The organism is Gordonia araii NBRC 100433, assembly GCF_000241265.1.
GTDB classification, from domain to species: Bacteria; Actinomycetota; Actinomycetes; order Mycobacteriales; family Mycobacteriaceae; genus Gordonia; species Gordonia araii.
The window spans coordinates 57,672-109,605 of sequence record NZ_BAEE01000013.1; the positions used below are offsets into that span (position 1 = coordinate 57,672).

Below are 51,934 nucleotides of genomic sequence, written 5' to 3' on the forward strand. Positions count from 1 at the left end.
ATCGCGTGCGCCGCGACACCGGCGAACAGTGCGCGCGTTCTCTCGTCGTGAAACGCGGCGGTGAAGCGGTCGATCGAGGTGAGCGCGCGCAGCCCGAAGCGGGCCATCAGAAGGGGGTGGTGCGGCAGGCGCAGCGGACGCAGTACCTCGTCGATCAGTGCCGGCAGCTCGTCACCGTCGACCTGGACGAGACGCTGCCACGCCGCGGCGTCGGCGCCGAGTTCGGCGGCGGTCCGCCCCGGGTCGAGCGGCACGCTGAGCGCGCGGTGCTCGTCGAAGACGTGGGTGAGGGAGATCTCGGGGGTGATCCAGCGCAGCCCGTGGTCGTCGAGGCCGAATTCCGCGAACGCCGGGGAGACACGACCGAGCGGATGAACCGCCGAGCAGCCGTCGTGCCGGACGCCGCTTTCGAAGAGTTCGGCGCTGCGCGTTCCGCCCCCGATCGTGTCCGCGGCCTCGACCACCACGACCTCCCGGCCCGCCCGCGCAAGCTTCACCGCCGCGGTCAGTCCGTTGGGTCCGGAACCCACGACCACGGCATCGACGCGGTTCGTGCCACGCGACCACTGCACCGCGCCACTATCCCACGCCCACGGACTATGTTTGAACCCATGCCACTCGCGCGCTTGATCCTTCGACAGCTCGCCGCAGCAATCGTCGTGTTCGCGTCGGCGCTACTCGGTGCGGCGGCGGCCGCACCGGCACAGGCCGAACCGCCGATGCGGCTGCCCGAGTTGATGCAGATCCACGACCCCGCCCGCGCCATCAGCGACGGCGATCGCGACAAACTGCAGGCGGCGATCGACAAGCTCTACAACGACCGCGGCCTGAGCCTGTGGGTCGTGTACGTGAAGACCTTCGACAACCACACGGCGGCGGATTGGGCCGCGCAGGTCATCACGGCCAGCGAGTTCACCGACCGCGACGTGCTGCTGGCGGTCGCCACCGACGCGCGCCGCTACTACCTCTCGGCCCCCGAGGGGCTCGGCCGCGACCAGGTGAACCAGGTGGCGGCGAAACACGTCGAGCCGCAACTGAAGAAGGGGCAGTGGGCCCAGGCCGGGATCGCCGCGGCCGAGGGCATCGACGACGCGCTCTCGCCGTCGAAGACGATCGCCTACGTGGCCGCCGGGGTCGGGGGCACCGCGGCCGTCGCCGGCGGAGGCGCCTACCTGTACTCGCGCCGCCGGCGGGAGAAGGATGCGCAGGCTCGCCTGGACGCGCTGCGCGGGGCGTCCGACGAACTCACGGTCGACCAGTTGGCAACGCAATCGATCGAGGTCCTCGACGATTGGTCGAGGGAGATCCTCACCGACACCGACAACGCCGTGCGCACCAGTGCCGAAGAGCTGCAGCTGGCCGTCGACGAGTTGGGCGAGCAGCAGACCGCCCCCTTCCGCAAGGCCGTCGAGGCCGCACAGCGGGGCGTCGCGCAGTCCTTCGCGCTGCGGCAGCGCCTCGACGACGGAATCGAGGAGACGGCCGACGAGCGCCGGTCGATGCTCGTGCAGATCATCACCACCTGTCACGACGTCGACGCCGCGCTCGACGAACAGGTGACCGCTTTCGACGAGACGCGCAACCTGCTGATCAACGCACCCGAACGGCTCGACAACCTGACCCGCGGCATCGTCGACCTCAAGACGCGCGCACAGACCGCGGAGGCGTCGCTGGCGCTGCTCGTCGCCAAGCACGGCGAGGATCGGGTGCGCGCCGTGTCGCACAATGTCGAGCTGGCCGAGAAGCAGATCGCCTTCGCCGAGGAGAACGTCGACGACGGTCGCGCCGTCATGGCCAAGCCGGCGGGACGCCAGGGCGCGGCGGTGGCCGCGATCCGGGCCGCGGAGGGAGCCGTCGACCAGGCGGCCAAACTGCTGGACGCGATCGCCAACGCCGACGCGTCGATCGCCGAAGCCGCCACGCGGTTGCCGGCGTTGATCGACGAGGTGACCGCGGAGATCGCGGAGGCAGCGGATCTGGAGTCGAGTCCGGCGCTCGACGCGGCGGTCGCCTCAGCGCAGGCGGCGCTGGACTACGCGGCGGCGAATGCCGAGAGCGATCCGCTCGGGTCGTTCACGACGCTGGTCGAGACCGATGCCGAGCTGGACCGCGCCTTGGAGGAGGGCCGCGCGAAAGACCGGGTCCGCCAACGCGACGCCGATCTGCTGACCCAGAGCACCGCCGCTGCCACCGCGAAGGTGTCGGCGGCGCGCGACTTCATCGCGACCCGCCGCGGGGCCGTGCAGTCTGAGGCGCGTACCCGGCTGGCCGAGGCGGAGCGGTTGCTGAAGTCGGCGCAGGGACGTCCGGCGGGCGAGGCGGGCGAAGCCATCGACGAGGCGCGCCGGGCCGGCGCGCTGGCCGACGAAGCGCTGATGAGCGCGCAGGGCGACGTCGTGTCGTGGCAGCAGGTCGAGCAGCCGGCGGCACAGGGCGGTGACGCGTCGGCGATCGGCGCGGTGCTCGGCGGCATCCTCGTCGACAGCTTCCTGCGCGGCGGGGGACGCATCGACACCGGCGGCTTCGGCAATCGCGGCGGATACACCTACGAGGGCAGGTCGCCCGGATCGTTCGGCGGATCGAGCAGTTCGGGCCGCATCGGCGTCGGCGGCCGCTTCTAGATTTCGCGGAGTTCACCGGGCGATTGTGAGCGCGGTGTGGCGCGCCAACGTTTCGAAGTCCTCGTCCGCGTGAAGAACGGGGATGCCCTCGCTGATGGCGTGCGCGGCGATCAAACAGTCGATGAGCTTGCGCACGGTCTCGCCATTGCGCCGGCAGCGCCGATACAGTGCGGCCGCGTCTTCGTAATGCGCCGGGGTCGTGGGAAGCAGGACGCCGCGCGCGAGTAGCCGTCGGAGAGACACCAGGTGGTTCTCGTCGCGGGCACCGGCCAGGACCTCCATGCGAATGGCATCGCAGACGGCGACCTCTGAGTCGAGTATCGCGGAGACACGTTCGCACGTCGGACTGCCGGTGTCGCGGAGAAACTCGATCCACGCCGACGAGTCGATGAGGATCACCAGTCCCGGCCGTCCCGCATCGTGTCGAGGTCGCCATCCCAGCCCGAGCCCCGGAGCTGACGCGCCTCGTCCACGCTGAGCGGCTCGTCGGCCATCGATCGCAAAGCGAAGTTCACAGCCTCACGCTTGGTGCTGAAGCGGTAGCGAACCATGACCGCCCGGCAGGCGTCTTCGTCGATGTCGATGTTGGTGCGGGACATACACCAACTATACACCTACTGGAACGGTGTGGGAGGGCCGCTGCAGGCTACGGCGCGGGCGATGACCGGCGGCCGACCCAGACGGCCACTGCGATCGCGGCGACCGCACCGAACACCGCGACCAGCGGCACTATCCGTCCGGCCAGCCAGGCCGGCCGCGCCTGTGTGCGTGCGGCCGCCGCCAGCGACTTGCGGGTCTTGGCGTCGTAGCGGAACACCGCGTCGAGCTCGGTGAGCCGACGCTCCCCGGCACGGTAGTCGCGCCGCACGGCGATCTCGGCGTCGACGATCAGGCCCGACTGCTCATCGACCCACAGCGTGTAGCTCCCGTGCTGGTGCGCGTCGGCGGTGATCTCGCCGCCCGGCCACCCGAACCAGACACCCGGCTTCGTGAGACGGTCGCGCGGGTCGGCGTCGGGGAGGGCGGCGAGGTTGGTGTCGGGGATGTCGGCGCGCAGCCGGATGACCGGCCGGCCGTTGACCGTGTCGCGGCCGATCGGTTTCAGCGGGACACTGCGGCGGGTGACCGGGTCAAAGAAGCGGTGCCCGCGTGACGCGGTCCCCGGCGCGAACAGGTAGGTGATGCCGTCGCGGCCGGTCAGCACGGCGGCGGGACGAGTGGAGTCGGTCTGCACGCCGGAGTCGCCGTGGGGAGCGCCGGTGACGCGGTCGACGGTCACCCGGTCGAGGCTGGCCACCAGCGTCGGGTCGGTGCAGCCGGTGCTCGACGGCTCGTCGCGGCGGATGATCGTGCCCGCCTGGAGGGTGGCGACCCGACGGTCGGCGGGCCGGACGGCGACGACGCGCTGACTGCGCACCAGCCGGCGAGGCGGCAGCATCGCCGCCGTCGGGCGGTCGAGGGAGCAGCGGTCGAAGGTCTCGACCGGTTGGGTGGACGCGCCCGTGGCGACGAGGTTGGTATCGAGGGAGATGCGACTGAGCTGGGGCGCGAGGATCATCGGTGACGCGAGCGCGACGGTCGCCAGCAAGGCGGCGAGGAAGACCAGCGTCGGGGGCAGCAGCTGGCGGGTGGACCAGCGGCTGGTCGAATCGTCGGACACGACCGAGACACTACCGCTCTGTCGGCGCGCGAATCGTCATCGGCGACTGCCGAGCTGGTGGTGGTACATATATGGGTGGTCGAGTGCCGCCGAGTTCGCGAGGCGGCGTATCGAGACCCGGGCGGTCGCCTGCGCACCCGGTAGATTGGCCCGGACATGACAGCACCGACCGAAGCCGGAGCCCGGCGCTACTACCCGCAGATGGAGGGGATGCGGGCGGTCGCCGCGCTCGGAGTGCTCACCACGCACGTCGCGTTCCAGACGGGAGCGGTGGCCTGGCCCGTCGTCGGACCGGTGCTCGGCCGTCTCGACCTGGCCGTCGCGCTGTTCTTCGCGCTGTCCGGCTTCCTGCTGTGGCAGCCGCACGCCGCCGCCGCGTGGGGGTTGCGCCCGGAGCCGAGCCTGAGCCGGTACCTGCGGCACCGCTTCTGGCGCATCTGGCCGGCCTACGCGGTCGTGGTCGTCGTCGTGCTGACGCTGTTGCCGGAAGCGCGGACCTCCGATCCGGTCGTGTGGCTGGCCAACCTCACGCTCACCCAAGTGTTCGTGCCCCTGTCGTTGACGGCCGGCCTCACCCAGATGTGGAGTCTGTCGGTGGAGGTCCTGTTCTACGCATTGCTGCCGGTGCTCGCGTGGTCGCTGGTCTCCCTGCGCGGCCTACGTGCGCGCTGGCGGCTGCCGGGTGTGCTCGGATTCGGCGTCGTCGGGATGCTGTGGGGTCCGATCGCCTCGCTGATCCCGGCCCCCGACGGGGTGGAGGCGCAGAACTGGCTGTTCGGGCACCTGCCGTGGTTCGTCGCCGGGCTGTTGCTCGCCGAGCTCGTGGCGTGGCGTTCATCGGGGGTATCGCTGCCGCCATCACCTGCCCGGTGGTGCGCGGTGAGTGCGAACCGCCCGCTGATGCTGGCCGTCTTCGTGGTGTCCTACGGGCTGGCGTGCACGCCGCTGGCCGGACCGGTGGGGATGGGCGAGCTCAGCGGGCTCGGATTCGCCACCAAGATCCTGCTCGGCGCCGTGGGCGCCTACGCGGTGCTGGCGCCGCTCGCGCTGACCGACGGTCCATTCCGGTTCCTCGCCTCACCGGTCATGACGACGCTCGGCCGCTGGTCGTACGGGATCTTCATCTGGCACGTCGCGGTGCTGGCAGTCGTGTTCGGGCTGTTCGGGATCATCCCGTTCAGCGGCTCTTTCCTGCTGGTCTGGGCGATCGCCGCGGCGTTGTCGATCGGCATCGCCGCCGCCAGCTACGCGTTCATCGAGGACCCGGTCCGGCGGTGGGCGGCGACCCGCGAATCCGCACACCGGCTCGACGCCGAGGGGGCGGCTCCCTCCGACCGCTGACCTGCCGCCGGTTCCAGAGGAGTCAGCGCAGCGTCTGGATGATCGCGCTGAAGTCGAGGTCGGGATGCTGCTGAGCGAAGGAGCGGTACAGCTGCGCGGCGTGTTCGCCGAGCGGCGCGCGTGCGCCGGTGCTGCTGATGGCGTTCATCGCCAGACCGAGGTCCTTGTTCATCAGGGCGACCGCGAAGCCGGGCTGGAAACCGTTGTTGGCCGGCGACGTCGGGACCGGGCCGGGCACCGGGCAGTTGGTCTGCACCGCCCAGCAGTTGCCGGTGGCGCCGGTGATGACGTCGTAGAGCGCTTGGTCGCTCAGGCCGAGTTTCTCGGCGAGTTTGAACGCCTCGCCGACGGCGATCTGCTGGACCGCCAGCACCATGTTGTTGCAGATCTTCGCGGCCTGCCCGGCACCGGAGTCGCCGCAGTGGATGATCTTGCCCGCCATCGGTTCCAGCGGCGAGCGCGCCGCGACGAAGGCCTCCTCGGATCCGCCGACCATGAAGGCCAGCGTCCCGGCGACGGCGCCCTTGACCCCGCCGGACACCGGTGCGTCGACCTGCGAGAGCCCGAGCCCGTCGGCTTGCGCGTGGATGGCCCGCGCGTCGTCGACCGAGATGGTGGAACTGTCGATGAGCAGCGCGCCGGTCCGCACGGCCGGCAGCATGTCGCGGTAGCAGGTCTTCACGATCTCGCCGTTCGGCAGCATCGTGATCACGACGTCGGCGCCGGACACCGTCTCGGTGATGCCGGGGAAGGTGCGCACGCCGCTGTCGGCCGCGCGGGCCAGCGCCTCGGCCGAGGTGTCGAAGCCGTGGACGGTATGCCCCGCGGCGACGAGGTTCGCGGCCATGGGGCCGCCCATGTTGCCCAGCCCGATGAATGCGATGGTCATCGTCGGTCCTCTCTCACTTCATCGTCGGGATGACGAATTCGGCGCCGGTGGAGCCCTGCACTCGTCCGGCGCGGACCGTCGACGACGGCCAGCGCGTGGTCACCGTCTTGGTGCGCGTATAGAAGGTGATGGCGGCCGGACCGTGCTGGTTGAGATCGCCGAAGCCGGACCGTTTCCAGCCGCCGAACGTGTGATACGCCACCGGTACCGGGATGGGCACGTTGACGCCCACCATCCCCACCTCGACGCGCGAGGTGAAGTCGCGGGCGGTATCGCCGTCGTTGGTGAAGATCGCGACGCCGTTGCCGTACTGGTGGTCGCTGGCCAGTGCCAGCGCCTCCTCGTAGTCGCCGGCGCGCACGATGGTCAGGACCGGCCCGAAGATCTCGTCGGTGTAGATCGACATGTCCCGGGTGGCGCGGTCGAAGAGCGACGGTCCGATGAAGAATCCGGTCAGGTCGTCTCCCTCGAACTCCGCGTCGTCGGCGGCACGGTCGCGGCCGTCGATGACCAGTTCTGCCCCCTCGGCGACCCCGGCGTCGAGATAGTGGCGGACCCGGTCGAGGGCCGACGGTGCGACGAGCGGCCCGTAGTCGGCCTTCGGGTCGAGACTGTGGCCGACGCGCAGCCCGTTGACCCTCTCGATCAGCTTGGCGCGCAAGGCTTCCGCGGTCGCCTCCCCGACGGGCACGGCGACGCTGATGGCCATGCACCGCTCGCCCGCGCTGCCGTACCCGGCGCCGAGCAGCGCGTCGGCGGCGATGTCGAGATCGGCGTCGGGCATGACGATCATGTGGTTCTTCGCGCCGCCGAAGCACTGCGAGCGCTTCCCGTTCGCGGCGGCGGTGGAGTAGATGTACTGCGCGATGTCGGAGCTGCCGACGAAGCCGAGCGCCTTCACGTCGGGATGGGCGAGCAGCGCGTCGACGGCCTCGACGTCACCGTGCACGACCTGGAAGACACCGTCGGGCAGGCCCGCCTCGGTGAACAGCCGCGCGAGGTGCACCGGGACCGACGGGTCGCGCTCACTGGGCTTGAGGATGAACGCGTTGCCGCACGCCAGGGCCGGCCCGGCCTGCCACAGCGGGATCATCGCCGGGAAGTTGAACGGCGTGATGCCGGCGACGACACCGAGGGGTTGCCGGATCGAGTGGACGTCGATGCCCGCCCCGGCTCCCTCGGTGAACTCGCCTTTGATCAGGTGGGGGATGCCGATGGAGAACTCGACGACCTCCAGTCCGCGCTGCACGTCGCCGCGCGCGTCGGCCAGCGTCTTGCCGTGCTCGATGGACAGTTCGCGCGCGAGGTCGTCCATGTCGCGGTGCACGAGGTCGACGAAGCGCATCAGCACCCGCGCCCGGCTCTGCGGGTTCTGCGCGGCCCATTCCTGATGTCCGGCCACCGCCCGTGCGACGGCGTCGGCGACCTCGGCGGCAGAGGCGAGCGGCACCTGCGCGGCGACCTGCCCGGTGTTCGGGTTGAAGACGTCGGCGAAGCGCCCCTTGTCGGGGGTGATCTCCTTGCCGTCGATGTAGTGGGGGATGACGGGCGGTGCAGACACGGCGAGCTCCTGGGAAGGGTGCGGTCACGACTCGGCCCGATCGCGTGCGCTCGGCGCCGATGTGACCCAAGTTACCCTCGTGCGGACGACGCGTCTGCCGCGTTGGGCAGCTGGTCGGCGTCGCGCGGCGAGCGGAACAAAATCGTCCGGTGTAGCGGTGGTCGTGGACGATATGTCCACGGTGGGCGCTAGGCCGGACGATTTTGGTCGAGGATCGACCGCCACATCGTCACGGCGACGGCGGCCAGGGCGAGAGCCTGGACCCACCACTCGAATCCGTTGTAGCCGGTCGGCGACTTCCACGGGCCGGACGCAAGCGCACACGTCGCGGCGAAGAACAGGGTGAACGCCGCGACGACGGGTGCCCCCGGCCATCGGTCGCGGTTCTGCGTCCACCACCACACCGCCGCGCCGACGCTCGTTGACAACGCGAGTCCCGGCCAGCCGGCGAGGAGCCAGGAGGCGACGAGCCAGGCGGCGGCGCCCGTCCACGGTGGTCTCGGTGACGACTGTCCTGTTGGCGACGTCCCCCACGGTGGTCGAGTGCCCGGCGAGCTTGCGAGTCGGGTGTATCGAGACCACGGCGACCGTGTCTCGCCGACCCGCCCACGGCCGCCCACGCGTACGAAGGCCAGCGCCAGTACCGCCGCCAGCAGCGCGAGACCCAGTCCCAGCGCCCAGCGGTACAGGCCGTCGAGGGGGAAAGCGAGTTCGACGGTGCCGCTCGCTCCCGCGGGGATCACCCATCCCTGCTGCCAGCCGTTGACGGTGAGCGCCGTGAGGTCGGTGCCGTTCAGCCGCGCGCGCCAGCCCGGGTTCATGCTCTCCGGGACGACGAGGACGCGGTCGGTCGTGCTGGGATCGACGCGAACCCGGCGGGTGGTCGCGTCCCAGCGTTCGGTTGCCGGATCTCGATACGATCGCTCCTTCGTCGCGATCACTCGATCACCGTCGGAGTACTCTTCCTTCTCGGTCGGGGGCGTTCGATCACCGTGGCCGTGTGCCGATCCCTCAAGGTGGTCGAGTGCCGGCGAGGCGCCAGCCGAGCCGGTGTATCGAGACCAAGGCCTCGAATGCGGGCTGTCGCCGGCTGCCCGCGTCCGCAGGTCGACCGTGTCGACGGTGAACCCGGCACCGGGGTTGACGCTCAGCTCCTGTTCGCCGCCGCCGAGGAGCACGGGTCCGCACGGGAGGGCGGTCACCGGAGCGCCGGATCGCAGCGCGCCGACGGTCGTGTCCACGCGAAGCGGCACGACCTGCCCGGACACGCTCATGCTCAGCCCGGCGTCGCAGCCGATGTGGATCGGCCGCCGGTCGTCGCGCATCGGCATGGGCGCGGCGGGGACGATCGCCACCTCGCTGATCCCCACCGGAGCCTGCCGTGCGAAGCCGAGCGTGTTGACGTTGATGAGGTCGCTGCCGCGCCGGACGGTCAGCACGATCCGATCGGTGACGGCCGGTTCGAGGGAGACGGTCCCATCGGCGGCGACGCGACGGACCTGCTCGCCGGTGCCGAGGTCGACGGCGACTTCGGTCGGTGCGGCCGGATAGCCGCGGGGCAGGCCCAGGACGAGCTTCTCGACGCGCTGAGGTGCGGGCAGACGCAGCGTCAGGCGGGCGTGCGAAGCGTCTTTCGATGGTTTGCGGCCCTTTCCGGATCTGGGCGGTGGCGCTGTCCTCTCGACACTGGATTCCGGTGCGATCCACGTCGTGCCCGGATCACCGTCGACGGCCGCCGCTGCCGATCCGCGCGGATCGACGACACCGGCCTCGCCGGCCGCGCTCACCCGACCGGGCTGGGCGAGGAGCCGGTTGATCTCGTCACCCGGCCGCGGGCGCAGCGTCACCGTCGTGTCGACCGGTCCCGGGACCGGCACCGACAACACGCGCGAGAACGCACCGGTCGTCTCCGGTCCCAGGCCGAGGCCGGGTGAGCAGCGCACCCGGCGACCGTCGTCGACGCATGCCGCGCGACCGGGTTGTTCCTGCCGCAGCGACCACCCGGCGACCGTCGTCCCGTGCGGCGCCGGCGGCACGACGACGCGGTGCCGGACCCGCAGGGGCTGCCCGGTGGCGAGGTCGACGAGAGCCACCTCGGCGAGAGCGAACTGGTTACCCGCAGACCCGTCCTTGGTCGAGATGGCGCGGATCTGCACGCGTTCGGTGGGACCGGGCGGCAGGGAAACCGTCACCGGTTCATCGGGTTTGACGCCCTGCGCGACGGAAGTGCCGTGGTCGGTGGTGACGAGGATGCCGGTCACGTCGGGGCCGAGGGCCTTGGCGGTCGTGACGGTGACGGCCAGGTTCGCGCGAGGCCGGGTGAACTCCAGGGCGAGCCATTGCCCGACGGCGCGGTCGAGGCCGGCGCTGAGCCAGGACGTCGAACCGTTCTCGTCGAAGGCCGCGGCGGCAGAGGCGGCGGGCACCGTCTGGCCGGGCTGGGTCGCGTCGGCGGCCGACGACGACGTGCGCACCCGGACCTCGTCCGGCGCGTTGTCGAGCAGCCACTGTCCGACGACGCGCGGCGTCTCGGTGCCGCGGGGTCCGGCCGGATAGTCGGCGACGGCGTTCTTCGTCCGCCGCGGGTCTTCCGGCGTGCGGATGGCGGATCGGTTGTCGTCGACGCGGCCGAAGTCGGTCTCCCGGTCGGTGGGCGAGTCGGTGACCCATACCGGTGCGGGGCGCAGTCCGGCCTCGCGGGCATCGGGGTCGAGGATCGACAGCACCCCCGGCGGGACGGCCTCGGGTCCGCCGAGTATCCGGGGCATGGCGTTCAGGTCGGCGAGGATCGGCCCGGTACCGGCGAAGAGCTGGTCGTCGACGGTGAAGACCTGGATGGCCGGCATGGGTGGCCGGAGTCCGTCGTCGACGACCACGCCGCGGACGACGGTCGGCGCGACGGGGGGTCCGAACTCCACCGACTTGGACAATCCGGGTGAACCCGCCAACGCCTGTTGTGCGAGAAGTGGTCGTGCGCTGCGGGATTCACGCGGATCCAGGTCGGCTCGCAGTACGACGTGGCGAATGCCGAGCTGGGCGAGCATCGGCGCGAGTCGCGGTGAGGCGCGCCCGGAGGCGATGTCGCGCTGTACCGCGTCGAGCGCCCGAATGGCGGTGGGCGGCACCAGCGGGATCGCGTCGCGGACCGCCCACGGCGACCGCGCCAGTGCCTGCATCGGCTCGTCGCGGGTCGTCCCCCAGAGTTGTTGGGCAAACGGCGATCCCGGCACGACGAGGCTGCGCGGCGGAGCGGCATCGCCGTCGCCCTGCTTATCCAGCCACGCGGCGGCGTCGCGCCAATGTTGCGGCAGCGAACGATAGGTCGCGTCGCCCGCCAAGCCACCGGTCCAGGCCAGCGTGCCGGCACCGAGCAGCGCAACGAGAAGGACGATCGTCGCCGCGACCGGCCGTGAGCGCTGCGGATGGGCGAAGCCGGCGAGAGCCTCGCGAACCCGCACCGTCGGGGGCAGTGGCACCCGCGCGATCAGATGAGCGATCCCGAGCACCAGCGGGATGCGCAGGAACGGGTCGAACTTGTGCAGATTGCGCAGCGGTGCGCCCGGGCCGTCGAGGAATGCGCGCACCGGATCGGCGATCGGCGACCCCCATTCGCCGGCGAAGCCCACGCACATCACCGTCACCCCGACGCCGAGGAGCGCCGCCAGCGCGCGCCGGTGCGGCAGCGCGGTCATCGTGAGGCCGGCGAGTCCGGCAGCGGCGAGGACCCCGGTCGCCAAGACGGCGGCCGGCTGCGTCACCAGGATCGCGCCGGCGACCCGCTCCGGCGAGACGAACGGTGTCCACGAACTTGTGCCGCGCAGCACCTCGGTCAGCGACGACCACTGCGTCGTCACCCGCGATGATTCGATGTAATCGAGGAACGGCGGGCTGACCCGAGACATCAGCGCCAGCGGGACGATCCACCACGCGCAGGCCAGAATGCTGCCCAGACCCCACCATGCACCGAAGCCGACCCATCGTCGGCGATCGGTGCCGCGGCAGGCCAGCGCCCACCACACCACGCCGACCGCCGTCGCGGCCACCGTCGCCACGGCGTTCACCGCGCCCATCAGCGCGATCGGGACCGCGGCGCGCAGTCCGAGCTGCCACAGCGGCCGACCCGTCGACGACAGGCCCGTGATGACGCCCAGCAGCACCCAGGGCGCGAGCATCATCGGCAGTGTTTCCGACGAGATCGAACCGATTGTCGTCAGGACCCGTGGACTCAACGCGAACACGGCGCCGGCCAGCAGGCGCGAGCCGGCAGAACCGATGCCCAGCGCCTCGGCCAGTTTCACGATCCCGACCACGCCGATCGCCAACAGCAGCGCCCACCACAGCCGCTGGGTGATCCACGGCGGGATGTGCAGGAGGTGGCCGAGCGCGAAGAACCCGCCGTGCGGGAAGAAGTACCCGTATGCCTGGTTCTGCACCTGGCCGAGTGGAGCCGTCGGGGTCCACAGATGCGCGGCGCGAGTGAGGAAACCCCACGGATTGGCCGTCAGATCGAGCTTGGTGTCGGCGGCGATCCGCCCGGGGGACTGGGTGAAGGCGAGGAGCAGCGCCGCGGCGAAGACGACCGCGATGCCGCGTTTGGTCAGGGGATGAGCAGCAGTGCTGATGGCGCGCTCCGCGGGATTGCGGCTGGTACGCCGCCTAGTTGGTCTCCCCGTCGTCGCCGCGCGAACCGTAGTCGACGCTGCCCGGCACGAACCCCTCGTTAGGGTTCACCCGATTGGCGTCGGTGGCCGGGCTGGAGGTCGTGGCGATCCACGCCGCGGCGAAGATTCCCAACAATCCGACGACGATGCCGACGACTGCGGCGACTGCGCCGGCGACCAGGCGGTTGTTGAGCATGGCCTCGAAACTACCATCGACGTGTGAGACTCGACTTCATGCATACGCGGACAGCGCTCGGATTCGTCTCGGTCGTCACAGCCAGCGCCCTGGTGCTCGGCGGCTGCTCAACGTCGGAGCCCCCAGCCGAAACCACCGGCTACTCGTCGTCTCCGGCCTACGCGACCTCGTCGTCGTCCCCGTCGTCGGCGATCGCCGGTGCTCCCGGTTGCATCAGCGTCGAGCTGGAGAAGATGAGCACGCGGCGCAAGCTGGCGCAGATGCTAATGGTCGGCGTCAAGGACACGGCCGACGCGCGGGCCATCGTCGCCAAGGAGCACATCGGCGGGATCTTCGTCGGCAGCTGGACCGACAAGTCGATCCTGACGTCGGGTGCCGCCAAGTCGCTGTCGACGGGCAAGGTGCCGGTGATGGTGTCGGTCGACCAGGAGGGCGGCCGGGTGTCGCGGCTGAAATCCATCGGCATCGACTCGCCGTCGCCGCGTGAACTGGCGAGGACGAAGAGTCCGGCGGAGGTGAAGCGCCTGGCGTTCAACCTGGGCAAGCGGCTGCGCCAGCTGGGCATCACCGTCGACTTCGCACCGGTCATCGACGTCAGCGACCAGGCCGCCGACACGGTGATCGGCGACCGCTCCTTCTCCGACGATCCGGTGGCCGTCACCACCTACGGCCGGGCGTTCGCCGCGGGGCTGCGCGACGCCGGGATCCTCCCGGTGCTCAAGCACTTCCCCGGCCACGGTCACGGTTCGGGTGACTCGCACACCGGCACCGTGCGCACCCCGCCGCTGTCGGATCTGGCGACCAACGACCTCGTACCGTTCCGCACCCTGCTCAAGATGCCGGGAGTGGCGGCGATGGTCGGGCACCTGATCGTTCCCGGGCTGACCGGCCCGGACACGCCCGCGAGCATCAGCCCCAAAGCGATCGGCATGCTGCGCACCGGCCGCGGATACAACGGGCCGGCGTTCCGGGGTGTCATCTTTTCCGACGATCTGTCGGGCATGGCGGCGATCACCGAGAAGTATCCGATCGAGCAGGCGGCGCCGATGGCGCTGGCCGCAGGTTCCGACATCGCGCTGTGGCTCACCACCGATAAGGTGAGCGCGGTTCTCGACGCGCTGGAGAAGCGGGTCGCGGACAACAAGCTGTCCATTGATCGAGTCGACGCCTCGGTGACGCGAATCCTGCGGGCGAAGAAGCTGAGGCGCTGCTAGCCGCCGACTGGGCACCTCACCTTCGTCGAGTGGGCACCCCACCTTCGCCGAGTGGGCACCCCACCTACGCCGAGTGGGCACCTCACCTACGCCGAGTGGGCACCTGCTCAACGTCGGCAAAACTTACTCACGAGTAATAAGTGCGGTAGAGTCGACTGATACCTGTTAGGGGGTTAACGACGTTGGCCGGTGGAACGAAGCGTTTACCACGCGCAGTGCGCGAGCAGCAGATGCTCGACGCCGCGGTGACAGTTTTCGCCGCGAACGGGTTCAGTGAAGCGTCCATGGATGCGATCGCGGCGCACGCGCAGATCAGCAAACCGATGTTGTATCTGTACTACGGATCGAAGGACGAACTGTTCAGCGCATGCATCGCGCGGGAATCGGCGAAGTTCATCGACGAGATGTCGACCGGCTTCAACCCCGCGCTGCCGCAGCGGGAACAGGCTCGCACGGTGGTTCGGGAGTTCCTGCGGTTCGTCCACGAGAATGCCGAGTCCTGGCGCGTTCTCTACCGAGTCGCAGTCGGAACTGCGAGCTTCGCCGACCTCGTGACGCAGAGTCGTCGTCGGGTTATCGAAATGGTTGCCCAACTGATCAAACAGGGCACCACCGTCGAAGGCACGACCGACGTCGACTTCGAGATCACCGCCGTGGCGCTCGTCGGCGCGGGCGAGGCCGTCGGTGACCGGATCAGCGAGGGCGATATCTCGCTGGAGACCGCGACCGACCTTCTCGTCGGCATCGTCTGGCGCGGCCTCAAGGGCGTTGGTCTTCACCACGAAACCTCGGCAGAGGCCTGACGACGATCAGGTGCTCACTCGGCATGGGTGGGGTGTTTCACTCCAGGTTGCGTTGAACCTGTCAGTCGGCCGAGAGTTCATCTGGCCGCTTCCGCATGGAAATGACCGCGAGTCCGATGGGCATGAGGGCAAGCCAGAGGTTGACGAGCCACCACGAGGCGTCCCAGGTGCCGTAGAGCACGAAGAAGCTGATGGCCATGAGCCCGGCCGCGTGGGTGAACGCGAGCGCGGTCGCATACATCGGTGTCGCCCACCTGTGTTTCTTGGGGAGGAGTGACCACATCAGCCCGGCGATGATAGCCAACAGGTCGAGTGGGAAGAACGACCAGTTCCATGCGTTGATCCACTCGCCGTTGCCTACGGAGATGATGCCGAGAGCAGTGAGTGCCCAGTAGACGATGAGGCCAATGTCTGTGATGACGAGAAGGGCCTTGCGAGTTTTCAATTGGCTACCTCCGATGAGTGACCACACCATTCGATGAGCACGACGCCGATTACCACGAGTGCGATGCCGACAGCGGCGCCCGGCGTGAGGCGAACACGAGCCAGGCGACGACCGCAGTCAGCGCTACCCCGACCCCTGACCAGGTGGCGTAGGCCGCCGGTAGCGGTGCCCCGCTGGAGAGCGCGGCGAAGAATAGGCCAAACGCGGCCAAGTAGCCGCTGGTCGCGACAAGCCACCACCCCCAGGCCGCTTCCGTGAGCGTTGCTGCGCGCAGGGAGTGGTCGCAAAGACCTCAGCGCCGATTGCGCCGAACAGGAACCACCGTTGCATGCTCACCACTCACTGTACCGGACGTCCGGTATAGTAGCTACCAACACAGCAGGATCGGAGGCGGCATAGTGGTCGAACAAGCGCAGCCCGTTCGCGATCGCATTCTCGATGCGACCGAACGTGTCCTGGCGCGCGATGGCGGAGACTCGATGACGATCGCCGCGGTCGCTCGTGAGGCTGAGGTCAGCAAGGGTGGCCTCTTCTATCACTTCGCGTCCAAGGAACTCCTCATCGAGGGGCTGATCGCGCGATACGTCGCCTCGTTCGATGAGCTGATCGCGGCCGCCGGGGATGAACCAGGGGCAGCAACGCGGGCGTACCTGCGCTCGGCCGAACAGCAGGCTGGTCCGGCCTCGCAGCCGGTGACCGCACTACTGGCCGCCGCAGTGGTCAGCCCCCGCGCGATCGAGACGCTGCGGGATCGCTACCGGCGCTGGCAGCAACGACTCGACAACGACGGGCTGCTCGGAGAAGCCGCCACGACCATACGCTTTACCGTCGATGGACTCTGGCTTGCCGACACTCTTGACCTCGCGCCCGCGCAGGGCGAAACTCGCCAGCGGGTCCTAGACCAGCTTCAAGCACTGATTCGAGACCACGAGATCTAACGCCAACCCATCAACGCAACCCTGCGGGGTGCCCACTGGGCGTAGGTGGGTTGCCCACTCGGCGAAATGACGAACCCCGCACCGGTCGGAGCGGATCGGATGGATCCACTGACTCGATGCGGGGTTCGATGTTGGTCGCGGACGCTGCTTGCCTGCTCGCCGATAGGCGCCTACGAGATCGCTCGCGTGGTCGCCGTCAGGTGCGGGAAGCCCTTCTTGCGGTCCAGGATCGAGATGTCGTACTCGCCGGGGCCGCCGGCCTGCTCGGTGTAGAGATTCACCTTCGCGGGCAGTAGGATCGGCTTGCCGAAGCGGACCTGGTATTCGACCGCGTCGGGCAGTTTGCTGCTGACGTTGGCGATCGCCGCCGCGGCGCTCCACATGCCGTGGGCGATCGCGCGCGGGAAGCCGAACGCCTTGGCAGGCAGATTGCCCATGTGAATCGGGTTCCGGTCGCCCGACGCCGCCGCGTAGTTGCGGATCTGGCCGAGGTTCACCGAGAGCACCGCGTCCGGCGGCGGAGGCGTCGTCTCCTTGGGCGCGGGGCCCCGCTCCGCGTCGGACAGGCTGGTGCGCTGCTGCGACAGGAACGTGCCGACCTGCTCGCAGACCAGATCGCCGCCGACCTCGAATCGCGAGGTGACGTCGATCAGCAAACCCTTACGGTGCTCGCGCAGATTCCCGGCCTGGGTGCTGATGGTGAGGTGCTCGGTCACCGGGATCTGCCGGAACCGGCGGATCCGGTTCTCCACGTGCACCGATCCGACCGCGCTGAACGGGAACTCCCGGCTCGTCATGAGCTTCATGACGAGCGGGAACTGCAGTACGAATGGGTACGTGAGCGGCAGGTTGTTGCCCAACTGCAGACCGGTCGTCCGGCAGTATTCCTGCACGCGGTTCAGGTCGGCCGGCCCGGTCGTCAGCCGGTACACCGTGTCGGGCACCTCGGCGTCGGGTCGCACCGGACCCGACTTGCCGATTCCGGGCAGCATCGCCGTGACCGCGCGGGAGTACACATCGAGGGTCGACGGCACCGCGTCGAGCGTGATGACCTTACCCATCACGCACCCAGCAGGCTCTGGCCGCAGACGCGGACCACGTTGCCGGTCACCGCGTTCGACGCCGGGTTGGCGTACCAGGCGACGGTCTCGGCGACATCGACGGTCTGACCGCCCTGCTGCAGCGAATTCATGCGACGGCCGACTTCGCGGGTGGCCAACGGGATCGCCGCGGTCATCGCGGTCTCGATGAAGCCGGGGGCGACGGCGTTGATGGTGATGCCGCTCTTGGCGAGGATCGGGGCGTAGGCGTCGACCAGACCGATCACGCCGGCCTTGGAGGTGCCGTAGTTCGTCTGGCCGCGGTTGCCCGCGATACCGGCGATCGACGAGACGTCGATGACCGCGCCGCCCTCGCGCAGCGCCTTCGCCTTGACGAGGTCGTCGACGAGGCGCTGCGGCGCGAGCAGGTTGACCCCGATCACCGAGTTCCAGCGAGCCTCGTCCATGTTGGCGAGCAGCTTGTCGCGGGTGATGCCGGCGTTGTTGACGATGATGTCGAGGCCGCCGTGGCGCTCGAGGACGTGCTCGGCGATGGTCTTGCCGGCGTTCGGGTCGGTGACGTCGAGCGGCAGGGCGGTGCCCTTGACCTTGTTGGCGGTCTCGCTCAGCGCCTCACCGGCGGCCGGGATGTCCGCGGCGATGACGTGGGCCCCGTCGCGGGCCAGGACCTCGGCGATCGTCGCACCGATGCCGCGGGCGGCACCGGTGACCAGCGCTACGCGCCCGGCCAGCGGCTTGTCCCAATCCTTGGGGGCGTTCGCGTCGGCCTCGCCGATGCGGATCACCTGGGCGTCGACGTAGGCCGACTTGCCCGACAGCAGAAAGCGCAGCGTCGACTCGACGCCGGACAGGCCGGTCTTGGCCTTCGGGTGCACGTAGACGAGCTGGGCGGTCGCGCCGTTTCGCAGCTCCTTGCCCAGCGAGCGCGTGAAGCCCTCCAGGGCGCGCTGGGCGACCTGCTCCTCAGGCTTGCGGCACAGCTCGGGGTGGGTGCCGAGCACGACGAAGCGCGCCGAGTTGCCGGTCGAGCGCATGACGGGTGCGAAGAACTCGAACAGCGCCTGCAGGCCCTCCGGGTCGGTGATGCCGGTGGCGTCGAAGACCGCGGCACCGAGCTTGTCGGCGCTGCGGCCTGCGGTGTTGTTGCTGATCAGGTCGTAGCCGTCCGCCGCCGTGAGGATCTCGCGCAGCGGCTCGACGAGGCGGCCCTCGCCGCCCACGAGCACCGGGCCCGACAGCGGGGCCTGCGACGGGGAGTAGCGGCGCAGCGACGGAGGCTGCGGGAGGCCGACGCGGCTCGCGATGAACGAGCCGGGGCCGGAGGTGACGAAGGTCGAGTAGAGGTCCTTGTTTGCTTTACCGGACACGAGGCGAACTCCTTGGAAGAGGTGTGATTTTCTCGGCGTTGGGTCGCTGTCGGCTCGACCCGAGTCGACAAGCAACTTACTCGAGAGTAAGAATACTCTACGAGAAGCACGTCCAATCTTTCAGGAGTAGGAAGCCAATGGCCACCACCCCCAGCACGCCGGCGAAGAAGGCCGCGCCCGCTACCAAGAAGACCGCCGCCAAGAAGGCCGCGCCGGCCAAGAAGGCAGCACCCAAGAAGGCTGCCAAGGCAGCGCCCGCCAAGGCCGCGGCTAGCGGTGCCATCAGCTCGTTCGCGACGCAGCCCAAGCGCAAGGTCGCGATCCTCGGCGGCAACCGCATCCCGTTCGCGCGTCAGGACAAGGCGTACGCCTCGGCGAGCAACCAGGAGATGTTCACCGCCGCCCTGTCGGGTCTGGTGAGCCGGTTCAACCTGCAGGGCGAGCGGCTCGGCATGGTCGCCGGCGGCGCGGTCCTCAAGCACTCGCGCGACTTCAACTTGATCCGCGAGTCGGTGCTGGGCTCCGAGCTGTCCCCGTACACGCCGGCCTTCGACATCCAGCAGGCGTGCGGCACCGGACTGCAGGCCATCACCGCCGTCTCCGACGGGATCGCCTCGGGCCGCTACGACGTGGCCGTCGGCGGTGGCGTGGACACCACGTCGGACGCGCCGATCGGCGTCTCGGAGGCCATGCGCCGCCAGATGCTCGAGGTCAACCGCGCCAAGTCGACCGCCGACCGCATCAAGGCCGCGCTGGCGCTGGCCACCAAACTGGGCATCGAGATCCCGCGCAACGGCGAGCCGCGAACCGGTCTGTCGATGGGCGAGCACGCCGCGATCACGGCCAAGGAGTTCGGCATCAAGCGCGAGGACCAGGACAAGCTGGCCGCCGCGAGCCACCAGAACATGGGAGCCGCCTACGACCGCGGCTTCTTCGACGATCTCATCACGCCCTACCGCGGGCTGGTCCGCGACGAGAACCTGCGTCCGAACTCCTCGGTCGAGAAGCTGGCCACCCTCAAGCCGGTCTTCGGCGTCTCGCTGGGCGACGCGACGATGACGGCGGGCAACTCGACCCCGCTGACCGACGGTGCGTCGACGGTGCTGCTGTCCACCGACGAGTGGGCCGCGGAGAAGGGCCTGCCGGTCCTCGCCTACTTCGTCGACAGCGAGACGGCCGCCGTGGACTACGTCAACGGTCCCGACGGGCTGCTGATGGCGCCGACCTACGCGGTGCCGCGACTGCTCGAGCGCAATGGTCTGACTCTGCAGGATTTCGACTTCTACGAGATCCACGAGGCCTTCGCCTCGGTCGTGCTGGCCACGCTGGCGGCCTGGGAGTCCGAGGAGTACTGCACCGAGCGCCTCGGCCTGAAGAAGGCGCTGGGCTCCATCGACCGCAGCAAGCTCAACGTGAACGGCTCGTCGCTGGCCGCCGGGCATCCGTTCGCCGCGACCGGCGGGCGCATCGTGGCCCAGGCAGCCAAGCAGATCAAGGAGAACGGGGGCGGACGTGCGCTGATCTCGATCTGTGCCGCGGGCGGGCAGGGTGTGACGGCCATCATCGAGGGCTGATTCGGGGTCCTTTATTTCGGATGTAACACCTTGTGAGGGCGCACCGATAACGTGAATGGCCCCGGTTGAACTGCCTGACCCCCGACCCGGCAGTTCAACCGGGCCGTTCCATTTCACCCGTCGCAGGGGTGCTCAGGGCGCCCCTGACGCGGTTTCCCAGTAGATTTGACACTGATGAGCGCGCCGACCCCCACTTCCCGCCGCTTGGCCATGACCGGCCGAGTGGCGGCGGCGTCTCTGATCGTCTTCAGCGCGGTCACCGCCGGCGACGCCTTGGCGACTCATGGGCGCACCGCGCGCGGCACGACCGTCGCGGACCTCTCGCTGAGCAACAAGACCAAGGTCGCCGTCGACGAGGGGCTCGATGAACTCAAGAAGATCATCACCGCGCCCGTGCGCGTCCGCACGTCGTCGGGAAACGCCGAGTTCACCGCTGAACAGCTCGGACTGTCCTTCGACGAGCCGAAGACCATCGAGAAGGCGATGGAGCAGCCGCGCAATCCGCTGCGGCGCTTCGCCGCGATTTTCGGGTTCCAGCGCAAGGTGCGACCGGTCGTCAAAATCGATCGCGCCAAGTTCGACAAGACGCTCGACGCCGAGCGCAAGAACCTGGAGAAGGCCGCCGTCGAAGGCGGCGTGCATTTCGAGGTCCAGGGCCAGCGCGTCGTCGCCGTGCCCGACATGCCGTCGAGCGGTTTGCGGATCAACCGTGATCGGGCAGCGACACTGGTCGCCGCGCATTGGCTCGAGGGCGACGAGATCCTTCTCCCGATGGAGCCCTTCCAGCCGACGGTGACCGCCGTGGTGGTTCGCGAGACGCTCAACGGCCCGGCTCAGCAGGCGGTGTCCGGACCGATCGCCGTGAAGGCGCGGGGTAAATCCCTCACCATCGAGCCCGCGAAGCTCGCCGGCCTGCTGACCTTCGCCCCGGACGGCAAGGGCGCGCTGGTGCCCACGGTCGACGAGGGGAAGCTCACCGGCGAACTCGGCGAGCTGAAGGCGACGCAGTCCAAGCCGAAGAGCGCGAGGTTCACCATGTCCGGCGGACGGCCGACGGTGGTGCCGGGGAACTCGGGTTTCACCGTCGACTGGCCGGGCACGGCCGGTGCGCTGGCGGCCGCGACCGGCGGCAACCGCACCGCCGAGGTCGCCTACCGGGAGATCAAACCGAGGCTTACGACGGCGGCGGCGAAGAAGCTGGGCATCCGTGAAGTGGTCAGCGAGTATTCGACGACCGGCTTCTCCCAGACGTCGGGCGAGAACATCCGCCGCGTCGCGCAGGTCGTCGACGGAGCGATCATCAAACCGGGAAACAAGTTCTCGCTCAACAACTTCACCGGTCCGCGCGGTGAGGCTCAGGGCTACGTCTCGTCGACGATCATCGACCACGGCCACGCGGCGAAAGCGGTCGGCGGCGGCATCTCCCAGTTCGCGACGACGCTGTACAACGCCGCGTACTTCGCCGGGCTCGAAGACATCGCCCACACCGAGCACAGCTACTACATCTCCCGATATCCGGAGGCGCGCGAAGCCACCGTCTACGAGGGCGCCATCGATCTCGTGTTCCGCAACAACACGCCGTACGGGATCTACGTCGAGACGGCGTGGTCGTCATCGGCCGTGACCGTGCGGTTCTGGAGCACGCAGACCGTGAAGGTCGAATCGGTCACCGGGACGCGCTACGCCTACACCGATCCGCCCAAGCTCGTGCTGCCCAAGGGGGACGACTGCGTGCCGTCGAACGGCAGCCGCGGCTTCACGACGTCGAACACCCGGATCATCACCGACCCCAAGACCGGCAAGGTGATTTCGCGGCAGACCAGGACCGTCAAGTACGACCCGGAGCCGCACGTCACGTGTAAGTAGGCGATGCCAACCCCGGCGTTAGCCGCGTCACACCGTTCCGTATTCTCGCGGTATGGATATCAAGGGAGCAAGTGCAATCGTCACCGGCGGTGCCTCCGGCATCGGCGCGGCCTCTGCCCGCCGCCTCGCCAAGCAGGGCGCCACGGTCGTCATCGCCGACCTGAAGGCAGAGGACGGCGAGAAGATCGCCGAGGCGATCGGCGGCAAGTTCGTCGCCGTCGACGTGACCGACACCGAGCAGATCGAGGCCGCCGTCAACGCGGCGACCGCCATCGCCCCGTTGCGCGCGGTCGTCAACTCGGCCGGCATCGGCTGGGCGCAGCGCACCGTCGGCAAGGACGGCGAGTTCGCGTCGGCGCACAATCTGGACCTGTACAAGAAGGTCATCGCCATCAACCTCGTCGGCACCTTCGACGTGGTGCGCCTCGCCGCGACCGCGATGAGCCGCAACGAGCCGAACGAGAACGGCGAGCGCGGCGCCATCGTCAACCTGGCCAGCGTCGCGGCCTTCGACGGTCAGATCGGCCAGGCCGCCTACTCGTCGTCCAAGGGCGGCGTCGTGGGAATGACCCTGCCGGTCGCGCGCGACCTCTCGGCGGTCGGCGTCCGCGTCAACTGCATCGCGCCGGGCCTGATCGACACCCCGATTTACGGCGAGGGCCCGGAGTCGGAGGCGTTCAAGGCCAAGCTCGGCGAGAGCGTGCTCTTCCCCAAGCGTCTGGGCGTGCCCGACGAGTTGGCGTCGATGGTCGAGGAGCTGATCACCAACTCCTATATGAACGCCGAGGTCATCCGCGTCGACGGCGGCATCCGGATGCCACCGAAGTAGTTCGCACAGCAGATCCGACTACCCGCGACAAGCTCCAACACCTTTGTGTGTTGGAGCTTGTCGCGTCCTGTTGGGTGCGGCTAGTCCGGTCGTGGACAGTCGATGTCGACGATGGTCGCCGGACGGTCGCGGGAGCGAAGGCCGACGATCGCGGCGACCAGTGAGGCGACGGCGACGGCCACGACGAACCAGGGGAAGATCGCCGCCGTTCCGAACCTCGACGCCAGCGCGCCGGCGGTGACCGTCGGAATGGCCATCGCCAGATAGCCGAGCAGGTAGTAGGCGCTCATCACCCGTCCGCGCGCATCGGCGGGCGTCACCGCGTTGAGGTGCCGCAGGGACCCGCCGAACGCGAGGCCGAACGCGGCGCCCAGTGCAACCGAATCGGCGATGACGAACCACGTGAGACCCGTGTGCAGCGCCCAGATCGCGCACAGCAGCGAGACGATCATCCCGATGTTGCCGACGACCGCGGTCTTGCGGGGGTTGAACCGTCCGCTCAGCCACTGGGAGACGGCCGACGCCGCGGCCATGACGGAGATGACGACGCCCACGAAGATCACCGACGGATGGCCGGTGGCGTGCTGGGTCAGGGCCGGGTAGAGGCTGAGGAAGACGCCCAGCACCGACCACGACGTGAAGATGCCGATCCCGGAGAACGCGAAATCCGTCCGGATCGCGCTCGGCACCGACGGCCGGGCGATCCGGATGCGGTCGCCGGTCTTCCCGACGTGCGGCTCGACGAGGGCGATCAGGGCCACCAGCATCAGCGCGACGACGGCCGCGACGATCGCGAACGGCAGCCGAAGGGGGATCGACGACCACTGCGCGGCCGCCGCGGCTCCCAGTGCGGTGACCGCGATCCCGACGTTGAGCGCGACTCCGCTCACCATGCCGTTCCGGGCGCCGTCGCGCGGACGCACGTCGAGCAGGGCGGCGCCGGACACGACCGTGATCGCGCCGATCGCGGCACCGTGCAGGAACCGCGCGACGATCAGCTGCCAGGCCGAGCCGGCGATCAAGAACAGACCGAGGCCGGTGAGGATCGCCAGCGCCGCGGTGATCAGCACCGGCTTGCGCCCGATGGCGTCGGAGATCGGCCCGACGGTGAGCGCCGAGGCGAGCGCCCCGATCGCGTAGACCGCGAAGACGACGGTGATCGTCAACGGGCTCAGTCCCCACTGCTCCTGGTAGATCGGGTACAGCGGCGACGGCAGACCGGATACGCCGAGGGCGAGGGCCAGCAGGGAGAGCAGGTATCCGAAGGCCCACCGTTGCGGGTGATCGCTTCGCTCGCGCGTCGCAGGTGTGCTGGGCGCGTCGTCGACTGTGTCGGTCATTCGTCCTTGAAACTCATTCCCCTGGCACCGAGTTCGTCGCGCAGAATGCGGATCGCCTTGGGGCCGACGCCGTGGATGGCAAGCAGCTCCCGTGCGGTGTATCCGGTCAGCTGGTCGAACGTGGTGATGCCGTTGGCCGCCAGTTCGCGGGGCGCGACCTTCCCCATCGAAGAGGGGAACTCGCTCGCGGCCGGATTCATTCCCCGACGGTACCGCGCGAGCGGGAGCGGGCGGTGGCCGGTTCGAGCGGAGCCGGGGGACCGTTTCACGAACGACGGCCCGCGACGAAGTCGTCGCGGGCCGCCGTACGTGCTGTGCTCAGCCGAATCAGAACGCGGCTTCGTCGAGTTCCATGATGTCGTTGTCGATGTTCTCGAGGATGGCGCGGGTCGAGGTGAGCTGCGGCAGCATGTTCTTCGCGAAGAACGATGCGACGGCGACCTTGCCCTCGTAGAAGGCCTTGTCGTCGCCCGCGGCACCGGCGTCCAGCGCGGCGAGGGCGACCTCGGCCTGGCGCAGCAGCAGCCAGCCGATGACCAGATCGCCGACGGCGAGCAGGAAGCGCACCGAACCGGTGCCGACCTTGTACAGCTGCTTCGGGTCCTCCTGCGCGGACATGAGGAAGCCGGTCAGCGTCGCCGCCATGCCCTGCACGTCCTCCAGCGCGGTGTTGAGCAGTGCGCGCTCGCCCTTGAGACGGCCGTCGACCTCGTCGTTCTTGATGAACTCGGAGATCTGGCCGGCGACGTGCGCGAGGGCCTGGCCCTTGTCGCGGATGATCTTCCGGAAGAAGAAGTCCTGCGCCTGGATCGCGGTCGTGCCTTCATAGAGAGAGTCGATCTTCGAGTCGCGGATGTACTGCTCGATCGGGTAGTCCTGCAGGAAGCCCGAACCGCCGAGGGTCTGCAGCGACTCGGTGAGCTTCTCGTAGGCGCGCTCGGAGCCGACGCCCTTGACGATCGGCAGCATCAGGTCGTTGACCTTGAACGCCATGTCCTTGTCGGCGCCGGTGACGACCTGGGCGGTCGCCTCGTCCTGGTGCGCCGCGGTGAACAGGTAGACCGCGCGCAGACCCTCGGCGTAGGCCTTCTGGGTCATCAGCGAACGGCGCACGTCCGGGTGGTGGGTGATGGTGACGCGCGGTGCGGTCTTGTCGGTCATCTGCGTCAGGTCGGCGCCCTGCACGCGCTGCTTGGCGTACTCCAGCGCGTTGAGGTAGCCGGTCGAGAGCGTCGAGATGGCCTTGGTGCCGACCATCATGCGGGCGTGCTCGATGACGTCGAACATCTGGGCGATGCCGTTGTGGACCTCGCCGACGAGCCAGCCCTTGGCCGGCACGCCGTGCTGGCCGAAGGTCAGCTCACAGGTGGCCGACGCCTTGAGGCCCATCTTGTGCTCGACGTTGGTCACGAAGACACCGTTGCGCTCACCGAACTCCTGCGTCTCGAAGTCGAAGTGGACCTTCGGGACGTAGAACAGCGACAGGCCCTTGGTGCCGGGGCCGGCGCCCTCGGGGCGGGCGAGCACCAGGTGGAAGACGTTCTCGAACATGTCGTCGGAGTCGGCCGAGGTGATGAAGCGCTTCACACCGTCGATGTGCCAGCTGCCGTCTTCCTGCTGGACGGCCTTGGTGCGGCCCGCGCCGACGTCGGAGCCGGCGTCGGGCTCGGTGAGGACCATGGTGGCGCCCCAGCCGCGCTCGGCGATGATCTTGGCCCATTCCTTCTGCTCGTCGGTGCCGTTGTTGTAGAAGACCTGGGCGAACGACGGGCCGGCCATGTACATGAAGGCGGCCGGCTGGGCGCCGAGCATCAGCTCCGCGATGCTCCACTTGACCGACGAGGGCACCGGAACGCCGCCCAGCTCCTCGTTCAGCCCGGTGAACTGCCAGCCCGACTCCTGGAAGGTGTTGACGGCCTTCTTGAAGCCTTCGGGGATGGCGATGGTGTGGGTCTCCGGGTCGAACACCGGCGGGTTGCGGTCGGTGTCGGCGAAGGGCTCGGCGATCGGGCCCTCGGCCAGCGCCGCGACCTCGCGAAGCATGTCGTTGACGGTGTCGCGGTCCAGGTCGCTGAACTCGCCTTCACCGAGGACCTTTTCCAGGTCGAGAACCTCGAACAGGTTGAACTGAAGGTCACGCAGGTTGGACTTGTAATGGCCCATGGTGGTGCATTCCTTTTGTCTTGGGCTGGTCGGGTCGGAGAGGCCCGATGGGGATTCGCTGTTGGGTTGTCGTCGCGGAGCCAGCGCCCCGGCGAGCTAAGTTACTCGTCGGTAACCAGGCTAGAATACTCCTAGATCCCGGGCTCGGACAACTGGAGGTTCTGTGAACTCGATCAACCGGCCCGCATCACAGCTTATCGCGTAGAAACTCCAGGTCATCGGGGATTCCGGGGGCCGGAGTCTCGAGCACCACGGGAGCGTCGGCGGCGGCGATGACGCCGAGGAGAACGTCGGGGTCGATGTGGCCGTCGGCGAGGTTCGCGTGCCGGTCGCGCCCCGAGTCGAACTCGTCGCGCGAATTGTTCAAGTGCACGAGGTCGATACGGCCGGTGATAGCGCGGACGCGCTCGACGAGCCCGACGAGGTCCTCGCCGCCGGCCCACGCGTGGCAGGTGTCGAGGCAGAACCCGGCCTGCTCGTAGTCGCCGACCGCGTCCCACAGGCGCTCGATGGACTCGAGGGTGCGTGCCATCGCGTGATCGCCCCCCGCGGTGTTCTCGATCAGGATCGGCACCCCGAAACCGCCCTTGTCCTCCTGGCGCTCGAAGAGCTTGCGCCAATTCTCGAAGCCGAGCGCGGACTCCTCCCCGTCGCGGAGATGGCCCCCGTGGACGACGAGGCCGAAGGCGCCGAGTTCGGCGGCGGCCGCGGCCTGCTGTTCGACCGCCTTGCGGGACGGCATCCGCAGCCGGTTGTTCAGGCTCGCAACGTTGATCTGGTAGCTGGAGTGGACGACGACGTCGATGGGCGAGGCGGCGATCGCCTCGGCGTCGGACCGTTGCTCGGGCTTCTTCCAGCCCTGCGGGTCGGTGACGAACATCTGGAAGAGGTCGATGCCGAGCTCCTCGGCTGTCGCCAGCGGGTTGTCGTCCTCGCGCAGGTGGGCTCCGATTCGCATGGCTCTACGATAGGCGGCACGAGGCCAGCGTGAACCGACTGCGCGTCAGAGTTGAGCGTCGACGTCGTCGCCGATCTCGTATTCCGTCTCCACCGACATGGGTACGCCCGGTGCGATCAGCAGGCTGCACGGCGTCGAGCTGTCGGGGTAGAGGGTGAACCACTGGTGGTTCACACCGGTGCCGTACACCGATTCGAGCACGCGCTGCAGACGCGCCTCGCCTTCGCGGTTGAGGATGTACTTGCTGCCGCCGTAGTGCAGGAACCGATTGGGCATGAGGGCCTCCGACATTGCTGTGACCTGAGTCACCATGATACGGAGGCGGGCTGGCGCTCGCCGCGAATACCGCGGCTCAGATGCCGGGGGATCCGGGCGCAGAACCGACGACGACCGTCGCGTCGTGGCGTACCGGGAAGTTGACCGAGTTCGCGATGAAACACCACTCGTGTGCTCGGTCGTGTGCGGCGAGCGCGTCGGCGACCATCGACTCGTCGGCGACCGTGACACGAGGCCGCAGCACGACCTCGCTGAAGGAGCCGCCGTTGCCGTCCTGGCGCATCGTTCCGGTCGCCTCATCGCGGTAGGCGAGCACGACGACGCCGGCTTCGACGCAGGCGTGCAGGTAGGCGAGCAGGTGACATTCCGACAGCGCTGCGACGAGGAAGTCCTCGGGGTTCCACCGCGCCGGGTCGCCGCGGAAGGCCTTGTCCGCCGACGCGAGCAGGACCGGCTTTCCGTCGGCCTCGATACTCGCGCAGCGGTCGTAGTCCCGGTAACCGCTAGTCCCCGTTCCGCGGTTGCCGGTCCAGGTGGTCGTGAGGCGGTAGCGGTGCTCGGACATTGATCAGCCTTCCGGTCGGCTAAGAGATTCGGGTGGAGAGAGCAAGCGAGCCCCGCACCTGATGTGCGGGGCTCGCCGGCCGTTCGTGCGCTGCTACGGGCGGCGCAGGTTCACGCGCATCAGGTACACCTGGTACCCGTGCCAGATCGAGTAGGTGAAGAACATCGTCGGGCCCTCGAGCGACCAGGGGTGGATGAACGGCGCGTAGCCGCCCATCGGGTCGTTGGCCGGCACGATGTTGTGCCCGCGAGTCCACGGACCCTGGGGATTAGGCGCGGTGCGCATCGTCGCACCGTCGCGCGTCGCGAGCGACACGTAGCGGCCGAGGTACTTGTTGTAGGCCACCGACATCTCGCCGGTCGGTGCGCTCATGATCGGCGTCGCGGCCGACGGGCGGGCCTTCACCCAGCGGCGCACCGACCAGTACTCGTAGGCGCCGAGATTCTCGATCTTCGCCTCGGGTACGCGGGCCAGGTAGACGGCGCCGTAGCGGCCGCTGGGCGTGCCGTAGACGTAGACGTAGCCGCCGTCCTTCATCATCGAGGTCTGCTGGAACTTGCGGTTGCCCTTGTAATTGGGGCGGTAGGCGGTGATGCGCTTGAAGCTGCGGCCGTTGTTGCCCGACACCGCGAGTGCCCCGTACCGCGTCTGCCAGCGTCCTGCGTCGCCCCACAGGTTGACCGCCTGGATGCCCATGTACTGCTTGCCCTTCACCGAGACGCCGCCGGTGGGGACTATGGTGATCTCGCGGCGGGTGGGCTTGATGAGCCGCTTCGCGTGTCCGGGCGGGCCGGAGTGGCCGGTGAAGGTCAGGCCGTCGAAGAGATTGCGGTCGCGGCTGCGCAGCAGCGCGTTGGACCGGATGTGGAAGAGCTGCCCGCGCAGGAGCGACCACCCGTTGAACGACTGGGTGTCGCCGAAGGCGGCGAGGATCTCGTTGCGTCCGTTGTCCCAGAGGATGCCCAAGTCGGTACCGATGATGTTGTACCGGCCGACGGTGTCGTTGATCGATCCCGGGCCCGTGATGCGCGCGACGGTGTGCCCGCGTCCGGCGACGAATGCGTCGGCCTCCGGGGCGGTGGCGGTCGCCAGGGCTGCGGCGGTCGCGCCGGCGACGGCAAGCGCGACCGACTTCACACGGAGAGAACGAGAAAGCATGGATCGCAGGCTACCAGCGATCGTTATCGCTTTGAGACTCCGACCCGGTAACAGTGTGATGTAGCTCACGCCTGCCGCATGCGGTCCTCGGGGGAGACGGTCGTGAAGTCGATCTCCGCCTTGGCGTTGTTGACCGCCGTGACGAGGCCGGTGCCGATCGGCCCGTCGTCGTCGTGGAGGACGCTCGTGCTCACCGAGATGCCGGTGTCCTCGACGTGGAAGTCCGATTCGACGCCGACGCGGACACCCCGCGGCAGGCGCGCCAGCGCGACGGTGAGGTCGCAGTTGATGAATCCGATCCCGGTCGTCCCCCAGTTGCCCATGAGACTGCTCGACTCGGCCGCGATGACCGCGCCGACGAACGGCGACGGGAGCTCGTCCGGGACGACGGGGAGCGGGCGGGTCCAGTGGCGTTTGCGGCCGGGGCCCTGCAGGGCGGCGAGGTCGCTCGTCCACGGGATCGCCTCGACGGCGTTGCCCTCGGCATCGATGGTCGCGTCGGCGGCAAACCGCGGGTAGAAGTCGTCGTCGGGAACGGGCGGCGGGGTGAAGCTCGTCGTGGGGCGCGACCAGCGTTCGCCGGGCGGGTTGGTGGCTTCTTTGAGGAAGACGGTGGTCGATCGCGCGACGAGAACGGGGTCGGCGGCGTCGTCGGGGTGCTGGAACACGTCGACCTCGACGACGCGGACGCGTCCCCCGTCACGCAGCACCGTCGCGGTCGTGGTCGTCGGATCCTGCCGGGCCGCGCGAAAGAGGTCGATGGTGAAACGGGCCGGGCGGAAGCCCTCTGCTCCACCTGTGCCTTCGGCTGCCCGGGCCGCCAATGCGCACACGGCCGGGCCGTTGAGGGTCCGCGGTCCCCATAGGCTCAGGGCAAAGCGGGTTGCCTCGAAGCGGCCGTCGGCCTCGGTGAAGAAACTGGGTTTGGCCATGTATCCCTTATTACACGGCCGCCAATTCTGGGAGCACTCGACCCGCCACGAATTGAATAGCGCTTTGTTGCGACAGGAATGAAAGTCTGGGCTAGCCTAATGCCATGACAATTGCTGATTACGAACGTCAAATCCCGGAGACTGTGGTCGGTGCCGTACGCGGTACCGTCATCTTCTCGGCACTGGTCGGTATCGCCGTCGGTGTCATTGCGCTGTTCTGGCCGTCGGCCACCATTAACGTGATCGGCATCCTGCTGGGTATCGCGCTGATCGCCGCCGGCCTGTTCCGGCTGTACCAATCCTTCGCCGCGACCTACTTGTCGGGCGGCCTGCGTTTCGCGCTGGGCCTCATCGGCCTCGCCATCATCTGGGCCGGCATCGTCGTGCTGTGGAGCCCGGACGAGCGCGTCTGGTACCTCGCGGTCTTCATCGGCGTCGGCTGGATCTTCCAGGGCTTCGCCGACCTGTTCAGCGCGACCACCGGCTCGCGTCACACCTCGGTGTGGTTGGCGGTTCTCTCCGGCGTCGTGTCGATCGCGGCAGGCATCATCCTGCTGGTCTGGCCCAACCTCGGGCTGTCGACCTTCATCTGGGTCTCGGCGATCCTGCTGATCATCGTCAGCATCGTTTCGCTGCTCACCCTTCCCAAGAAGGTCTAAGCGCCGCGTCGCGTATCGACGCACAGACGAACTAAGAGGCCGACGCCAATCCGTCCACCGTGAGTGACGGGTTGGCGTTGGTCTTTTTGTTGCTCAGTTCGGTGATCGTGGTGAGCAGATCGACTCCGTGCCTCAGGGGCTCGGCCAGTTCGGTGGCGTCGACTTCTTCGCGATAGGCGACCGCCGCTCCCAATAGGCGCCGGGCGGCGGTCATGTCCGTTTCCCACAAAGCGTCGGCGGTCTGCAGGTAAAGGGCGACCGCGCGGGGGTAATCCTGCAGATTCAGCAGTGCCCACGCCCACTTCTTCGCGACATCGACGGTGTCGGTTTCCGCCCGGCCGTGGGTCCGGACGTACTTGCCGTGCAATTCGGTGCATAGGCCAACGCAATCGGGCCAGCGGCTCAACTCGTAGGCGCATCGAATGCAGTCGTGCAAATTGTCGAGGTACCGGGGCGAATACGGGCCTTCCCGGCGCGCGCGGATCTCGGCGAGGACCGAGAATTCGGCGAGCGCCGCTATGTAGTCGCCGTCGGCATAGAGGGCTGCTGCCTCGGCTTCCATCTCATCGAGCATGGTTCCAGTGTGACCCATTCGAGTGTGATCTGCGTCATATCGCCGCCATGCGCGACAATGTCGGGGTGACTCGACGCGCCCGACTGCAGCGGTTCGCCTGGCTGAGCATCGCCACGGCCCTGGCGACCATCGCGCTCAAAACCGGTGCGTGGTGGATCACCGGGTCGGTCGGCCTGCTGTCCGACGCCGCCGAGTCGGTGGTGAACCTCGTGGCGGCGGTCGTGGCGCTGATCGTGCTGGGGATCGCGGCGAAGCCAGCGGACGATTCACACAACTTCGGTCACGCCAAGGCCGAGTACTTCTCCGCCGGCGTCGAGGGCGCCATGATCGTCGTCGCGGCGGCCGTCATCATCTACTCGGCGGTCGAGCGGTTGCTCAATCCCCGCCCGCTGGAGTCGCTGGGCATCGGCATCGGGATCTCGATCGCGGCAGCGGTGATCAACGGGATCGTCGCACTGGTGCTGATCCGCGCCGGGCGCCGATACCGGTCGATCACGTTGACCGCGGACGGGCGACACCTCATGACCGATCTCGTGACGACGGCGGGCGTCGTCGTGGGAGTCGTGGTCGTGGCCCTCACCGGTTGGGATCGGCTCGATCCGATTATCGCGATCGCCGTCGCGATCAACATCCTGTTCGTCGGGTACCGCCTGATCGCCGAGTCGACGTCGGGGCTGATGGATGCCGCGCTGCCCGACAAGGAGGTGGCCGCGATCGACGAGGTGCTCGACGAGTTCCGGACCCGGGCACGGTCGGGGGGCGACGGCGAGCCCGTCGAGTTCCACGACATCCGGACCCGCACGGGCGGTCATCAACGGTTCCTGCAGATGCACATGCTGGTGCCCGGCGAGTGGTCGGTCCAGCGCGGACACGACCTCGTCGAAGAGGTGGAGGAGCGGCTGCGCGCTGCGGTCGAAGACCTGGTCGTGACGGTGCACCTGGAGCCGGTCGAGGACCCGCGCTCGTACGAGTCGTGGCGCCGCTGACCGCCGAGTGGGCACCTCAGCTCAATCGACCGTGCCCGACGGTGGTCGAGTGTCGGCGAGGCGCTAGCCGAGGCGACGTATCGAGACCACAACCGAGCAGGTCAGCTCAAACCGCCGAGCAGCTTCGTGATCGCCGCATCGACCTTGTTGGGGTCGGCGCCATGCTCGGTCAGCGTCGCACTGACGACGTCGTCGTCGAAGAGTGCGAGCAAGAGGTGTTCGGTTCCGATGTAGTTGTGACCGCGTTCCAATGCGACGGCAAGAGTCCGCTTCAGGATCTCGGTTGAGGCGTCGTCATAGGGGACGACGGTGGGTGCGCCGGAATCCGTGCTGGCTGCGGCGGCCTCGGGCGCGCCGAACGAACCGACTAGGGCTTCGACATCGGCACCGGCATCACCCAGTGCGACGACGGCGAGGGCGGCCCGGTCGGCGAGCAGGTGTCGAGCGAGGTGTCGTGGCGTCACGGCGGCATCGCCCGCCGCCAGCGCATCGTTGTGCGCACCGGTGATCAGGTTGCGCGCGCGTGGGGTGAACCGGCTGAACGGGTCCGCGGTGTCGGGGCGGCTGACGAAGCGTTTTTGAGCGGCTTGCTTTGTCACTCCCATGCTCGACCCGATCGCGGTCCACGACTCGCCCGCCCTGCGGGCCTGGTCGACGAAATGGCCGATGAGTGAATCGCCGACCTCACCCAAGTGCGCGGAAACGTTCATGGCGCCGGTCAGTTGCTCGAGCGGGTCGTCGTAGGCCTTGCGGATGCCCGCGATCAGATCGTCGAGGCGAACGCCGGTGAGTTGCTGGGGTGTCGGTGAATCAGCCATGCGTCAACCATAGGTTGACGATCGGTGGTCGTCAACCATGAGTTGACGGTCGGATCGCTGCGGTCGACAGGATCTGCGGCTACAGTCGACGGAACCTTGGGTACAGTCGGCGGAAATCTGGGCACAGTCGGCGGAAATCTGGGCACGCTCGGCGAGAAACTGGGCACGGTCGGCGAGAAACTGGGCACGCTCGGCGGGAAACTGGGCACGGTCGGCGAAAGGCGGCGGCATTGATCGGGTACATCGCGCGGCGCATCGCCACGTGGTCGTTACTCGTCTTCGTCGCGGTCAACCTGACCTACTTCATCGCCACCGCATTCCTGGACCCGCGCTCCAACTACGCCGTCCGCAAGCCGCCGCTGCCGCCCGACGTCGTCGACGCGACGCTGAGCTCGTACAACCTCAACGAGAAGACGCCGATCCTGGAACGCTGGTGGACCTGGCTGACGAACATCCTGCTGCACTGGGATTGGGGGAGTAGCCCCGTCGGTGTGAGTGTCAACGACCAGATCGCCTACCGCGCAGGGGTTTCCGCCCAGCTCGTGTTCGGTGCGACGGTGCTCGCCACGGTCATCGGCGTTGGGCTCGGCGTGTACACGGCCATGCGGCAGTACCGGGTCTCCGACCGTGTCACCCAAGCGATCTCGATCTTCCTGCTCAACATTCCGGTCGCGGTCATCGGCCTCGCCGTCGTGCTGATCGGCATCACCGTCAACCAGACGACCGGGCAATCGATCTTCTTCGTCTCCGGCGCACGCAGCATCGACGTCGACGGATTCTGGCCGACTGTGCTCGACCGGCTCAAACACCTCATCCTCCCGACGATCACCCTGGTCATCGCGCAATACGCGGGCCTGCACTTCCTGCAGCGGTCGCTGTTGCTCGACACCATCGACGCCGACTATGTCCGTACGGCCCGGGCCAAGGGCCTGACCCGTGGGCAAGCCGTCCGCAAGCACGCGCTGCGGACCGCGATCATCCCGGTCGCCGTCGGCATCGCCTTCGCCGTTCCGGCGATCTTCACCGGCGCGGTCATCACCGAGACCATCTTCGGGTGGGAGGGGATGGGCCGATACTTCGTGACGTCGATCAACACCAACGACATCCACGGCGCCGTCGCGGTTGCCGCCTTCGGCGCCCTCGCGACCGCGATCGGCGCGATCCTCGCCGATGTCGCCGTCGTCGTCCTCGATCCGAGAGTGCGGGTGAACCGATGAAATCGCTGATGTGGCAACGGTTCACGCGACGACGGTCAGCCGTCGTCGGCCTGGTCCTGTTCGCGCTGCTGGTCGCCTTCGCTCTCTTCGGCGGCTTTCTGACCCGCTACAGCTACACCGACACCGACTTCCTCGCCATCGGCTTCCCGCCGAGCCGCGGCCACTGGTTCGGCACCAACGACGCGGGCAACGACCTCTACGCGCAGGTGGTCCACGGCCTGCAGCGGTCGTTGATCATCGCACTCGCCGTAGCGGCGGGAACGACGCTGATCGCGGCGGTCGCGGGCTCGCTCGCCGCCTACTTCGGCGGATGGGTGGAGAAGGCGACGCTCGGCGTCGTCTACCTGCTGATGGTGGTGCCGAGCTTCCTGATCCTCGCCCTGACCGCCAACGCCTCGGGCGGCGACTGGCGCTGGATCATCGTGGCGCTCATCGTCTTCGGGTGGATGATGCTGGCCAGGGTCGTGCACTCGATGGCGGTGTCGTTGCGCGAGCGCGAATTCGTGACCGCCGCGCGCTACATGGGCGAGCGACCGTGGCGGATCGTGGCCCGGCACATCATCCCGAACCTCTCGTCGCTGCTCGTCATCAACTTCGCGCTCGGCGTCGTCGGCACCGTGCTCACCGAAACGGGGCTGTCCTTCCTCGGGCTCGGCGTGAAGATCCCCGACGTGTCGCTCGGCTCGCTGCTGCAATCGGGGGTCGGAACCATCGTCGCCTCGCCGTGGCTGTTCTATTTCCCCGCAGCCGTGCTGACGCTGCTGACGGTCTCGATGACGCTGATGGCCGACGGATTGCGCGACGCCCTCGACCCCAACGCGGCCAACCCGACCGTCGCCGAACCGGTCGAGGCGAAGCCGGTCGAAGCGGGAGGCGTGAAATGACGGCGCTGCTGCGGGTCGACGACCTGAAGGTCGCGTTCGGCTCCGAGGCGGGACGGGTCGACGCCGTGCAGGGCCTGAGCTTCGAGATCGAGCGCGGGAAGACGCTGGCGATCGTCGGGGAGTCCGGCTCGGGCAAGTCGGCGTCGGCGCTCGCGGTGATGGGGCTGCTGCCCGATTCGGCGCAGATCTCCGGATCGGCCAGGCTCGGCGGACGTGAACTGCTCGGCCTGGGCGACCGCGAGATGTCGGCCGTTCGCGGCAGCGAGATCGCCATGGTCTTCCAGGATCCGTTGTCGTCGCTGACCCCCGTGTTTACCGTCGGCGCGCAGATCGTCGAGGCGCTGCAGGCGCATCGGTCGATGAGCGCTGCCGCCGCGCGCGCCCGGGCTCTCGAACTGCTCGACGCGGTCGGCATCCCCGATCCGGCCGCGCGCAGCCAGGCCTACCCGCACCAACTTTCGGGCGGGCAGCGGCAGCGCGTCGTGATCGCGATGGCGATCGCCAACGAGCCCGACCTCATCATCGCCGACGAGCCGACGACCGCTCTCGACGTGACCGTTGCCGCGCAGGTGCTCAAACTGCTCACCACACTGCAGCACGAGACCGACGCGGGACTGCTGCTGATCACCCACGACTTCGGCGTCGTAGCCCGCGTCGCCGACGACGTGGTCGTCATGCGCGACGGGAAGGCGGTCGAGAGCGCGCCCGTTCTGGACCTCTTCGACCATCCACAGGATCCGTACACCGTCCGGCTGCTCGACGCGGTGCCGCGGATCGACGGGCCGATGCTCGGGGGTCTCGATACACCCGACTCGCAAGCTCGTCGGGCACTCGACCACCCAGACGAGGCACTCGACTCACCGGGTCTCGATACGCCGTCTCGGCTAGCGCCTCGACGGCACTCGACCACCCAGGATGCGGCACTCGACCACCCAGACGAGCCACTCGACGACCCAGTTCCGGACGACTCGCCTCGCGACCGGCAGTTCGTCTTGACCGTGGCGAACTTGACCAAGACGTTCGCGGTCACGTCGCGGTTTCTGCGGCGACGGACCGGTGAAGTGCACGCCGTCCGCGGGGTCTCCTTCGACCTGGCGGCCGGCGAGACGCTGGCGATCGTCGGCGAGTCCGGCAGCGGCAAGTCGACCACGCTGCACGAGATCATGTCCTTCGGGCAGCCGCCCGGCGTCATCCGCATCGGCGACGTCGATCCGGCGGCGCTGCGCGGGCGTGAGGCGCGCACCCTGCGCCGGCAGATCTCGATGGTCTTCCAGGACCCCGCGGGTGCGCTCAACCCCCGGATGACCGCGCGCGACCTCGTCGCCGAGCCGCTGCGGGTCACCGGCGCGTCGAGCCAGCAGGCGTACGCGCGCGTCGCCGAACTCCTCGAGCAGGTCGGTCTCGACCCCGACCACGGCGACCGGTTCCCCCGCGCGTTCTCCGGCGGGCAGCGGCAGCGCCTCGCGATCGCGCGCGCACTTGCGACGAGCCCGGAGGTGATTGCGCTCGACGAGCCGTTGTCGGCACTGGACGTGTCGATCCAGGCCGACATCCTCGAATTGCTGCGCACGGTGCAGCAGCAGACCGGGGTCGCCTACCTGCTCGTCGCGCACGACCTTGCCGTCGTGCGCAGAGTGGCCCACCGGGTCGCCGTCATGAAAGCGGGGGAATTCGTCGAAACCGGCACGACCGCAGAGGTTTTCGACCACCCTCAGCACCCGTACACGCGGGAACTGATCGCCGCCGTTCCGCCGCTGGATCCCCGTCGAGCCAGGATCGAGGTGCCGGCATGAGATTCGCACGTGCTGTCATTGCGGCGATCGCCCTCTCCACCGCGGTCGCCGGTTGCGGCGTCGACCTCTCGACGGGCAGTTCCTTCGAGCCGGGCCAGGCGCAGATCAACGAACAGCCGCGAGAGAACGTCCGGGAGGGCGGCAGTCTCACGACGGCGCTGACCGAGGTCACCCCGCAGTGGAACTCCCACCAGGCCGACGGCACCGCCTACACGCTCGCGCTGTGGCGCTGGTACAACCCGGTGCTCGCCTACTTCTCGCCCGACGGCGAGTACTCCTTCAACCGGGACTACCTCACCGACGTCAAGAAGGCAGTCGTCGACGGACGGACGGTCGTGACGTACACGATCGAGCCGCGCGCGACCTACAACGACGGCACGCCGATCGACTGGCGGGCCTTCGCGAACACCTGGCGGGTCAACAGCGGCGTCGATGTCCGGTACACCGCCAGCAGCACCGACGGCTACGACCAGATCGAGTCGGTGACCCGCGGCGTCGACGACAAGCAGGCGGTCGTGCGGTTCCGCGGTATCTGGGCGTGGCCGGACGGGCTGTTCAACACCCTGCAGCACCCGAAGATCGTGACCCCGGACGACTTCAACCGCTCGTATGTCCAGAACCCGCGCGCCGACCTGGGCGCCGGCCCGTACACGGTCGAGTCCTACGACCGCAACGCCGGTACCGTCGTCTTCCGGCGGAATCCGAAGTGGTGGGGCGAGCCGGGCAAGCTCGATCGGCGGGTGTTCCGGCAATTGGAGCCGCAAGCGTCGATCAACGCCTTCCGCAACGGTGAACTCGACGCCACCGGTGTCGGCAGCAAGGACTATCGCGCCCAAGTCGTCACGATGAACGGCATCGACGTCCGCCTGTCGTCGAGCCCGGCGAATTCGTTGCTGGTCGTCAACCTGGCCACACCGGCCCTGCGCGACATCCGGGTCCGCGAGGCGCTCTTGCGCGGCATCGACCGCGAGACGCTCGCCCGCATCCGGTTTACCGGGCTGGGCTACACCGAGGAGCTTCCGGGCTCCTTCCTCCTCTTCCCGTTCCAGCCCGGCTATCGCGACAACGTCGGCTCGACGATCACCTACGACCAGGAGAGGGCGCGCCGCCTTCTCGACGACGCCGGATGGGTGGCCGACGGTGACGGGGTGCGCCGGCAGCGCGACCATCCCGGCCAGAAGCTCACGCTGCACCTGCCGATCCTCGGCGACGACGCGATGGGCACGAACCTCGCCCGGGCGATGCAGGCGATGCTGCGCCAGATCGGTATCGACCTGGCGATCTCGGTTCGGCCGACGTCCGACTTCTCTAAGGTCGTCCTGGGCAAGGAATTCGACGTGTTCATGATGGGATTCCAATCCTCGGACCCGTTCGGAACCGCCTATCTCTGCCAGATCTGGTGCTCGAACTCGCAGCTGAACCGGTCGGGCGCGGGATCGCCGGAACTCGACGCCAAGATTCGGCGGGTGCAGCAGATCGCCGACCCGGATGAGCAGATCAGGGCGGGCAACGACGTCGAAACCGACGCGTTCAAGCAGTACTCCAACCTGCCGTTGTTCAACGGTCCGACGATGGTGGCCGTGAAGCGCGGACTCGCGAACTACGGTGCGGGCATGTTCTACGTCGGACCGGTGGAGGACATCGGCTGGCAGAAGTGACTCACCCCGTCGGGATGAGACTGCCCATGCGGTGAGGGCGGCGGGACGAAGATGGGCACATGCTCGAGGTGATTTGGCGGTTCATCCCCATCGCGATCTGTCTGATCGCGAGCCCGCTCGCGGTGTTGGCGATGGTCGGCCTGATGCTGGGACCGAACGCGAAGCGCAACTGTGCGGCGTTCACACTCGGCTGGCTCGTCTCGATCGCGGCGGTGTTCGCGTTCTTCCTGTTCCTCCTCGACGCCATCGGATTCACCGAGCCGCACCCGGAGGCGTTGCGCGCCCGGATCCTGCACGGCATCGTCGGCGTGATCTGTTTGACCGGCGCGTTCCTCTACTACCGGAAGGCGCAGCAGGTTACCGCCGCACTCCAGGCCGCCAGTACGCCGAGCGAACTCGCGCAGGCATTGCCGCGACCGCGGGCGATCAAGGATCTGGAGGCGTTCAGCGCTCCGCGCTCACTGCGCGTGGGCGCCCTGGTGTTCCTCACCAATCCGCCGAACCTCGCGCTGACCGCGGCCACCGCCGTCGAAGTGTTGTCTGCGACGCTCACCCGGACGGAGGCGACCGGGCTGGCGATCGTGTTCATGCTGGCCGCCGCGGCTCCGGTGCTCGCCCCGACCATGGCGGTTCTGGGCGGCTGGCACGAGAAGGGCGACAACGCCCACCGGATCTTCAACTGGACGCTGAGCCACAACAGCTTCATCCGCGCGGGCACGATGCTCCTGATCGGGTTCATCCAGCTCGGCAAAGCGGTGACCGGCGGCCTGTTCTGACCGAGGTGGCGCTGCAAACCCGGGTACGGTCACCCGCCCGGGGTGACGGTCACCGTCGCCAGGGCGACGCCCTTCCTACATTCGGCGCATGAGCCTGTTACCGGGACTGACCAAGGGCAACGTCGCGGGCGAGCTGATGGCCGGCGTCACGCTCGTCGCCATCGCCGTACCGCTCAACATCGGCTACGCGACGATCGCCGGCGTCAACCCGGTCAACGGTCTGTACGCGTTGATCCTGCCGTGCATCGTCTACGCGCTGATCGTCTCGTCGCGGCAGGTCGTCGTCTCTCCGGATGCGGCCGCCGCGGCGCTCGTCGCGTCATCGGTCGGCGGTCTGGTCGCCGCGGGCGACTCCGAGAAGTACCTGTTCATGGTCTTCGCGCAGGCGATCATCTGCGGAGTCATCCTGCTGGCTTTGGGCTTCTTCAAACTCGGGTTTCTCGCGAACTTCCTTTCCGAGCCGATCCTCATCGGGTTCGTCGCCGGCCTCGCCCTCGACATTCTCCTGTCGCAGGTCGCGAAGATGCTGGGCATCCATCTGGAGGGTGAGGAGTTCCTCGCCAAGCTGGGGCATCTGCTGACCCACCTCGACGAGGTCAAAGTGTGGTCGGTGATCATCGCCGTCGCATCGCTCGCCCTGCTGGTCATTCCGCGCAAGTTCCTGCCGAAGGTGCCGTGGCCGCTGTTCGTGCTGATCGGCGGGACGATCTGGGTGACGCTGGCCCACTTCACCGCCGAGCAGGTCAAGACCCTCGGCAAGGTCGACGCCGGGCTGCCGTCGATCACCATTCCTCATCTGAGCGTCGCCGAATGGCTGTCTCTCGCACCGTCGGCCTTGGCCCTCGCCGCGGTCACCACGGCAGAGGGATTGCTGGTCGCCCGCTCCTACGCGGAGAAGAACCGCTATCCCGACGACCCGGACCGGGACCTCATCGCCTTTGGCGCGGCCAATGTCGCGGCCGGCTTCACCGGCGGCCTCTCGGCGGGGTCGTCGACGTCGCGCACGGCGGCGATGGACCAGGCCGGGTCGCGCACCCAGCTGCCGTCGCTGGTCGTCGCCGGGGTCACCGTGCTCCTGTTGCTCTTCGGCACCGGACTGCTGGAGAACATCCCGAACCCGGCGATCGGGGCGATCGTGGCCGTCGCGGTCGTCCCGTTGCTCAAGCCGCGCGAATTCGCCCGGCTGTGGAAGCTGGATCGCTACGAATTCGGCGTCGCGGCAGTCTGCTTCCTGGTCACGCTGCTGGTCGGATCCATTCCGGGCATCCTGGTCGCCGCAGTCCTCGCGATGATCAACGTGATTCGGCACGCGTCGAAGCCCGCGGTGGACGTCCTCGCCGAACCGGCCGACGCCCGAGACGCCCAAGGGGCCGATGCGCCGCTGGAGCCGGTTCACCGGCTGACCAAGTCATCGACCGGGCTGACCGCCCCCGGTGTCCTGCTCATCCGGATCGCCGCGCCGCTGTTCTTCGCGAACGCCAACGTCGTCGTCCAGGCGATCAAGGACGCCGTGACCGGGGCCGGCAGCGCCGACGAGCAAGCCGGACCGGAAGGCGGGGCCGACGACCGGGTGCGCCACGTCGTGCTCGACGCCGAGGCGGTCACCGATATCGACGTGACCGCCGCCGAGGCCTTCGAGGGCTTGCGCGAATGGCTGACCGAACGCGACATCACGCTGAGCTACAGCCGGGTGCGTGAACGCCAGCTCGAACACGCCAAGCACTTCGGGCTCATCGAGCCCGACGACCGCGTGTTCGCCAGCAATCGGGAGGCGCTGGCCGTGCTCGGCGAGGTCGGCTGACGGGTTCTGCCGCTACCCCGCTAGCTTCTCGTCGAGCCAGTCGAACATCCGCTCGTCGGTCAACGCGCGCGCCAGCGGCTGGCAATGGAAGTTCGCGCCCTGCGACGCGCTGAAACGCGCAATCGTGGCGATGCCGTCCGCGCAGCGCGCCGCCAGCTCGTCGGACTGGCCCGGCCAGAACTGTTCGTCCTCGGGATCGGTGATCAGCAGTGGCGTACTGATCTGCGCGGCGATCTCCGGTCCGATGGTGTACTCGCCGACCGCCTGCAAGGTGTCGAAGTAGGTCGCTTCGGAATCCGACTGCCGATACGGTCGCGCCCGCCAATCCCAGATGCGCCGTGTCTCGGGTGAGGCTTTCAGTCCCAGGCCCAAGTCGCGGTTGAACGCCTTGGCGTTCCCCGCGGCGAGCAGGTCGTGCAGGTGCTTCGGCATCGGTGCGAGCCACGACGATTGCACGTCGACGACCCCGGGATCGGCGACCGCCGCGGCGTAGCGGTGCTCGAAGGCCAGTGACCTGGGCACCCAGTAGCCGGCCTGGCTGATCCCGTACAGCGCGAGGCGAGCCGGGTCGACGCCGGGCAGCGTGAGCACATGATCCGTGACGGGGGTCAGCACCGCTTCCCAATCGGGGCGGAAGCCGACGCCGCGCTCGAACAGCATCGACTGCTGCCCGGGTCCGTCGAACAGGACGACGGCGAGGCCGCGCCGCAGCGCGCCGAAAGCGGCGGCCGACCACATCGCCGACACCGAGCCGTCGCTGCCGTTGATCGTGACAAGGGTTGCCCCGGACCAGTCGTGGGCCGGTGCGAGGAACCAGCCGGGCAGCGTCGTGTCCTCGTACGGGATCGCCAAGCGCTGTGCGGTGAAGTCGCCGTTGTCGACGAATTTCTCCCATGCGGCGCGGTGCTCGGCGAAGACCGGCAGGCGCTCGGCGACGCCGTCGAGACCGTCGAAGGCCTGCGACAGGTAGTTCGCCGCCCGCAGGTAGGCCGAGGCGGCACTGACCCGGTGGCCGTTCGCGGCGCTGGCATCGGCGTCGGCGACGAGTCGACGGCCCAGCTCGAGCCACGCGTTCGACCACTCGCGGTCGTGGCCGTCGCGACATTCGGCGATGGTGGCGAGCACCTCGCCGGCGTCGGCGCCTCCGGAGAAGCAGTAGCCGAGGAGGAGCCGCACGGCGAAGTCGCGTCCCTCGTCCTTGTAGAAGCCGTCGGTGAACACCGTGTGGTGGGCGTGGTCGCGCAACATGGAGCCTCCAAAGTAGGTGTCGCCACGAGTCTGCCCGCTATCCCGCCGACCGTGCCCACATTTCCGCCGACCGTGCCCACATTTTCGCCGACCGTGCCCACATTTTCGCCGACCGTGCCGACCGTGCCCACATTTCCGCCGACCGTGCCTCTTTGATCTTGCGTTGGGTCTCGATACGCCCACTCGGCTAGCGCCTCGTGGGCACTCGACCACCGATTGGTGCGCCGACCGTGCCCAGATTCTTGCCGACTGTGCCCAGTTTTCCGCCGACCGTGCCCATTGATCTTGCGTTGGGTCTCGATACGCCCACTCGGCTAGCGCCTCGTGGGCACTCGACCACCGATTGGTGCCGACCGTGCCCGCGCTAGGCGTGGACGTGCGGGACGGCCCATTCCGGCAGCGGATCCGGGTAGCTCGACCACGCCGACGGCCCGGCGGCGTACTCCTCGTCGGTGAGCAGCGCGGCCGACAGCACGCGCTGCGGCTGGCTTCGGTCGAGGTGCACACCGATGAACACGATCTCCTGGCCGGGACGCTCGTCGGTGTTGGACCACGGCGCCGCCGCCTCGATGAACAGGTTGGGCCCGGCCTGGGACCAGATCGCCGCTATCTCGGGGCGCGTCGCCACCCAGCAGAATCCCTTGCTGCGCAGAATTCCCCGCAACTGCTCCAGTGCGATGCTCAGCCGTTGCGGATGGAACGGGCGATCGGCGCGGAACACGGTGCTGCCGATGCCGTATTCCTCCGTTTCCGGGGTGTGACCGCCGGCCATCTCCTCCGCCCACCCGGCGAGTTGGCGAGCCGCGGTGACGTCGTACTGCCCGGTGGCGAGCACCTTGTCGAGGTCGATGTCGCCTTTGACCACCCGGATGAGGTCAGCGTGGGGGTTCAGCCGGTTGATCGTCGCCTCCGCCGCGCCGGCCGCGGCTTCGCTGACGAGGTCGGTCTTGGTCAGCAGGATAACGTCGGCGAACTCCACCTGGTCGACCAGGAGATCGGAAATGTTGCGGGTGTCGCCCGCCGCGGCCTCCAGATCGCGTTCGGCCAGGCGCTCGCCCCTGGTGAGTTCGGGCAGGAACGTCGCGGCGTCGACGACGGTGACCATCGTGTCGAGGCGGGTCACCGACGAGAGCGAGAACCCGTCGTCGAATTCCCAGTCGAAGGTCGCGGCCACCGGCATAGGCTCGGAGATCCCGGTCGACTCGATGACGATGTGGTCGAAGCGTCCTTCGGCTGCCAGGCGCGCGACGGCTTCGACGAGGTCCTCGCGCAACGTGCAGCAGATGCATCCGTTGGTCAGCTCGACGAGTTTCTCCTCGGTGCGGTCGAGATGCGCGTCGCCGACGGCGAGCGGGCCGTCTACCAGTTGCGCGTCGATGTTCACCTCGCTCATGTCGTTGACGATGACGGCGACGCGCAGACCACCGCGGTTGGCGAGGATGTGGTTGAGCACGGTGGTCTTGCCTGCGCCGAGGAATCCGGACAGGACGGTGACGGGGATACGGGCTGCTTCGGGGGCTGTCATCCCTTAATGATAACGGTTTTCATTAAGACCGGCAGGACTGGCTGCTCAACCCAAGCGCCCGAACCCGACGAACATGCCGTCGCCGGCCGTTTCGAGTCGGGCCATCCCGTGCGCCTCGGCCTCGTCGGCAAGGTCGGTGACGCTCAACGCGCGCCAGACGTGGACGGCGGTGCGCTGTTCCCGTTCGCGACCGTCGCGGTCCTGCAGCGTCCACTCCATCGTCCATTCGACGCGGTGTCGATCGAGCGGCTCGGCGCGTCCGCGGGTCCTGATGCGGTCGTCGCCGATGGCCACGGTGCCGAAGTCCGTCCACGGGATCGTCGTCGCGGATTCGGGCGGTTGTAGTGCGACGACGAATCGTCCCCGCGGAGCGAGCCGCTCGTCCAGCGCCGTCCACAACCGGGTGCGCCCGTCATCGGTGAGGTGGCCGATCGCGTTCAGCATGACCACGGCATTCCATTCTCCCGGCAGCCGGTCGAGAGCCTCGGGGACGGCGGCCCCGACGACGGTCGTGCGAGCCAGGAGGTCGGGATCTCGCGCGACGGTGGCGACGAGCCCGGTGCGCATCGCCCGGGACGGCTCGACGGCGTAGAGCCGCTCGGCGCCCAACTCCCGCAAGACGGGAAGGCAATAGCCGACGCCCGAACCGATATCGACCGCGGTCCCGCCGTCGATCCAGCCGACCAGGCTTCGAACGGCGGCGTTGGTCGGCTCCTGCCATGCCGCGGTCAACGCGCCGTACCACTCCGCGTTCGCCTCGTAGAAGTCGTCCATGTGGTCCTCCTGGTGTGAGTCGTGCGATGGGCGGGGAGCGACGTCAGCGTGGCCCGGCCGGGCGGACGACGGCGCCGGCGTCGCGCATCCAGTCGAGGTCGCCGTCGCGGATCCGGATGCCGGCGGCCGACGAGGGCACGACGAGAACCTGGTCGGTCAGTCCGACGAGTAACCGCAGCGCGGCGCCGGCCTGCTCGACCGGGGAGGTGCGCACCCCGACCGGCTCGGCGACTTCGGGGAGCGCGACATTCGCCCCGCCGTCGGACAAGACCAGAACGCGTACCGCGTGCCGCGGCAGATCTCCGACGAGCCCGGCGGTGAGCAGGAACGCAGAGGCGAGCGGTGTCCCGCCGCCCGCTGTCGTGTGGCCGAGAGTGGCATGGACGGCGAGGAGATCGGTGGTGGGTTCGACGGCGAGTTCGGCCCGGGCCCCGCGGGCGACGATCACCGCGATTCTCGACCGCGCGCACTTCGCCTCGTCGAGTGCCGCCGCGACCATGCCCGCAGCCTCGCGGGCGCGGACCCCGCTCATCGAGTCCGACCGGTCGAGGATCACCACGGTGAATCGCCCGGACCGGCGCACCCGGATCGCGCTGCGCAGCGCGTCGGCGTCGACCCGTCCCGCGAGTGCTGCCGCCCGCAGCGTCTGCGGGACGTCGAGCCCGAGCGCGGGGCCGTAGCCGACGACCCGGCGAAGCCGCCCGCGTCTAGAGACGGCGAAGACGCCGCGGCGTCCCGGGTATCGCCTGGCGGCATAACGGCGGGCGACGGAAAGCGTCGCCCACGGCGGCATCTCGGGAGTCCCGGCCGCGACCATGCCGACAGGCGCCGCACCGCTTTCGGCGACGTCGGGATCCAGCTCGCCGATCCCGTCGCCTCCCGACGGTCCGGCCGCGGACTCGGCGCCGTCGGTCGTGCCGGGTTCGGGTTCCGGGGGAATCGCGGCGGCGGGTGCGAGTGGGCGCAGGCGCGGTTCGACGATGTAGCGCGAGACGATCGCCCGGGCCTCCAGAGGGGACGTGCCAAGCGCTCGCAGGCACCGCGCAGCGCCGATGTCGAGGAGGTGTGAGTCGATGCCGTTGTGCGCCAGCAGGCCTACTGCGTCGTCGACCGGATCGACGGCCAGCGGTGGGCGACGGCATCGCAGCGCCGGTCTCGCGCCGAGTCCGATGACGACGGTGAGCCGGGCGGCCAGCGCCGCGGGCACCGACTCGATGTCGGGCGCCGACGCGAGAATTCGGGAGTCGTCGACGAGCGCGGCGACCTCGTCGTCGATCAGGTCGGCCGCTGCGATCACGACCGCGCTCGACCCGCCGCGCCCAGGGAGATCCGCGGCAGTCGTCGCCGGAGTCATCCGGGAGGAATCGGCCGGGCGCAGATGCTCCAGCAGCCGTTCGCGCGACCAGGCGTCGCCGACGAGGAGCAGTCCGAACCTGGCTCCCCGGCGCCAAGCGCGGCAGAGCCGTGCCTCCCGGGCGCTGAGCAGCGATTCCGGCGGTCGATCCCAGGGCAGTGGTGCTTGCCGCAGCGACATTGCTAGGCCGCGGTCGGCGAGCCGAGGACCGCGGTGACCGCGTTGCGGACGCGGGCGATTGTGCGCTGCGGGTTGTCGGCGGCGTCTCGCCTGGTGCGATGACACAGGACGAGGCCGGCGATGTCACGCAGGTGCTCATCGGCGACCGTGGCGGGGCGGCTGCCGGACTCCGCGCCGGCCGCGCGCAACGCGGCGAGTGCGCGCGCGGCACGGACGAGGACTACCTCGCCTCGGTGGCCGACCACCTCCGCCTCGGCGCACAGCTGTACCGCCCGGGTAAGAACGTCGTCGTGCACCACGGTGTCGTCGACGCGATCCCTGGCACTGGCGATCCGCTGCGCCAGGGCGCGTTGCGACTCGGCGAAGCGGGTGGCGAACCCGACCGGATCGGCATCGAAATCCAGTCGTCGCCGGACGATCTCGGTGCGGGCCGCGACGTCGGCGATGGTCGTCACCCGAGTCGACAGGCCGAACCGATCCTCCAACTGCGGACGCAGCGCGCCCTCCTCCGGATTGCCCGAGCCGACGAGGACGAAGCGCGCCGGATGGCTATGGCTCAGGCCGTCGCGCTCGACGATGTTGGTGCCGCTGGCGGACACGTCGAGGAGCAGGTCGACGAGGAAGTCGTCGAGCAGGTTCACCTCGTCGATGTAGAGGAACCCGTCATTGGCTTCGGCGAGGAGCCCGGGACGGAACTCGGCGGCGCCGCGGGCCAGGGCGGCGTCGACGTCAAGCGACCCCACGACGCGATCCTCCGTCGCGCCGAGCGGGAGGTCGACGACGGGTGCCGGGATGCCGGCGATGCGCAGCAGGTCGGCCAGGGACCGGACGAGTGTCGACTTGGCGGTGCCGCGGTCGCCCATGGCGAGGACCCCGCCGAGGCCGGGGTCGATGGCGCATAGCAACAGTGCCTGCTTGAACTCGCGGTGCCCTACGATCGCGGTGAACGGGAAGGCGGTCGACACGGTTGTCAAGGTACACACAATCGGCCATTAACGAAAATGGTTACCAACAAGGCGGGGTGGCCGGTGCCCGGAAGACGAGCCGCGGCACGCTCCTGTTCTCCGCCGTCATGGTGCTCGGCGTTCTGATAGCGATCCCGTTCAACGCTCGACTCAACGGCAACGCGGACATCGCGACCGGGGCAACCGTATTCGCGGGCGTCTTCCTCCAGGCGGTCCCGTTTCTCGTGCTCGGCACTCTGGTAAGCGGGGCGATCGCGACCTGGGTGACCCCGGCAATGGTCGCTCGGATACTACCCAAGAGAACCGGGGCGGCGATCGGCGTCGGCGGCCTCGCGGGCGCCGTGCTGCCCGGTTGCGAGTGCGCGTCGGTCCCGGTGGCGGCACGGCTGATAGACCGCGGCGTGCCTCAGGCGGCGGCACTCGCCTTCCTGCTCTCGGCGCCCGCGATCAACCCGGTGGTCCTCGTATCCACCGCCGTCGCCTTTCCCGGCGAGCCGAAAATGGTCGTCGCCCGGTTCACGGCGTCGCTGTTGACCGCGATCGTCATGGGTGGGCTGTGGGCCCGCTACGGCGATCCGACGATCATCGCGCGACGGGCGGCCCGCGCCGACGACGCGACCGGCGCCGAACAGCGCGGCTGGGGGCGCTTCGCCGAGTCGATGCGTCACGACTTTCTGGAATCCGCCGCCTATCTGGCATTGGGTGCCCTGGCCGTCGCCGTCCTGCACATCGTCGTGCCGGCGTGGATGTTCGAGAAGCTCGCCGGGCAGATCCTGATCGGGATCCTGCTGATGGCTGTGCTCGCCGTCGTGCTGGCGGTGTGCTCGGAGGCCGACGCCTTCGTCGCCGCCAGTCTTTCGATGCTGCCGCTGGTGCCGCGGCTGGTCTTCCTCGTCGTCGGTCCGGCCGTCGACCTCAAACTCATCGCGATGCAGGCGGGGGCGTTCGGCACCCGCTTCGCCGCCCGGTTCTCCACCGCGACGTTCATCGTGGCCGTCGCGATCGGAACCGTCGTCGGCGCGCTCGTTCTCGGGTGGCGTTGACGTGAACCGCGAAGTGCAGAACCTCGCGCTGCTCTGCCTGGGCCTGACCGTCGCCAAGACGGTGCTCGACGGCACCTTCGAACGATATGTGAAACCGTCGATGACTCCGTACCTGCTGATCTCGGCCGCGGTGCTGGTGGCGTTGGCGGTGGTCGCGATCGTCGGCGACATTCGCGCCGGCGGCCCGCGCGAGGAGGCGCACGGCCACGGTCACGGCTCGGGGCGCGTGCTCTGGTTGCTCTGCGCTCCGGTGCTCGTGGTGTTCTTCCTCGTGCCGCCTGCCCTGGTTCCGACGAGCACGGGGACGACCGCGAATGTCGCGGCCGCCGAGTCGGTGGTGTTTCCGCCGCTGCCGCCCGGGGAGGTGGCGCGACTGTCGGTGCACGAGGTGGTTCAGCGCGCGACGCAGCCGGACGGCGGTGGACTGACCGGGCGCCAGGTCTCCGTCGACGGCTACCTGCTGTCCCGCGACGGCCGTGCCGAGCTGGCGCAGGTGGTGATCATCTGCTGCGCCGCCGACGCCCGCACCTACCGGGTCGAGGTGACCGGTCGGGGTGCCACCGCGTTGGGGCAGCGAGCCGCGGGGACGTGGTGGCGGGCGGTCGGGACCGTCGTCGACGGCAGCGCGTCGGAGCAACGCCGGCGCGTGCCGCAGCTCGATGTCGTCAGTGTCCGCGAGATCGCCGCACCCAAGAACACGTACGGCTACTGAGCCTGCCGCAGAGTCGGCACCGTGCCGGCGTCGGCGTGCGTGGACTCCCGTGTCGCCTCGACTGCCTTGGCGAACGTCTTCACCCGGTGGCGGCCGACGTCGTAGCCGACGCGGCCGAGCATCGAATCGCGGAACTGGGGATGGATTCGCGACGCCAGCGGCGTCCACCACGGCTTGTGGCTGCGCGGGAGATCGGCGAGGAGCCGGTCGGAGGCCGCGGTGAACACCGGGGCAAGGCGCAGGTAGTCCGGCCGGAACTCGCGCAGATCGCGCTCCGGGTAGTGCGTGCGGTGCACCTCGGCGAGGGCCCTCGGGAGATCGGCGTCGATATGCGCCGAGACCCCGTAGAGCAGGCCCTTCATCACCGGTACGTGCGGACGCTTCGGATCCTGCGACTCCGCGGTCGACCACGCCTTGACCCAGGCCGGTTCCACGTCGGACCCGGCGCGGTACGCCGTGAGGTTCCGTTCGTAGTAGTCGTGGAAGGCGGGGATGAGCGCCAGAACCCAGTCGGGATGATCGAGTCCGAGCGGGGACTCCCCGGTGGCGGCCGCGATCATCTCCTCGGTGACGTACTGGTAGACCCGCGCGAACCATTGCTTCGGGTCGCCGGCGGCCGCGAGTTCGTCGGCAAGGGCGCGCTGGACCGTCAGCGACGACCCCGCGTCGGCGAGCAGTTGGTCGAATTCGGGCGTACCGGGGGCGAAGTCCTTGGCCAGTGGGCTGGTCGTCGGCAGGGGATCGTCGAATTCCGCTCCGGGGGCGATGTCGGCCAGCAGGTCCAGCGATTCGCCGACTTGCTTGCGAATCACCCGGCACAGCACCGCCGACAGCGGGGGTGCGACGAGACGCATCGACACCTGCCAGGCGAGTTCGGTCCGTCCGTCGATCGTCGGGGTGAACGTTTGCACGCCTTGGTGACTCAGCAGCAACGGACCGCCGTCGTAGACGCGGTAGCGGAACTCCCGCGACGGGGCCGCATGCTCGACCACCTCGCGCAGCTTGCGCTTCCCGTCGGGCAGGGTGATGACCCTCAGGGCTCCGGCGGTGTCGGGGCGCTCGCCCGGTCCGGCGTCGAGCAGGTCGACACGGGCGGTGGACCACCGGCGCATCTGCTCGGGATCGGTGACCAGGCGCCAAGCGACCTCGGGTGTGCAATCGAGGGTTCGTCTCAGTTCGAATCGGCTCATGCGACGGGGTCCATTCGGTTCTCGTCGGCGGCGCGGTAGCGGGCGCCGACGATTTTGGGATCGGCCAGGTCGATGCCGAGGCGCCAGGTCACCAGGCGCAGCTCGCGCTGGGCGATGGTGCGTTCCGAGCCCAGCAACCCGATGGCGCGTGCGAGTTCGCGCGACCGCACGACGGGCCGGGCCAGGTCCACGACGTGATGCAGCGGCGTGGGGCGCAGGCCCATGGCCTCGGCGATGTCGGCGTCAACCCAGCGGGTGGAGACGGCGGCGAACAGGGGGCGAAGGAAGGGGCGGGCCACGGCGTGGACCGCGTCGTTGAGCCGACCGGGCAGGCCGAGGTCGGCGCGATAGCCGTCGTTGAGCAACGCGCGCACCAGCGTCTTGGCGTCGTCGTGCGGCTGCATCTGGAACTCCTGGGAGATCCGCCACGTGCGCAGGGCGTCGTCGTAGCTGGTGGGGAGGAGCTCTTCCTCCACTCCCATCACCCAGCCGACCCAGCGCCACAGGTGTGTGATCGCCTCGAGGTCGGCGCGGGAGTAGTGGATGCCGAAGTCCTTGGCGATGCGCAACGGCAGGGCGAGGAACCCGGCGGTGATGGTGAGCTGCGAATAGGTCTGGTTGATCGGCACGCCCCACACGGTGTCGTCCCACTCGTCGGTGGCGCGCAGGTGGTGGCGGACCATCGCGTGGACGAGGCGGATGCGCAGCGTCTCCACCCAGCCTCCGGCGCCGACGTCCATCAGGCCGGGCGCGGTGGCGAGCGTGACCCACCGCGCGGTGGCCTGCACGCGATCCCACGTGCCCTCGGTCAAGCGCCCGGTCGCGGCGAGCGGGCGAGTGAAACCACGGGCCTGATAGCCGTAGATCAGCGACTGGTACAGCGTGCTCGACTGCAGCGACCCGAAGCGCCACCACGCGTCGGCGCCCGCTCGGGCCAATGCCGGGTCGAACCACGGCGGCGGCGTGCTCGCCCGTTCCAGGAAGGCCCGGAACGCCGGCGCCCGTGCGAGGAGAGCCGGGTCGACGAGCGACGGATCGTCCAGCGCGGCGACGATGTCGTTCCACTTGTGCCCCGACCCGGCGAACAGCTCGCCGATCACGGCGTCGGCGAGCGGATCGCCGACGAGCAGCCCCTCGGCCATCGCATCGACGTGCTGCGGATAGCGGGCCCGAACATCGTCCCAGTTCTGGGCTCCGGTGATCGCGGCGGCCACCGCGGGCGACACACTTCCAGTCATAAAGACAGTGTGTCTTTTACATCGGTCAGCGTCAAGAACCGTGCTGTGGCGATTGTGCGGTTGTTTGTGACCACATGCTGGGCACAAACAACCGCACTTAGTCGGGCGCGTGCCCGATACC

48 protein-coding genes (1 of these 48 running past the window's edge) are annotated in these 51,934 nt (G+C 68.8%); 19 read left to right on the top strand and 29 right to left on the bottom strand.

What is annotated here, in order from left to right; translation table 11 throughout:
• A protein-coding gene (locus GOARA_RS02360; protein ID WP_007320682.1) for a phytoene desaturase family protein crosses the window boundary here: on the bottom strand, window positions 1–572 show its start. Its footprint begins 874 nt before the window's first position; 572 of the gene's 1,446 nt are visible here — the first part of the coding sequence; the start codon lies at window positions 570–572; its stop codon lies beyond the left edge, outside the window.
• Window positions 573–611: 39 nt separating this feature from the next.
• Here GOARA_RS02360 and GOARA_RS02365 point away from each other — a divergent pair, with 39 nt between their 5' ends.
• A complete protein-coding gene (locus tag GOARA_RS02365) occupies window positions 612–2,621 on the top strand; it encodes a TPM domain-containing protein (RefSeq protein ID WP_007320683.1) in 2,010 nt (669 codons plus the stop codon).
• Between the two features lie 12 nt (window positions 2,622–2,633).
• On the opposite strand, the gene vapC is transcribed toward GOARA_RS02365, so the two are convergent.
• The 3 genes from vapC to pgfA are packed head-to-tail and all read right to left on the bottom strand — an operon-like array spanning window position 2,634 to window position 4,281.
• The gene (vapC, locus tag GOARA_RS02370) at window positions 2,634–3,020 is read right to left on the bottom strand and encodes a type II toxin-antitoxin system VapC family toxin (protein ID WP_007320684.1); all 387 of its coding nucleotides are present in this window, start codon (window positions 3,018–3,020) and stop codon (window positions 2,634–2,636) included.
• Window positions 3,017–3,220, bottom strand: a complete 204-nt coding sequence (locus GOARA_RS02375; RefSeq protein ID WP_007320685.1) for a type II toxin-antitoxin system VapB family antitoxin — start codon at window positions 3,218–3,220, stop codon at window positions 3,017–3,019. Before GOARA_RS02375 ends, vapC begins: the two co-directional genes overlap by 4 nt.
• Window positions 3,221–3,267: 47 nt before the next feature.
• Window positions 3,268–4,281 carry a cell envelope lipid trafficking protein PgfA gene (gene pgfA / locus GOARA_RS02380; RefSeq protein ID WP_007320686.1) on the bottom strand — a complete coding sequence of 338 codons (1,014 nt, stop codon included), beginning with the start codon at window positions 4,279–4,281 and terminating at the stop codon, window positions 3,268–3,270.
• Window positions 4,282–4,437: 156 nt separating this feature from the next.
• On the opposite strand from pgfA, the gene GOARA_RS02385 reads away from it, so the two are divergent.
• Window positions 4,438–5,622: an acyltransferase family protein gene (locus GOARA_RS02385; protein WP_007320687.1), complete on the top strand. Its 1,185-nt coding sequence runs from the start codon at window positions 4,438–4,440 to the stop codon at window positions 5,620–5,622.
• A gap of 22 nt (window positions 5,623–5,644) precedes the next feature.
• On the opposite strand, the gene mmsB is transcribed toward GOARA_RS02385, so the two are convergent.
• The 4 genes from mmsB to GOARA_RS02405 all read right to left on the bottom strand — a co-directional run bounded on the left by mmsB (window position 5,645) and on the right by GOARA_RS02405 (window position 12,929).
• Entirely contained in the window at window positions 5,645–6,511 is an 867-nt protein-coding gene (gene mmsB, locus GOARA_RS02390; RefSeq protein ID WP_007320688.1) for a 3-hydroxyisobutyrate dehydrogenase, read from the bottom strand.
• Window positions 6,512–6,524: 13 nt separating this feature from the next.
• The gene (locus GOARA_RS02395; RefSeq protein ID WP_007320689.1) at window positions 6,525–8,072 is read right to left on the bottom strand and encodes a CoA-acylating methylmalonate-semialdehyde dehydrogenase; all 1,548 of its coding nucleotides are present in this window, start codon (window positions 8,070–8,072) and stop codon (window positions 6,525–6,527) included.
• 188 nt (window positions 8,073–8,260) lie between these two features.
• Window positions 8,261–12,634, bottom strand: coding sequence for an alpha-(1->3)-arabinofuranosyltransferase domain-containing protein (locus GOARA_RS02400; protein WP_444542541.1), 4,374 nt, complete (start codon window positions 12,632–12,634; stop codon window positions 8,261–8,263).
• 94 nt (window positions 12,635–12,728) lie between these two features.
• Complete coding sequence (locus GOARA_RS02405) at window positions 12,729–12,929, bottom strand: DUF2613 family protein (RefSeq protein WP_007320691.1); 201 nt, start codon at window positions 12,927–12,929, stop codon at window positions 12,729–12,731.
• Between the two features lie 38 nt (window positions 12,930–12,967).
• Between GOARA_RS02405 and GOARA_RS02410 the strand changes: the two genes are divergently transcribed.
• Complete coding sequence (locus GOARA_RS02410) at window positions 12,968–14,143, top strand: glycoside hydrolase family 3 N-terminal domain-containing protein (protein WP_170265597.1); 1,176 nt, start codon at window positions 12,968–12,970, stop codon at window positions 14,141–14,143.
• 182 nt (window positions 14,144–14,325) lie between these two features.
• Window positions 14,326–14,946, top strand: coding sequence for a TetR/AcrR family transcriptional regulator (locus GOARA_RS02415; RefSeq protein WP_040521463.1), 621 nt, complete (start codon window positions 14,326–14,328; stop codon window positions 14,944–14,946).
• 61 nt (window positions 14,947–15,007) lie between these two features.
• Here the strand turns inward: GOARA_RS02415 and GOARA_RS02420 are convergent, their stop codons facing one another.
• Window positions 15,008–15,391: a DUF5360 family protein gene (locus tag GOARA_RS02420; protein ID WP_007320694.1), complete on the bottom strand. Its 384-nt coding sequence runs from the start codon at window positions 15,389–15,391 to the stop codon at window positions 15,008–15,010.
• 49 nt (window positions 15,392–15,440) lie between these two features.
• Window positions 15,441–15,665, bottom strand: a complete 225-nt coding sequence (locus GOARA_RS20800) for an SMR family transporter (RefSeq protein WP_373277719.1) — start codon at window positions 15,663–15,665, stop codon at window positions 15,441–15,443.
• A 124-nt stretch (window positions 15,666–15,789) separates the two neighbouring features.
• Between GOARA_RS20800 and GOARA_RS02425 the strand changes: the two genes are divergently transcribed.
• Window positions 15,790–16,329, top strand: coding sequence for a TetR/AcrR family transcriptional regulator (locus GOARA_RS02425; protein WP_083834753.1), 540 nt, complete (start codon window positions 15,790–15,792; stop codon window positions 16,327–16,329).
• Between the two features lie 170 nt (window positions 16,330–16,499).
• On the opposite strand, the gene GOARA_RS02430 is transcribed toward GOARA_RS02425, so the two are convergent.
• Together GOARA_RS02430 and GOARA_RS02435 are read right to left on the bottom strand one after the other, a co-directional pair.
• Window positions 16,500–17,390, bottom strand: a complete 891-nt coding sequence (locus tag GOARA_RS02430; protein ID WP_007320697.1) for a MaoC/PaaZ C-terminal domain-containing protein — start codon at window positions 17,388–17,390, stop codon at window positions 16,500–16,502.
• Window positions 17,390–18,757, bottom strand: coding sequence for a 3-oxoacyl-ACP reductase (locus tag GOARA_RS02435; protein ID WP_007320698.1), 1,368 nt, complete (start codon window positions 18,755–18,757; stop codon window positions 17,390–17,392). The genes GOARA_RS02430 and GOARA_RS02435 overlap by 1 nt, the downstream gene beginning before the upstream one ends.
• 137 nt (window positions 18,758–18,894) lie before the next feature.
• Between GOARA_RS02435 and GOARA_RS02440 the strand changes: the two genes are divergently transcribed.
• From GOARA_RS02440 to GOARA_RS02450, 3 genes are all read left to right on the top strand, one after another.
• Window positions 18,895–20,331 carry an acetyl-CoA C-acetyltransferase gene (locus tag GOARA_RS02440; protein ID WP_007320699.1) on the top strand — a complete coding sequence of 479 codons (1,437 nt, stop codon included), beginning with the start codon at window positions 18,895–18,897 and terminating at the stop codon, window positions 20,329–20,331.
• A 174-nt stretch (window positions 20,332–20,505) separates the two neighbouring features.
• Window positions 20,506–22,197 (top strand): VanW family protein, encoded by a 1,692-nt coding sequence (locus GOARA_RS02445; RefSeq protein WP_007320700.1) that lies wholly within the window; start codon window positions 20,506–20,508, stop codon window positions 22,195–22,197.
• Between the two features lie 52 nt (window positions 22,198–22,249).
• Window positions 22,250–23,026, top strand: coding sequence for an SDR family NAD(P)-dependent oxidoreductase (locus GOARA_RS02450; protein WP_007320701.1), 777 nt, complete (start codon window positions 22,250–22,252; stop codon window positions 23,024–23,026).
• 80 nt (window positions 23,027–23,106) lie between these two features.
• Here the strand turns inward: GOARA_RS02450 and GOARA_RS02455 are convergent, their stop codons facing one another.
• From GOARA_RS02455 to GOARA_RS02490, 8 genes are all read right to left on the bottom strand, one after another.
• A complete protein-coding gene (locus GOARA_RS02455) occupies window positions 23,107–24,366 on the bottom strand; it encodes an MFS transporter (protein ID WP_007320702.1) in 1,260 nt (419 codons plus the stop codon).
• Window positions 24,363–24,566, bottom strand: a complete 204-nt coding sequence (locus tag GOARA_RS02460; RefSeq protein WP_007320703.1) for a helix-hairpin-helix domain-containing protein — start codon at window positions 24,564–24,566, stop codon at window positions 24,363–24,365. Before GOARA_RS02460 ends, GOARA_RS02455 begins: the two co-directional genes overlap by 4 nt.
• 127 nt (window positions 24,567–24,693) lie before the next feature.
• Window positions 24,694–26,529, bottom strand: a complete 1,836-nt coding sequence (locus GOARA_RS02465) for an acyl-CoA dehydrogenase (RefSeq protein ID WP_007320704.1) — start codon at window positions 26,527–26,529, stop codon at window positions 24,694–24,696.
• A 187-nt stretch (window positions 26,530–26,716) separates the two neighbouring features.
• Window positions 26,717–27,487, bottom strand: a complete 771-nt coding sequence (locus GOARA_RS02470; RefSeq protein ID WP_007320705.1) for a deoxyribonuclease IV — start codon at window positions 27,485–27,487, stop codon at window positions 26,717–26,719.
• Between the two features lie 45 nt (window positions 27,488–27,532).
• Entirely contained in the window at window positions 27,533–27,763 is a 231-nt protein-coding gene (locus GOARA_RS02475; RefSeq protein ID WP_040521496.1) for a hypothetical protein, read from the bottom strand.
• Window positions 27,764–27,839: 76 nt separating this feature from the next.
• Window positions 27,840–28,328: an OsmC family protein gene (locus GOARA_RS02480; protein ID WP_007320707.1), complete on the bottom strand. Its 489-nt coding sequence runs from the start codon at window positions 28,326–28,328 to the stop codon at window positions 27,840–27,842.
• 93 nt (window positions 28,329–28,421) lie between these two features.
• Window positions 28,422–29,486 carry a glycoside hydrolase family 183 protein gene (locus GOARA_RS02485; protein ID WP_007320708.1) on the bottom strand — a complete coding sequence of 355 codons (1,065 nt, stop codon included), beginning with the start codon at window positions 29,484–29,486 and terminating at the stop codon, window positions 28,422–28,424.
• 65 nt (window positions 29,487–29,551) lie between these two features.
• The gene (locus GOARA_RS02490; protein ID WP_007320709.1) at window positions 29,552–30,418 is read right to left on the bottom strand and encodes an acyl-CoA thioesterase domain-containing protein; all 867 of its coding nucleotides are present in this window, start codon (window positions 30,416–30,418) and stop codon (window positions 29,552–29,554) included.
• Window positions 30,419–30,522: 104 nt separating this feature from the next.
• Here GOARA_RS02490 and GOARA_RS02495 point away from each other — a divergent pair, with 104 nt between their 5' ends.
• Window positions 30,523–31,077, top strand: a complete 555-nt coding sequence (locus GOARA_RS02495) for an HdeD family acid-resistance protein (RefSeq protein ID WP_007320710.1) — start codon at window positions 30,523–30,525, stop codon at window positions 31,075–31,077.
• 31 nt (window positions 31,078–31,108) lie between these two features.
• Here the strand turns inward: GOARA_RS02495 and GOARA_RS02500 are convergent, their stop codons facing one another.
• Window positions 31,109–31,651 carry a hypothetical protein gene (locus GOARA_RS02500; protein ID WP_007320711.1) on the bottom strand — a complete coding sequence of 181 codons (543 nt, stop codon included), beginning with the start codon at window positions 31,649–31,651 and terminating at the stop codon, window positions 31,109–31,111.
• A 47-nt stretch (window positions 31,652–31,698) separates the two neighbouring features.
• Here GOARA_RS02500 and GOARA_RS02505 point away from each other — a divergent pair, with 47 nt between their 5' ends.
• Window positions 31,699–32,637 (top strand): cation diffusion facilitator family transporter, encoded by a 939-nt coding sequence (locus tag GOARA_RS02505; RefSeq protein WP_040521466.1) that lies wholly within the window; start codon window positions 31,699–31,701, stop codon window positions 32,635–32,637.
• Window positions 32,638–32,738: 101 nt separating this feature from the next.
• Here the strand turns inward: GOARA_RS02505 and GOARA_RS02510 are convergent, their stop codons facing one another.
• Window positions 32,739–33,455: a Clp protease N-terminal domain-containing protein gene (locus GOARA_RS02510; protein WP_007320713.1), complete on the bottom strand. Its 717-nt coding sequence runs from the start codon at window positions 33,453–33,455 to the stop codon at window positions 32,739–32,741.
• A gap of 96 nt (window positions 33,456–33,551) precedes the next feature.
• On the opposite strand from GOARA_RS02510, the gene GOARA_RS02515 reads away from it, so the two are divergent.
• The 7 genes from GOARA_RS02515 (at window position 33,552) to GOARA_RS02545 (ending at window position 41,584) form a co-directional block, all read left to right on the top strand.
• Window positions 33,552–33,689, top strand: coding sequence for a hypothetical protein (locus GOARA_RS02515; protein ID WP_170265595.1), 138 nt, complete (start codon window positions 33,552–33,554; stop codon window positions 33,687–33,689).
• Window positions 33,686–34,672 carry an ABC transporter permease gene (locus GOARA_RS02520; RefSeq protein WP_007320715.1) on the top strand — a complete coding sequence of 329 codons (987 nt, stop codon included), beginning with the start codon at window positions 33,686–33,688 and terminating at the stop codon, window positions 34,670–34,672. Before GOARA_RS02515 ends, GOARA_RS02520 begins: the two co-directional genes overlap by 4 nt.
• Window positions 34,669–35,556, top strand: coding sequence for an ABC transporter permease (locus tag GOARA_RS02525; protein WP_007320716.1), 888 nt, complete (start codon window positions 34,669–34,671; stop codon window positions 35,554–35,556). Before GOARA_RS02520 ends, GOARA_RS02525 begins: the two co-directional genes overlap by 4 nt.
• Window positions 35,553–37,349, top strand: a complete 1,797-nt coding sequence (locus tag GOARA_RS02530; RefSeq protein ID WP_007320717.1) for a dipeptide ABC transporter ATP-binding protein — start codon at window positions 35,553–35,555, stop codon at window positions 37,347–37,349. The genes GOARA_RS02525 and GOARA_RS02530 overlap by 4 nt, the downstream gene beginning before the upstream one ends.
• The gene (locus GOARA_RS02535; RefSeq protein WP_007320718.1) at window positions 37,346–39,007 is read left to right on the top strand and encodes an ABC transporter family substrate-binding protein; all 1,662 of its coding nucleotides are present in this window, start codon (window positions 37,346–37,348) and stop codon (window positions 39,005–39,007) included. Before GOARA_RS02530 ends, GOARA_RS02535 begins: the two co-directional genes overlap by 4 nt.
• Window positions 39,008–39,066: 59 nt before the next feature.
• Entirely contained in the window at window positions 39,067–39,783 is a 717-nt protein-coding gene (locus tag GOARA_RS02540; protein WP_007320719.1) for a GAP family protein, read from the top strand.
• Between the two features lie 88 nt (window positions 39,784–39,871).
• On the top strand, window positions 39,872–41,584 hold the full coding sequence (locus GOARA_RS02545; RefSeq protein ID WP_007320720.1) for a SulP family inorganic anion transporter: 1,713 nt from the start codon (window positions 39,872–39,874) through the stop codon (window positions 41,582–41,584).
• Window positions 41,585–41,596: 12 nt separating this feature from the next.
• Here the strand turns inward: GOARA_RS02545 and GOARA_RS02550 are convergent, their stop codons facing one another.
• From GOARA_RS02550 to GOARA_RS02575, 5 genes are all read right to left on the bottom strand, one after another.
• Window positions 41,597–42,832: an alpha/beta hydrolase family protein gene (locus tag GOARA_RS02550; protein ID WP_007320721.1), complete on the bottom strand. Its 1,236-nt coding sequence runs from the start codon at window positions 42,830–42,832 to the stop codon at window positions 41,597–41,599.
• A gap of 364 nt (window positions 42,833–43,196) precedes the next feature.
• Window positions 43,197–44,357 carry a GTP-binding protein gene (locus GOARA_RS02555; RefSeq protein ID WP_007320722.1) on the bottom strand — a complete coding sequence of 387 codons (1,161 nt, stop codon included), beginning with the start codon at window positions 44,355–44,357 and terminating at the stop codon, window positions 43,197–43,199.
• 45 nt (window positions 44,358–44,402) lie between these two features.
• Window positions 44,403–45,131, bottom strand: a complete 729-nt coding sequence (locus GOARA_RS02560; RefSeq protein ID WP_007320723.1) for a class I SAM-dependent methyltransferase — start codon at window positions 45,129–45,131, stop codon at window positions 44,403–44,405.
• Between the two features lie 43 nt (window positions 45,132–45,174).
• Window positions 45,175–46,665 (bottom strand): vWA domain-containing protein, encoded by a 1,491-nt coding sequence (locus GOARA_RS18775; RefSeq protein ID WP_007320724.1) that lies wholly within the window; start codon window positions 46,663–46,665, stop codon window positions 45,175–45,177.
• Between the two features lie 2 nt (window positions 46,666–46,667).
• On the bottom strand, window positions 46,668–47,630 hold the full coding sequence (locus tag GOARA_RS02575) for a magnesium chelatase ATPase subunit I (RefSeq protein ID WP_007320725.1): 963 nt from the start codon (window positions 47,628–47,630) through the stop codon (window positions 46,668–46,670).
• Between the two features lie 56 nt (window positions 47,631–47,686).
• On the opposite strand from GOARA_RS02575, the gene GOARA_RS02580 reads away from it, so the two are divergent.
• Both GOARA_RS02580 and GOARA_RS02585 read left to right on the top strand, forming a co-directional pair.
• On the top strand, window positions 47,687–48,673 hold the full coding sequence (locus GOARA_RS02580) for a permease (protein ID WP_007320726.1): 987 nt from the start codon (window positions 47,687–47,689) through the stop codon (window positions 48,671–48,673).
• A gap of 1 nt (window position 48,674) precedes the next feature.
• On the top strand, window positions 48,675–49,385 hold the full coding sequence (locus GOARA_RS02585) for a TIGR03943 family putative permease subunit (protein ID WP_007320727.1): 711 nt from the start codon (window positions 48,675–48,677) through the stop codon (window positions 49,383–49,385).
• On the opposite strand, the gene GOARA_RS02590 is transcribed toward GOARA_RS02585, so the two are convergent.
• Together GOARA_RS02590 and GOARA_RS02595 are read right to left on the bottom strand one after the other, a co-directional pair.
• On the bottom strand, window positions 49,379–50,575 hold the full coding sequence (locus GOARA_RS02590; RefSeq protein ID WP_007320728.1) for an SRPBCC family protein: 1,197 nt from the start codon (window positions 50,573–50,575) through the stop codon (window positions 49,379–49,381). The genes GOARA_RS02585 and GOARA_RS02590 overlap by 7 nt on opposite strands.
• Window positions 50,572–51,813 (bottom strand): oxygenase MpaB family protein, encoded by a 1,242-nt coding sequence (locus GOARA_RS02595; protein WP_040521472.1) that lies wholly within the window; start codon window positions 51,811–51,813, stop codon window positions 50,572–50,574. The genes GOARA_RS02590 and GOARA_RS02595 overlap by 4 nt, the downstream gene beginning before the upstream one ends.
• Window positions 51,814–51,934 lie beyond the last annotated feature (121 nt).

Bases quoted from the DNA above. Each gene is read 5' to 3' on its own strand.
- GOARA_RS02485 (WP_007320708.1), bottom strand. From the start codon at position 29,486: ATGCTTTCTCGTTCTCTCCGTGTGAAGTCGGTCGCGCTTGCCGTCGCC.
- GOARA_RS02405 (WP_007320691.1), bottom strand. From the start codon at position 12,929: ATGCTCAACAACCGCCTGGTCGCCGGCGCAGTCGCCGCAGTCGTCGGC.
- GOARA_RS02555 (WP_007320722.1), bottom strand. From the start codon at position 44,357: ATGACAGCCCCCGAAGCAGCCCGTATCCCCGTCACCGTCCTGTCCGGA.
- GOARA_RS02525 (WP_007320716.1), top strand. From the start codon at position 34,669: ATGAAATCGCTGATGTGGCAACGGTTCACGCGACGACGGTCAGCCGTC.
- GOARA_RS02495 (WP_007320710.1), top strand. From the start codon at position 30,523: ATGACAATTGCTGATTACGAACGTCAAATCCCGGAGACTGTGGTCGGT.
- GOARA_RS02480 (WP_007320707.1), bottom strand. From the start codon at position 28,328: ATGTCCGAGCACCGCTACCGCCTCACGACCACCTGGACCGGCAACCGC.
- GOARA_RS02365 (WP_007320683.1), top strand. From the start codon at position 612: ATGCCACTCGCGCGCTTGATCCTTCGACAGCTCGCCGCAGCAATCGTC.
- GOARA_RS02595 (WP_040521472.1), bottom strand. From the start codon at position 51,813: ATGACTGGAAGTGTGTCGCCCGCGGTGGCCGCCGCGATCACCGGAGCC.
- GOARA_RS02460 (WP_007320703.1), bottom strand. From the start codon at position 24,566: ATGAATCCGGCCGCGAGCGAGTTCCCCTCTTCGATGGGGAAGGTCGCG.
- GOARA_RS02410 (WP_170265597.1), top strand. From the start codon at position 12,968: ATGCATACGCGGACAGCGCTCGGATTCGTCTCGGTCGTCACAGCCAGC.
- GOARA_RS02490 (WP_007320709.1), bottom strand. From the start codon at position 30,418: ATGGCCAAACCCAGTTTCTTCACCGAGGCCGACGGCCGCTTCGAGGCA.
- GOARA_RS02510 (WP_007320713.1), bottom strand. From the start codon at position 33,455: ATGGCTGATTCACCGACACCCCAGCAACTCACCGGCGTTCGCCTCGAC.
- GOARA_RS02535 (WP_007320718.1), top strand. From the start codon at position 37,346: ATGAGATTCGCACGTGCTGTCATTGCGGCGATCGCCCTCTCCACCGCG.
- GOARA_RS02475 (WP_040521496.1), bottom strand. From the start codon at position 27,763: ATGCCCAATCGGTTCCTGCACTACGGCGGCAGCAAGTACATCCTCAAC.
- GOARA_RS02560 (WP_007320723.1), bottom strand. From the start codon at position 45,131: ATGGACGACTTCTACGAGGCGAACGCGGAGTGGTACGGCGCGTTGACC.
- GOARA_RS02500 (WP_007320711.1), bottom strand. From the start codon at position 31,651: ATGCTCGATGAGATGGAAGCCGAGGCAGCAGCCCTCTATGCCGACGGC.
- GOARA_RS02455 (WP_007320702.1), bottom strand. From the start codon at position 24,366: ATGACCGACACAGTCGACGACGCGCCCAGCACACCTGCGACGCGCGAG.
- GOARA_RS02550 (WP_007320721.1), bottom strand. From the start codon at position 42,832: ATGTTGCGCGACCACGCCCACCACACGGTGTTCACCGACGGCTTCTAC.
- GOARA_RS02540 (WP_007320719.1), top strand. From the start codon at position 39,067: ATGCTCGAGGTGATTTGGCGGTTCATCCCCATCGCGATCTGTCTGATC.
- GOARA_RS02545 (WP_007320720.1), top strand. From the start codon at position 39,872: ATGAGCCTGTTACCGGGACTGACCAAGGGCAACGTCGCGGGCGAGCTG.
- GOARA_RS02505 (WP_040521466.1), top strand. From the start codon at position 31,699: ATGCGCGACAATGTCGGGGTGACTCGACGCGCCCGACTGCAGCGGTTC.
- mmsB (WP_007320688.1), bottom strand. From the start codon at position 6,511: ATGACCATCGCATTCATCGGGCTGGGCAACATGGGCGGCCCCATGGCC.
- GOARA_RS02440 (WP_007320699.1), top strand. From the start codon at position 18,895: ATGGCCACCACCCCCAGCACGCCGGCGAAGAAGGCCGCGCCCGCTACC.
- GOARA_RS02430 (WP_007320697.1), bottom strand. From the start codon at position 17,390: ATGGGTAAGGTCATCACGCTCGACGCGGTGCCGTCGACCCTCGATGTG.
- GOARA_RS18775 (WP_007320724.1), bottom strand. From the start codon at position 46,665: ATGTCGCTGCGGCAAGCACCACTGCCCTGGGATCGACCGCCGGAATCG.
- GOARA_RS02470 (WP_007320705.1), bottom strand. From the start codon at position 27,487: ATGCGAATCGGAGCCCACCTGCGCGAGGACGACAACCCGCTGGCGACA.
- GOARA_RS02445 (WP_007320700.1), top strand. From the start codon at position 20,506: ATGAGCGCGCCGACCCCCACTTCCCGCCGCTTGGCCATGACCGGCCGA.
- GOARA_RS02530 (WP_007320717.1), top strand. From the start codon at position 35,553: ATGACGGCGCTGCTGCGGGTCGACGACCTGAAGGTCGCGTTCGGCTCC.
- GOARA_RS02385 (WP_007320687.1), top strand. From the start codon at position 4,438: ATGACAGCACCGACCGAAGCCGGAGCCCGGCGCTACTACCCGCAGATG.
- GOARA_RS02450 (WP_007320701.1), top strand. From the start codon at position 22,250: ATGGATATCAAGGGAGCAAGTGCAATCGTCACCGGCGGTGCCTCCGGC.
- GOARA_RS02465 (WP_007320704.1), bottom strand. From the start codon at position 26,529: ATGGGCCATTACAAGTCCAACCTGCGTGACCTTCAGTTCAACCTGTTC.
- GOARA_RS02590 (WP_007320728.1), bottom strand. From the start codon at position 50,575: ATGAGCCGATTCGAACTGAGACGAACCCTCGATTGCACACCCGAGGTC.
- GOARA_RS02375 (WP_007320685.1), bottom strand. From the start codon at position 3,220: ATGTCCCGCACCAACATCGACATCGACGAAGACGCCTGCCGGGCGGTC.